The sequence below is a fragment of the Pseudomonadota bacterium genome (assembly GCA_039028935.1).
Lineage (GTDB): Bacteria > Pseudomonadota > Gammaproteobacteria > Steroidobacterales > SZUA-146 > SZUA-146.
The window spans coordinates 1-47,435 of the sequence record JBCCHD010000030.1; the positions used below are offsets into that span (position 1 = coordinate 1).

38 protein-coding genes and 1 other RNA gene are annotated in these 47,435 nt (G+C 56.4%); 28 read left to right on the plus strand and 11 right to left on the minus strand.

The genetic code is table 11. The features are described from left to right. A partial coding sequence (gene sspA, locus AAF465_13055) for a stringent starvation protein A (GenBank protein ID MEM7083652.1) occupies positions 1-145 on the plus strand: 145 nt, incomplete at its 5' end. A 57-nt stretch (positions 146-202) separates the two neighbouring features. Next, positions 203-595 carry a ClpXP protease specificity-enhancing factor gene (locus tag AAF465_13060; GenBank protein MEM7083653.1) on the plus strand — a complete coding sequence of 131 codons (393 nt, stop codon included), beginning with the start codon at positions 203-205 and terminating at the stop codon, positions 593-595. 512 nt (positions 596-1,107) lie between these two features. Here AAF465_13060 and AAF465_13065 read toward each other — a convergent pair. Continuing rightward, positions 1,108-1,251: a hypothetical protein gene (locus AAF465_13065; protein ID MEM7083654.1), complete on the minus strand. Its 144-nt coding sequence runs from the start codon at positions 1,249-1,251 to the stop codon at positions 1,108-1,110. A gap of 318 nt (positions 1,252-1,569) precedes the next feature. Here AAF465_13065 and AAF465_13070 point away from each other — a divergent pair, with 318 nt between their 5' ends. Together AAF465_13070 and AAF465_13075 are read left to right on the plus strand one after the other, a co-directional pair. Continuing rightward, on the plus strand, positions 1,570-2,121 hold the full coding sequence (locus tag AAF465_13070) for a sigma-70 family RNA polymerase sigma factor (GenBank protein ID MEM7083655.1): 552 nt from the start codon (positions 1,570-1,572) through the stop codon (positions 2,119-2,121). Further along, complete coding sequence (locus tag AAF465_13075; protein MEM7083656.1) at positions 2,105-4,855, plus strand: serine/threonine-protein kinase; 2,751 nt, start codon at positions 2,105-2,107, stop codon at positions 4,853-4,855. Before AAF465_13070 ends, AAF465_13075 begins: the two co-directional genes overlap by 17 nt. A gap of 130 nt (positions 4,856-4,985) precedes the next feature. Here the strand turns inward: AAF465_13075 and AAF465_13080 are convergent, their stop codons facing one another. The 3 genes from AAF465_13080 to AAF465_13090 form a co-directional block, all read right to left on the minus strand. Further along, positions 4,986-5,558 carry a phosphoheptose isomerase gene (locus AAF465_13080; protein MEM7083657.1) on the minus strand — a complete coding sequence of 191 codons (573 nt, stop codon included), beginning with the start codon at positions 5,556-5,558 and terminating at the stop codon, positions 4,986-4,988. A 268-nt stretch (positions 5,559-5,826) separates the two neighbouring features. Next, positions 5,827-6,204: a YraN family protein gene (locus AAF465_13085; protein MEM7083658.1), complete on the minus strand. Its 378-nt coding sequence runs from the start codon at positions 6,202-6,204 to the stop codon at positions 5,827-5,829. A gap of 10 nt (positions 6,205-6,214) precedes the next feature. Then, positions 6,215-8,116, minus strand: a complete 1,902-nt coding sequence (locus tag AAF465_13090; protein MEM7083659.1) for a penicillin-binding protein activator — start codon at positions 8,114-8,116, stop codon at positions 6,215-6,217. A gap of 143 nt (positions 8,117-8,259) precedes the next feature. On the opposite strand from AAF465_13090, the gene rsmI reads away from it, so the two are divergent. The 21 genes from rsmI (at position 8,260) to lpxC (ending at position 35,387) form a co-directional block, all read left to right on the plus strand. Further along, positions 8,260-9,105, plus strand: a complete 846-nt coding sequence (gene rsmI, locus AAF465_13095) for a 16S rRNA (cytidine(1402)-2'-O)-methyltransferase (GenBank protein MEM7083660.1) — start codon at positions 8,260-8,262, stop codon at positions 9,103-9,105. A gap of 425 nt (positions 9,106-9,530) precedes the next feature. Then, complete coding sequence (locus tag AAF465_13100) at positions 9,531-13,073, plus strand: choice-of-anchor D domain-containing protein (GenBank protein MEM7083661.1); 3,543 nt, start codon at positions 9,531-9,533, stop codon at positions 13,071-13,073. Positions 13,074-13,259: 186 nt separating this feature from the next. Next, on the plus strand, positions 13,260-15,575 hold the full coding sequence (locus AAF465_13105; GenBank protein ID MEM7083662.1) for a TonB-dependent receptor: 2,316 nt from the start codon (positions 13,260-13,262) through the stop codon (positions 15,573-15,575). A gap of 289 nt (positions 15,576-15,864) precedes the next feature. Beyond that, the gene (locus tag AAF465_13110; protein MEM7083663.1) at positions 15,865-16,425 is read left to right on the plus strand and encodes a hypothetical protein; all 561 of its coding nucleotides are present in this window, start codon (positions 15,865-15,867) and stop codon (positions 16,423-16,425) included. A 133-nt stretch (positions 16,426-16,558) separates the two neighbouring features. Further along, an RNA gene (gene rnpB, locus AAF465_13115) (RNase P RNA component class A) lies at positions 16,559-16,928 on the plus strand. Between the two features lie 565 nt (positions 16,929-17,493). Continuing rightward, positions 17,494-17,949, plus strand: coding sequence for a division/cell wall cluster transcriptional repressor MraZ (mraZ, locus tag AAF465_13120; GenBank protein MEM7083664.1), 456 nt, complete (start codon positions 17,494-17,496; stop codon positions 17,947-17,949). 4 nt (positions 17,950-17,953) lie between these two features. Continuing rightward, positions 17,954-18,883, plus strand: a complete 930-nt coding sequence (rsmH, locus tag AAF465_13125) for a 16S rRNA (cytosine(1402)-N(4))-methyltransferase RsmH (GenBank protein MEM7083665.1) — start codon at positions 17,954-17,956, stop codon at positions 18,881-18,883. An 11-nt stretch (positions 18,884-18,894) separates the two neighbouring features. Further along, entirely contained in the window at positions 18,895-19,155 is a 261-nt protein-coding gene (gene ftsL / locus AAF465_13130; protein MEM7083666.1) for a cell division protein FtsL, read from the plus strand. Positions 19,156-19,159: 4 nt separating this feature from the next. Beyond that, entirely contained in the window at positions 19,160-20,908 is a 1,749-nt protein-coding gene (locus AAF465_13135; protein ID MEM7083667.1) for a penicillin-binding transpeptidase domain-containing protein, read from the plus strand. Further along, positions 20,905-22,419, plus strand: coding sequence for a UDP-N-acetylmuramoyl-L-alanyl-D-glutamate--2,6-diaminopimelate ligase (locus tag AAF465_13140; GenBank protein MEM7083668.1), 1,515 nt, complete (start codon positions 20,905-20,907; stop codon positions 22,417-22,419). Before AAF465_13135 ends, AAF465_13140 begins: the two co-directional genes overlap by 4 nt. Beyond that, a complete protein-coding gene (murF, locus tag AAF465_13145; protein ID MEM7083669.1) occupies positions 22,412-23,809 on the plus strand; it encodes a UDP-N-acetylmuramoyl-tripeptide--D-alanyl-D-alanine ligase in 1,398 nt (465 codons plus the stop codon). The genes AAF465_13140 and murF overlap by 8 nt, the downstream gene beginning before the upstream one ends. Next, positions 23,803-24,888: a phospho-N-acetylmuramoyl-pentapeptide-transferase gene (gene mraY / locus AAF465_13150; protein ID MEM7083670.1), complete on the plus strand. Its 1,086-nt coding sequence runs from the start codon at positions 23,803-23,805 to the stop codon at positions 24,886-24,888. Before murF ends, mraY begins: the two co-directional genes overlap by 7 nt. Positions 24,889-24,896: 8 nt before the next feature. Beyond that, positions 24,897-26,327: a UDP-N-acetylmuramoyl-L-alanine--D-glutamate ligase gene (gene murD, locus AAF465_13155; GenBank protein MEM7083671.1), complete on the plus strand. Its 1,431-nt coding sequence runs from the start codon at positions 24,897-24,899 to the stop codon at positions 26,325-26,327. Then, positions 26,324-27,571 carry a putative lipid II flippase FtsW gene (gene ftsW, locus AAF465_13160; protein MEM7083672.1) on the plus strand — a complete coding sequence of 416 codons (1,248 nt, stop codon included), beginning with the start codon at positions 26,324-26,326 and terminating at the stop codon, positions 27,569-27,571. Before murD ends, ftsW begins: the two co-directional genes overlap by 4 nt. Further along, the gene (murG, locus tag AAF465_13165) at positions 27,568-28,650 is read left to right on the plus strand and encodes an undecaprenyldiphospho-muramoylpentapeptide beta-N-acetylglucosaminyltransferase (protein ID MEM7083673.1); all 1,083 of its coding nucleotides are present in this window, start codon (positions 27,568-27,570) and stop codon (positions 28,648-28,650) included. The genes ftsW and murG overlap by 4 nt, the downstream gene beginning before the upstream one ends. Beyond that, positions 28,647-30,065 (plus strand): UDP-N-acetylmuramate--L-alanine ligase, encoded by a 1,419-nt coding sequence (murC, locus tag AAF465_13170; protein MEM7083674.1) that lies wholly within the window; start codon positions 28,647-28,649, stop codon positions 30,063-30,065. The genes murG and murC overlap by 4 nt, the downstream gene beginning before the upstream one ends. Beyond that, positions 30,062-31,024: a D-alanine--D-alanine ligase gene (locus AAF465_13175; GenBank protein MEM7083675.1), complete on the plus strand. Its 963-nt coding sequence runs from the start codon at positions 30,062-30,064 to the stop codon at positions 31,022-31,024. The genes murC and AAF465_13175 overlap by 4 nt, the downstream gene beginning before the upstream one ends. Next, positions 31,014-31,811 (plus strand): cell division protein FtsQ/DivIB, encoded by a 798-nt coding sequence (locus AAF465_13180; GenBank protein MEM7083676.1) that lies wholly within the window; start codon positions 31,014-31,016, stop codon positions 31,809-31,811. The genes AAF465_13175 and AAF465_13180 overlap by 11 nt, the downstream gene beginning before the upstream one ends. After that, positions 31,804-33,033 carry a cell division protein FtsA gene (gene ftsA / locus AAF465_13185; protein ID MEM7083677.1) on the plus strand — a complete coding sequence of 410 codons (1,230 nt, stop codon included), beginning with the start codon at positions 31,804-31,806 and terminating at the stop codon, positions 33,031-33,033. The genes AAF465_13180 and ftsA overlap by 8 nt, the downstream gene beginning before the upstream one ends. Positions 33,034-33,088: 55 nt before the next feature. Further along, positions 33,089-34,237, plus strand: a complete 1,149-nt coding sequence (ftsZ, locus tag AAF465_13190) for a cell division protein FtsZ (protein MEM7083678.1) — start codon at positions 33,089-33,091, stop codon at positions 34,235-34,237. Positions 34,238-34,475: 238 nt separating this feature from the next. Then, a complete protein-coding gene (gene lpxC / locus AAF465_13195; protein ID MEM7083679.1) occupies positions 34,476-35,387 on the plus strand; it encodes a UDP-3-O-acyl-N-acetylglucosamine deacetylase in 912 nt (303 codons plus the stop codon). Positions 35,388-35,483: 96 nt separating this feature from the next. On the opposite strand, the gene AAF465_13200 is transcribed toward lpxC, so the two are convergent. Beyond that, positions 35,484-35,825, minus strand: coding sequence for a DciA family protein (locus AAF465_13200; protein ID MEM7083680.1), 342 nt, complete (start codon positions 35,823-35,825; stop codon positions 35,484-35,486). A gap of 35 nt (positions 35,826-35,860) precedes the next feature. Here AAF465_13200 and AAF465_13205 point away from each other — a divergent pair, with 35 nt between their 5' ends. The 3 genes from AAF465_13205 to AAF465_13215 all read left to right on the plus strand — a co-directional run bounded on the left by AAF465_13205 (position 35,861) and on the right by AAF465_13215 (position 40,637). Beyond that, positions 35,861-36,796 (plus strand): peptidoglycan DD-metalloendopeptidase family protein, encoded by a 936-nt coding sequence (locus tag AAF465_13205; protein MEM7083681.1) that lies wholly within the window; start codon positions 35,861-35,863, stop codon positions 36,794-36,796. 197 nt (positions 36,797-36,993) lie between these two features. Continuing rightward, entirely contained in the window at positions 36,994-39,681 is a 2,688-nt protein-coding gene (secA, locus tag AAF465_13210) for a preprotein translocase subunit SecA (protein ID MEM7083682.1), read from the plus strand. Next, positions 39,660-40,637 carry a Nudix family hydrolase gene (locus AAF465_13215; GenBank protein MEM7083683.1) on the plus strand — a complete coding sequence of 326 codons (978 nt, stop codon included), beginning with the start codon at positions 39,660-39,662 and terminating at the stop codon, positions 40,635-40,637. Before secA ends, AAF465_13215 begins: the two co-directional genes overlap by 22 nt. A 537-nt stretch (positions 40,638-41,174) precedes the next feature. Here the strand turns inward: AAF465_13215 and AAF465_13220 are convergent. The 6 genes from AAF465_13220 to pilB form a co-directional block, all read right to left on the minus strand. Next, positions 41,175-41,396, minus strand: coding sequence for a DNA gyrase inhibitor YacG (locus AAF465_13220; protein MEM7083684.1), 222 nt, complete (start codon positions 41,394-41,396; stop codon positions 41,175-41,177). Then, on the minus strand, positions 41,354-42,154 hold the full coding sequence (zapD, locus tag AAF465_13225; GenBank protein MEM7083685.1) for a cell division protein ZapD: 801 nt from the start codon (positions 42,152-42,154) through the stop codon (positions 41,354-41,356). Before zapD ends, AAF465_13220 begins: the two co-directional genes overlap by 43 nt. A gap of 89 nt (positions 42,155-42,243) precedes the next feature. Beyond that, on the minus strand, positions 42,244-42,855 hold the full coding sequence (gene coaE / locus AAF465_13230; GenBank protein ID MEM7083686.1) for a dephospho-CoA kinase: 612 nt from the start codon (positions 42,853-42,855) through the stop codon (positions 42,244-42,246). A 3-nt stretch (positions 42,856-42,858) separates the two neighbouring features. Beyond that, positions 42,859-43,743 carry an A24 family peptidase gene (locus AAF465_13235; protein MEM7083687.1) on the minus strand — a complete coding sequence of 295 codons (885 nt, stop codon included), beginning with the start codon at positions 43,741-43,743 and terminating at the stop codon, positions 42,859-42,861. Between the two features lie 214 nt (positions 43,744-43,957). Further along, a complete protein-coding gene (locus tag AAF465_13240) occupies positions 43,958-45,175 on the minus strand; it encodes a type II secretion system F family protein (GenBank protein MEM7083688.1) in 1,218 nt (405 codons plus the stop codon). A gap of 35 nt (positions 45,176-45,210) precedes the next feature. Further along, the gene (pilB, locus tag AAF465_13245; protein MEM7083689.1) at positions 45,211-46,938 is read right to left on the minus strand and encodes a type IV-A pilus assembly ATPase PilB; all 1,728 of its coding nucleotides are present in this window, start codon (positions 46,936-46,938) and stop codon (positions 45,211-45,213) included. Positions 46,939-47,435 lie beyond the last annotated feature (497 nt).

Below are 47,435 nucleotides of genomic sequence, written 5' to 3' on the forward strand. Positions count from 1 at the left end.
CGCGCCGGTGCTTTGGCGCCTGCCGAGTTACGGCATTGAACTTGGGCCGGAGGGTGCCGCTATTGAGGCCTACATGGAGCGGGTGTTTGCCCGTCCGTCTTTCCAGAGCAGTCTCACCGAGCTTGAGCAGGAAATGCGGATGTAGGTTGGCCGATTCGGGCGGCGCACCAAATTCAGTGGCGACGCGCGTTCGGAATCCACAATGAGCGATTCAGAACTTTCTTCCCGTGTGCCCTATCTCTTTCGCGCGATGCACGCGTGGATTGTGGACAATGGCCAGACGCCGTATGTGGTTGTGGATGCCACGGCGCGCGGGGTGGATGTCCCAGTTCAGCACACCGTTGATGATCGTATCATCCTGAATATCAGCGCTTCGGCGGTTGAGCATCTTGTTATGGAAAACGATGCGGTCACGTTCGTCGCTCGTTTTGGCGGCCAAGCCGAGAGCATCTATCTGCCCACCCACGCCGTGCTGGGTATTTACGCTAAGGAGAGCGGGGAGGGCATGATATTTGCTGCATCCGCGAATGAACCCGACGACGAACCACCCCCATCGGATGATCCGGTTCGGCCATCGCTTCGCGTTGTTAAGTAGGTGTTTTCCGCGACGCCCTAAACAGCGGTTTTCCCAACGGTCGACGCGCCCTAGGCTGAATGGCTGGCGCCCCCTCTCTTGGCGTTGTCGCCGCAAACAAAGCGGAGCGTGGTGCACGACGCGGACGTTGCTGCTTCGTGTTTATCACACGTTTCTCCACGTGGCCGATACAGTGAGAACCAGCCACCGCCCGTCCTTTTGGCCGTCGGGATCCGTTCCTGTGACTGGTCCTCAGTAGTAATAGCGAGAAAACCCGGGAAAAACCCTCACTTTATTTCCGAATTGTCACAAATCATTGTTTCAAAACGTTTTTCTTAAGCAATCGATTGGGCTAATAAAAAACGCGAGTCCCATTGGGCTCGCGTTCGAATGAAGGGTGTCTTGCTTGCTGCAGCCAAACCTCAATTGTCAGCGCCAGAACGAAGTGGCGGCGGACGTGTGCGCGATGAACCAGGTCGCGCGTCTTCGTAGCAGCATCGTGATCGCGGGCGATCACGCAAAGCAAGTGGCCGTTAGGTCAGTTGCGACCCAATGATCGCGCCGGCCAGCGCGCCCACAAAGGCCGCAATGGCCACTGGGATGGTGGGATTTTTGGGAGGCGGTAACGCCGCAAATGGAATCGGATCGTTATTTTGTCCGTCAGTGTTGTCTCCCATGGTTCTCTCCTGTGATTGGTGAATGGGAGACCAAAGACTAAAGGTTGTGGTCATCCGAACGCGAGCGTTACCCAGGGTTCATGACGTTTCGATGGCAGTCGCTGTCTGTTTGTGTCAAATCCGCTTCGATGGATCACTGCTGCCATCCGACTGACCCATCGAAATCCGCCGTTGAGTGGTCGTTTCTCGCGCATTTTTGTCGGGGTGGCGAGGTTAATTGCCAGCCCCTTCAGCGGCAGAGTTCAATTGAACGGCGGTGAGTTGCGTCGGGCAACGATGGCCGCATACCATTACACGAGATTGACTTGTGGGGGTTTCATGTCGAATTCGGTAACTCAATTACTCGGTGCCTGGCGGGAAGGTGACGAAGCCGCGCTCTCGGAATTGACGCCGCTGGTGTATCAGGAGCTTCGCCGACTGGCGGGGAGCTACATGCGTGGTGAGCGACGAGGCCACACGCTTCAGGCTACCGCCGTGGTCAACGAGGCCTATATGCGCATGGTCGACATGGATGTTGAATGGCAAAACCGCGCGCATTTTTTTGCTATTGCTGCCCGTCTTATGCGCCGGATCTTAGTGGATCATGCCAAAGCGCACCGTCGCCAGAAGCGCGGTGGTAAAGACACGACGTTGTCGCTCGAAGAAGCCCTCGTGATGGGGGAAGAGCGTGCGCCCGATTTGTTGCATCTGGATGAAGCGCTCAGCAAGCTCAGTGAAGTGGATGAGCGAAAAAGCCAGGTGGTTGAACTGCACTTTTTCGGTGGACTGACGTACGACGAAATCGCGGAGGCGCTGGATATTTCTGCCGCAACGGTGCATCGCGACCTACGGATGGCCAAGGCTTGGCTCAACAATGAGCTCAAAAACTGACTCACTATCTACCCAGCAATGGGCCGAACTGCAGCGCTTATTTGATCGCGCAATGGAACTGCCTGCGGCCCAACGCGCCGAGTTATTGGACACCGAGTGTGATGGCGATGATCGCCTGCGCAAGCAAGTCGATGCGCTCATACTGGCGGCGGACGCCGATGAGGAGCTGGTTGGTGACCTGATTCGCACGGCAGCGGATCAGGTGCTGGAAACCAATCAGCGCACCCGCGCGCGAATCGGCTCGTTTAAAATCGTTGATACCATCGGAACGGGTGGTATGGGCATGGTTTACTTGGGTCAGCGGATTGATGCCGAGTACGAGCAGCAGGTCGCGATCAAAGTGCTTCATGATGGCCTTGAATCGGAGGGAGCGCTGCTACGCTTTCGTGCAGAGCGGCAAATTCTGGCGGATCTAAACCATCCGAATATCGCGCGACTGCTCGATGGTGGGCAGACCGAAGATGGGCGACCCTACATCGTGATGGAATACATCGATGGTATTCCCCTCGTGCAGTACTGTGATCAGCGCCGTCTCGATATTGACGCTCGACTCGATCTGTTTCGGCAGGTGTGTTCAGCGGTCGCCACCGCTCACCGTAGCCTGGTGGTGCATCGTGATCTTAAGCCAAGCAACATTCTCGTCGACGAGTCGGGTGTTCCGAAGCTGCTTGATTTCGGTATCGCGAAAGTGCTTAACAATCGATTCGCTCAAGAGGACCTTGCAGAAACACAGCTCGGCGATCGTCTACTGACGCCCGATTACGCCAGTCCAGAACAGGTGCAAGGCCAGCCGATCACCACCGCTAGCGACATTTATTCGCTGGGTGTTTTGTTGTTTCAGCTGTTGGCCGGCACGCGCCCGTTTCGGCTGGTGGATAAGTCGCCTGCTGAAATGGAGCGAATCGTATTGCACGCGATGCCGACGCCGCCGAGCCGAGCGCTGGGTACGCTCAAAGGTCGTGATGATAGTGCGCGCGCCATTGCGGCGGATCGGCGAAACACCAACGGGGACAAACTGTCGCGCAAGCTGGCCGGCGAGCTGGATGCGATGGTATTGATGGCGCTACGTAAAGAACCACAGCGACGCTACGCATCGGTCGGGCAGTTTGCGGCGGATATCCAGCGTTATCAGCAAGGTTTGCCGATACTGGCCGCTTCCGACTCGCGCGGCTACCTGCTTCGAAAGTTTGTTCATCGGCACCGCGTGCCGCTGGCCGCGGCGATGCTGGTGTTGGTCTCCTTATTGAGTTTCTCGGTCATGACCTACCGTCAGGCGCAAGCGCTCGCGGTTGAAAAAGATGTATCTGAGAATGCGCTCGAGTTCTTATCGGAGGTGTTTGAGTCCAGTACCCCAGGTGCGCTCGAAAAAGAGCAGGTGACCGCTCTCGATATTCTGGACGTGGGTGCCGCGAGGGTGGAAGAGGAACTGGCCAATCAGCCGGCGCCGCGGGCGCGACTTCAGCGTATCATTGGTTTGGCCTACGCGAGCAATTTGCAAAGCGAAAAAGCGTTTGAGCAACTTGAGCGGGCGCGCGCTACCTACACCGATTTTTACGGGCCAGACCATCCCTACACGGCGGATGTCTTGCAAAATCTCGGCAGAATGTATCGCGACCGAGGCGATTCGGCGGCTGCGCTACCGCTGTTTGAAGAGTCGCTGGCGATCTACCAGAACTCCGTATCCGATACGTTTTTTCGCAACGATCGAATCAAGGGCTATCATGCCGCACGCAATGCCCGGCATGATGTGGCTATCACTGAGCGGCAGCTGGGCAATTTCGTCATGGCTGAGCGCTTGGTTCGCGACAATATCGCACTAGTCGACAAACAGGGCACCGACGAGCGCTATGTCGAAGAGCTGCCGTATCGATACAGTTTCCTGGCAAATTTGCTTCAGGTCAAAGGTGATACAGAGAGTGCCGATCAGGCCTTGCGTACGGCGGTGGAGCTTTCAATTGCGAACACGGGAGACGATTCGCTGTTGACCGCGACCATGTACGAAAGCTACGCGGAATTCAAACATGGAATCGACAGTTTGGCGGAAGCGGAGCAGTTGTACCAAAAAGTAATCAAGATTCGAACGGGAAAAATGGCGGAGAGTGCCGATGGCATCCGGATGATTCGCGGTCTGATCGGTCGTCTGCGCCGCGATCAGGGTCGTTACGACGAGGCGCATGCCGTGCTCTCACGCGTCATTGAAGTCGATCGAAAAAACTTTGGATCGCCTTTGCCCTACAACTCCGGCCGAACCTTATGCGAATTGTCCCGCGTTAAACGCGCGCTCGGTTTATACACAGAAGCGCAAGCTCTTCTCGATGAGGCGGAAAAACTGTACTTGCGTTCATCCGACCCCGGCAGTGCGATGTTTGCTGAAGTACTTCGGGAACAGGGAAACGTCGCCGTGGCGGTCGGTGACCCCGAGCGCGCGCTGGCGAGATTTGATCAAGCCGTTACACTGTTGCGAGGGCTCTATGGAGATAACTACTGGCAAACAGCCGCGAATGTTGCTGAACAGTCAGAAGCCTACATGGCGCTTGGTCAGTACACTCAGGCGCATGAGGCACTCAATGCCGCGTTGCCGGTGCTTGAAGCTAAATTAGGTTCGCATCATCGACTGTCACGGGCGGCCCGAGAACGACTGCAGCGTGTGCTAGCAGCGATGGAAGAGAAGGAGAATCGACATGGATCGCCGGCTCTGTCAGCGTCACCGGTTAGCGATGGTCAATCGCCTTAATGCTAAGCGCACACGCGCAACCCGCATCAGTTCATGACTGGCAAGCAACGCCGTCGGTTGGGAAAACACTCAACGTTCGCTCGATAGCAAAGTAATCGTCCGAAATCGACTGTTCTAAGCGCATTGTCGTTTAGTCGCCGAGCAGCTCGCGATCGAGCAAATAGCACAAACAGTGAATGAGCAGCAGATGCACTTCCTGAATCCGTGCTGTCACGGTAGCCGGCACACGCAGTTCGACATCATCGCCCCGGAGCAGCGGTGCCATGTCGCCCCCGTCCCGCCCGCTCAATGCAATCACATCCATTTGCGCCTCGTGCGCAGCCAGAATAGCGCGATTAACATTCGCGGAATTACCGGACGTTGAAATCGCCAGAAGCAGATCGCCGGGTCTGCCCAATGCACGAACTTGTTTAGCGAAAATGTCTTCATAGCTATAGTCGTTGGCGATAGAGGTCACGGTCGATGCATCAGTAGTGAGCGCCATCGCCGCAAAGCCTTCTCGATCACGATCGAAACGATTGAGTAATTCGGATGAAAAGTGCTGCGCATCACCTGCAGAGCCGCCATTACCACAGCTGAGTACTTTGTTGCGCGCTTTGACACACCGATTAAGAAGTACCGAGGCGCGAGCGATATCGGTTACCATCGCGTCGCGGGACTGGTTCTTCGTCTCGATGCTTTGATTAAATAGATCGATAATCATTGTATTTATATCGCTCACGGCGTGTCCTTTTTCCAAACGGTGGCCGGAAGGGTCAACCACGTAGTTAAGTGGATAGTGTAACTGTTTTATCGGTCGTACAAACGACTCGCTCGAAATTGATTTATCAAGCTGAAAAAACCGCGCAGTCAGTCAACGCGACAAGTTAGTTCGGCGCTCATCAGGCTCGGTTCAATCGATGTGCGTCGGTTTGGCGCCGCAGGCCCTCAATGATGAATGGACAGACGGTTCGTGCTGTTACGTGGGTTCGTCAATCGGTCAAGGCGAAGGCGTTTTCGATCCACTCGATGTGCCATTCTGGCCGTGTAACGGCCACCACATCGAACCGGCAAGGGGTCTGCGGGTCGGTGCAACAGTAGGCCAGATAATGATGGGCAGTTTGGATGAGATTGCGCTGTTTTCGGTGACCCACGCTGCTCGCGGCTCCGCCAAATAGGCGATTACGACGTGACCGGACTTCGACGAACACCAGTTCGAACTTGTGTTGCATGATCAGGTCGATTTCTCCATATCGGCAATGATAGTTGCGCGCCGTCAACGTTAATCCGGATCGGAGAAGAAACCGCTCGGCCGCGCGCTCCGCGTCCGCGCCTGCCGGATGGCGTCGACGCGGCCGGACAGCGCGCACGTCCGTCGTATCAGGGTGCGAGGTCGATAGACTCGGTCAGGCTATCTTGCTCGTCGAGCGGCGGCACATACTCGGCACGTCCGCGCCGGATCACCGCGATGTCGAGATCGCGCGTGATGCGATTGCCAGGCGCGAGGCTCAGGCGTCCGGTGAGTCCAGGAAAACCGGCGTTTAAAGCCACCTGCTGACCATGAAGTTCCGACAGCAGCGCATAGGCATCCATGCCCATCGCATACAGGCGACCGAAACGCTTCACGCGTTCGGGCCACGCCCGTGTGAGCGCTTCGCGTTGGTCAACGATGGTGTCGTCAGTCGAAACGATCCATGGCGTGTCGGCAAAGGTCACTCCCTCGAGGTCTTTGCGGTTGAGGTTTGGGTCGTCTTCAAAAATCGAGGCCGTTGAAATGACCGGTAGGTCATTGGCGTAGTGGTAGTTGAGTTGCGGTCGCAAGAGTCGTCCTTGCCGGGCGCTGGCGACGAGAAAAATGCTCTGTGCGTCCTCGCGACGACGTGGCTCAAACTCCAAGCGTTCGCCAACGATCGCGCTCAGTTCCTGATGTCGAGCACGGCTACTGTTGAGGTTGAGCAAGTTTGTGATGGGGGCGGCAAAATCTTTATCGGTTGGGGTATAGCGACCGGCATCCAGCAACTGACCTCCCCCCGCTTCGTAGGCTAGCGCAAAACTATTGAGCAGACGCTCGCCCAACGCGCTGTCGGGCACCAGAGCCACGCTTCGCATAATCCCCTCTGCCAAGGCGTGACGCGCAATCGCGGCGGATTCATGTTCGGGCGCGAGCGAAAACTGGAAGAAGTTAATGGGTACGGATTGACCTTCGTCGAGATAGTTAAGCGCCAATGTGGTCGTTGCGACCGCGTTGTTTTCGATCAGGGCGCCAACGTTGCGTTTGCTGAGCGGTCCGACCACAAACTCTGCGCCGTTACGGATCGCTGTTTCGTAGGCCTCCACCACCGGCACTGAAGCGGTATCGAAGAGTTGTACTTGCGGTCGTTGGGCGTTGTCGTTATCACTTAGATAGGCGGCGATGAAGCCGTCGCGTATGGCCATTGCCGGTCCGCTGAAACGGCCGGACATCGGCAACAGTAGCGCCACGGATTTGGGCTGTTCGCCGCTCGGCAAGGCTTCATCGTCGGCTAAATTGTCGGTGAGAACCGCTGCTCTATGCTCGCGATATTCGTTTTCCCATTCTCGAACCTGCAGAGCCAGCGAGGCTCGATTGCGGCGATGGTCTCGATAAACACGCGCCAGGGCCAGCCAACCTTGGAGATTGCGGTCGGCGTCCTCAGGTGTTTCAAGCGGATGACCCTTACGCCCGAGATCGCGCAGTGTGCTCCATAAGAGCGTGCGGTTTTGGCGAATGTCATCGCTGCGACGCAACCGGGATTCCCGCTCGGTCAATGTTTGGATCGCGCCGACCGCATCACCGGTGGCCGCCTGAGCTCGAGCCAGGAGCTCAAGATAGGCCGGTTGTTGTGGATGCTGCACCTGCGGCCGCAGTCGTTCAAGATCGCTCAAAGCGCCACGCGCTTCGCCATTTACGAGCTTATCGGTCGCCAACAAAATGCCGATAATGGGATCGTCGTTGGGATAAGCACCTCGCACTTTGCGCAGTGTTCCAAGCGCGCGTATCGATTCCCCGTGACTGAACCAGGCGCGCGATGCGCGCAACAGATAATCGTCTCGACGACTGCCGGTGGTCGCGCTGTCTGCGAGTCGCTCGTAAGTGCGTGCTGCTCGATCAAAGCGCCCGTCGGCTTCGTGCCGTTCGGCCATTTCTTGCGGATTTGTGGACGGCCGCAAGGTGGCTGATTCGGGCACACAGGCGCCGAGCAGCCCCAGCACAATGAGTACGGACAGGCGCACGGCAAATGGCGACGACAAGTTGAGTGGCATGGTGTTCATCCTGATGAGTGTCCGCGACAGAGTGGCACAATGGTACACTCAATCCCAGGCCAATAATGCGCCAAATATTCCCGATAAGGCGTGGTTTAGGCGTCGATTTTGGGGGCTAAACTTACTCTCCTGAAGGAAACGGCATGTCGTCAGAAGGCTGTCTGTATGTGGTGGCCACGCCGATCGGCAATCTTGGCGATATGACGCCGCGCGCCGTCGAGACGTTAAATCATGTGGAAATAATCGCCGCGGAAGATACACGGCATAGCGGTCGGCTGCTCGAGCACTTCAATATCCAAACGCCGATGGTGTCGTTCCACGACCACAATGAGGATCGCCGCGCGGACGAGCTCATGCATCGGCTTACCCAAGGTCAATCGGTCGCATTGATTTGCGACGCGGGTACGCCTTTGATTAGCGATCCGGGTTACACGCTGGTACAGCGGGCACAGTCACACGCCATACGCGTGTGTCCGATCCCAGGTGCGACGGCGGTGATCAGCGCGCTGAGTGTGTCCGGGTTGCCGACCGACCGCTTTGTGTTCGAGGGGTTTTTGCCCGCAAAAACGGCCGCGCTTCAGCAGCGATTAGACGCGCTGCGCAGCGAGACCCGAACGCTTGTTTTCTACGTATCGCGTCATCAGGCCGCCCGGGTCTTGGCGCAGTGCGTCCAAACCTTTGGCGGCGATCGACCTGGACTGTTGGCCAAGGAATTGACCAAACTTCACGAAACATTGGTTCGCGCGACGCTTGAGCAATTGCAGGCTTGGTGGGCGGAGCGGGTCGAGCGTCAGAAGGGCGAACTGGTGCTCGTCGTGGGTGGGGCGTCGGACACGGTAACGACCGACGATGACCTGCAGCGAACAGTCTCCGTGTTGTGTGAGCACCTGGGCGCCAAGCAGGCCGCTCAGATCGCCGCGAACTTGACGGGGCGACGCCGAAATGAGGCCTATCGTCTAGCCCTCAAGCTGAAGAACCCACTTTCCTGATGGGCGTATGGCAAGGGGACGCCGCGTCGATTTTATCCGTTCGATCGGCCATGCGAGTGCGCCATACGGGTCTACCCGTAGAGAAATTGGAGTGGTTGCGTGGTAAATCATTGAAAAGTGGCGCAAAAAACTAAACAGTCAAGTGGCGCGTGAAAAGTGTGCAGGGTATACTCACTCGGCAGGAGTCTCGCAACACCCCGCATCTAAGATGATCTTTCGTACAGGAGTGCATGATCGCCTGGGTGTCCGTGTCGCAGTGTGTTTTGTGGACGCAGCGTCTCAAGGCACTCTGGGCACCGGTGTTGCCCTGCTAAAAAAGCGACGGGTAATTGACCAGACTTGGGATGGGACGGTCGACGATCATAAAGCAGCGTGCGTTGTAGAAGCGAGGCGGCTGCACCGATAAATAGAATCAGGGGATTCACATGAGTTCGAATGTATGGGCGAGCGCGGCTCGCTGGGTACGCGTGGCATCAGGTCTTTTAGTCGCCATGATCGCGTTGAGTGCACCGTCAGTGATGGCGCAAACCGAAACACTGACCTACGCCGGCGAGGTGGATGATGCAACTGGCGCATTCGTCGCACTGACGCCAGTCGGGACGATCGTCGGTGGTCCGATAGTGGTGGATGAAGCCGCCTTGCTCGCCGGTTCGATTGGTATTGCTGATATTGTTTCGATCGACGTAAATGTGGGTGGTTTTTGTTTTGCTACCGGCATGGGCGATTGTGGAGGCGTTGGCACGCTAGTCCCGATCACGTCAATCGATGCGGCCGCGATAACGGGCTCAGCGGGTACCTTGGCCGGCAACTTCACCGTGACGGCATTTTCTCCGACCTTCATGGTCTCTATTCCCATTTCCTTTGATTTGGATGCGGCCTCCTTTTCGGCAGATGGCGGTGCGTTGGGCACGGTAGGCGGTTTTGGCTCGCTGACATCACCGCTGGCCGCGGCACCTGAAATCGACACCACGCCAGCAGCCGGCGCCGCGGCGATTGATTTTGGCGATGTCGCGACGGGTTCAGGCGCGCAAGCGCAAACCATCATGGTGAGTAACACCGGCACCGGACCGCTGACGATTTCGTCGGTCACGACCACCGGTGCGCCGGGTGATCTGGTTGTAACGAACACCTGTGATGCAGCGCCGATTGCGGCGGGTGGAATGTGTGAGGTCACAGCAACCCTGACGCCCACAATCGAAGCGGCGATCAGTGCGAACATTTCCATTGCGTCGGATGACGCGGATGAGTCCGTGCTCGATTTTGGCGTGTTGGCTAATGTGGTTGCACCGGCTGCACTGAGCTCCGATGCACCAATCGGCATGGCGCTCATGATCGACTCGGTGGCCGTGGGTGGTACGACAACCGGCGTTGTCACCGTCACCAACACGGGCGGACTGGCGGCGACGTTGGGCACAGCGACCATGCCCGGCGCACCGTTTGCGCTAACCGCCCAAGACCTCTGTTCGGGTCAGGTGCTTGCGCCGGCCGGCATGTGCACGATCGAGGTTGAGTTCTCACCGACTGCGTCTGGCGCCTTTGACAGCACGTTTTCAATCGACCTGGCGACACCGGGAGCGGGCACCAATGCCGACATCGCCGTCATGTCCTCAACGCTCGATCCGGCGGTTATGGCCTCGGCTGACCCGATCCTGATTGGCGACACCATCGTGGGCGACACCAACACTGAAGTGCTCACATTGACGAATACGGGTGACGCGGACTTACTGGTTAGCGCGGTGACCGGATTGGCGGCGCCGTTTTCGGTAGCAGCCGATACCTGCACTGGAACGCCGGTGGCGCCGATGGCCATGTGCATGATCACCATTGAATTTGCGCCGACGGTTGAGGCGGCCGTGATGGACATCATCGAAATCGCCAGTAATGATCCGGCGTCACCACTGAACATAGACGTTTCGGCAAACGGCACCGCGATGCTGTTGCCAAACATAAACGTCGCGCCATTGGCGATCGATTTCGCACCCGCAGTGCTGCTGGGAACAAGCGAGACCGAAACGGTGACCGTGAGTAATCTGGGTACCGCTGATCTCAACATTACGAGCATCACGGTATCGGCCGGGTCCGCGGATTTCACGATCATGAATAACTGTGGTGCGATGCTCGCCACGGCGGCGTCTTGCACGGTTGATGTGACCTATACGCCGTCGGCAGCGGGCAATGCCATGGCTACACTGTCGATTGTGTCTGACGATCCTGATACGCCGACGGCCGATGTGGCATTGAGCGGTAGTGGTGTGGCGCCAGCACCTGAAATTGACGTATCCGCCACCGCGTTGATGTTCGGTTCCATTCTCGCCAATGCAACCGCAACGTTGGATCTCACAGTGAGTAATACCGGTACGGCTGATTTGGTAATCAGCGGTGTCACGATTGGTGGTGCCGATTCCGGCGTCTTTGCGCAAACCAATGACTGTGCCACAGTGACTGCGGGCGGCAATTGCGTGGTGTCGGTCACCTTTGATCCGATGATGGTGATCGATGCGACTGCAACTCTGACCATCGCGTCCAACGATGCGGATGAAGCCATGCTGGATGTGGCGCTCACAGGTATGGCGACACCGGTTCCGGAGCCAATGATCGTCGTACCCGCGGGTCTGGATATTGGTGGGGTCAATGCCGGAACAACGGGCACGGGTACGATCACTGTTGAGAATATGGGCACGGCCGATCTGGTCATTTCCAGTGTGATGCTCAACGGCACGAGTACCGATTTTGCCCAAACCAATGCGTGTGGCACGGTCGCGCCGAGTGCGACGTGTGACATCGAATTAACGTTTACGCCCGCCACACCCGGTGCGGCGACGATCGATGTAGTGATTGATTCCAATGATGCGGATAATCCAACCAGCACGGTACCGGTGACGGCCGAAGCACTGATTGCGGTGGCTCAAATCAGTAATACGGCGTTCAACTTTGGCAGCGTACGAATCGGTGAGACCGGCACCAATACGGTGATGATCACCAATGCTGGCAATATCGACTTGATGGTGACCGGGGCGACCTTGGGCGGTACGGATGCGGCGAGTTACTCGTTGGCCAATGCCTGCGCGACGTTGGCCGCCGGCGCGTCATGCACCATCGATATCACCTACACGCCAGCAGCGGAGGGGGCAAGCATGGCCACACTGACGATCACAACTTCTGACTTGGCGTTGCCGACCGCGGATGTCGCGTTGAGTGCGGCCGGTGCACCGCGCGAACCGGTGGTGGTGACGGTGTCGACCGAAGGCGGTAGCGGTGGTGTCGGTAGCTTGGGCTGGTTGAGTCTGGCCGGCGTGCTGCTGGCCGTGGCGCGGCGTTTGCGCCTAGGCGCGTTAATGCTGGCGCTCGGCCTGAGTGCTGCGGCGATGGCGGATGACCATGATGCGTCCTACTGGTACGCCGGGGTCGCCTTTGGTGGTGCGGACGGTCAAGCTGATGTGGCGGCCATCCGCAGCGGTATTGAGGAAGCGGTGAATGTCGAGTCGATCGACATTGGTGATGATGACACAGGGTTTAAAGGCTTTGTGGGTTTTCAGGCTACCGAGCACTTAGGCGTTGAGCTGGGTTACGTCGATCTGGGCGAAGCGGATATCGATTTGCAACTGGGTGATGTAACGCTAGAAACGTTGCCGCTCATTTCGCGTACGGTGTCGGGCAACCTGTCGTTGCTCGGTAGTGGCGTGTTTGGCTCGGTCGTTGCACGCCAGTCAATTGGTGAGCACCTAGGTGTGATGGCGCGGGTGGGGCTCATCAGCTGGGAAGTGGAAACGACCATTGGCGGGTCCACCAGCACTGGCGCATTGAATATCGAAGAGGTGGAGTCCGGTACAGACTTTACGTTCGGCATCGGTGTTGAAGGGTGGTTTGGTGAGAATAAGCGGTTCGGCGTTCGCGGCGAATGGGAGCGCTTTGAACTCGGCGAACAAGACGCCGAATTTCTCTCCTTAGGTATCCTGTACCGATTCTGATCAACACGTTTAATAAGCCTACACAGCAAGCTGGGGGCGCAATGCCCCCAGCCGTTTGCTCGACACTGACCGCTCGGGCGTTGCTTGTGAACTGCCGCCGTTTTCCAGCGCGTATCAGGCCCCTCACCGTGCCGTTTTCGGCCGTACCCATTCGCTGCTGAATTGTACGTAGCTATCGGAGTGACTATGACTAACCGCTTATTTTCCCCTGCTGGTGTCTCGTGTGTTGCCGTTGTCTGTGCCGTATCATTAGGCGCGGGAGATGTGCAGGCGCAAACATTGGAAGAAGTGTTTGTAACCGCACAAAAGCGAACCGAATCGTTGGAGGATGTGCCAATTTCGATTACTGCAATCGCGGGCGACGAGATTGCGCGCAATGGGATCGGTAATGTCGATGCACTGCAGGCACGCATTCCCAACTTCAATATGTCGACTGCCGCCGTGTCGACTGAAATCTATATTCGCGGTGTCGGCAGTGGTGCGAACGATGGATTCGAACAATCGGTCGGCATGTTTGTCGATGGAGTGTTCGGCGGACGCGGTCGACAGTTTCGCGCGCCGTTTCTTGATCTTGAGCGATTGGAAGTGCTGCGCGGGCCGCAAGGTGTGCTCTTGGGTAAAAACACGATCGCTGGGGCAGTCAATATCGCCACTGCCAAACCCACTTCAGAGTTTACCGGTTCGCTATCCGCGTCCTACGATGACCGGCTAGAAGAGGGGACCGCCACGCTGGTCTTGTCTGGACCGTTTTCGGATAGCACCCGGGGTCGCATGGCCGTTACCGGGTTAAAAAGCGAAGGGTATTTGTTTAATACGGTCGACCAGCAGCCCGAGATGCAGCGTGAGGAATTTACGGCGCGGGGCATTATCGAACATGACTTCAGTGACGCGGTCACGGCGCGTCTCAAGTACGAATCGGGTTCATTTGACACCGATGGGAGTCGTTTTGTTATTAACGATGTGGGGCCGTTTGAAGACGTCTTTGTCTCCTTCGACGAGAACTTTACCCAAGACCGCTATCGCTCTTCAAAAGGTGGGCTTGGTGGTGAGGATGAGTTTGATGAAACCACTACCACTAACGCAGCGCTCACGGTTGATTGGGAGTGGGAGAACCACACCTTTACCTCGGTAACCGGTTATTCCAATTTTGAGTTTCGTCGCTTGCTCGATTCGGACTTCTCGGCGATTCCGCTGATTATTACTGAAACGATCCCCGAGATTTTCGAACAGGTCTCTCAGGAATTTCGGTTGAGCTCCGATCCGGGTAACCGCATTGACTATATTCTGGGGCTGTACTGGCAAACCAATCGACTCGATACGCTTCGAGAAACCAGTATCGATGGTGACACGCTTGCCGCCTTGCTCTTAGGGCCGCTGAATAATCCGCTCGGTGCGGCCGCCACACGCACCACCGGCAAAACCTTTCAAAAATTTGAACAAAAAGCCGACAGCTTTGCCGCGTTCGCTCAGCTAACCTGGAATATCACCGATCGGTTTCGTACCACTGCGGGCGTTCGTTATTCTGAGGAGGATAAGTCGGCGCTGCAATTCGTTCGGCTCGAGACGTTAGATGGTCAATTAAATACCGACCCGCTGAGTATTCAACTTACTGAACTCTTTTTCGGGTTTACCAACCATCGGTTTGAAGGTGAACGTTCGGAGTCGGATGTGTCGCCATCCGTCAATGTGCAGTTTGATTTTAATGACGACATCATGCTCTACGGCACCTGGGCACGCGGGTTTAAAGCCGGTGGATTCAATGCGCAGGAGCGCGGCGACGACATTGCGCTGTTCGAGTTTGAAGAAGAGCAGGCGACAACCATCGAGGCGGGTCTAAAAGGGCGGTTTCTCAATGGCGCGGCGCGACTCAATGTTAATTTTTTCCGATCGGTCTATGACGACTTGCAGGTGAGCTCGTTCAATGGGGTCACGTTTATCGTGGGCAACGCGGCCGAATCCGAATCGACCGGCGTCGAAATTGACGGCGCCTGGGCGTTAAGCGAACACGTCGAGATCGGCGCAGCGGTGGCCACGCTGGACGCGACTTACACGTCGTTTCCAAACGGTCCGTGTTTTGCGGGCGACGAGCGACCCGAGTGCACCGATATCAGTTCTTTGGGCGCCCGCGATTTATCGGGCGAGCGTGTGGGCTATGATCCGGAGTTTTCAGGGAACGTCTATCTGCGTGGACGGGTTGAACTCAACAATGACTATCTGGTTACGTACGGGGCTGATTGGACGTTTACGGATGGGTTTTTCTACAACGCGGATCTTGATCCGGCGGACTTTCAAGAGCCATTCGGCTTGTTTGATGTGCGTTTGGGTTACGGTCCTGCTAATGGCCGATGGGAAATAGCGATAGTGGGGCAAAACTTGACCGAAGAGCTGACCAATGGCAGTTACGGTTCGGACATCCCCTTGCTGACGGGCGCACACTTCAGTGCTTCGATCCCGCCGCGGCGAGTGGCGCTTCAATGGAACTGGCGATTCGGGTCGCTTTGATTACGAAGCGTGTCGAACTGCAGCGTTAAGGCAACATAAAACCCCGAAATGTCGGCGTTTTTTGGTTTCAACGTTAACCAAAACCCGATCGATTCGGACGATTTTTGCGTCGATTACGACGTTAGGGATGCGAATCGTAGATTTATGTGCGTTTTCCAAAAGTTATGTGAAATTCGATAGTGCGGTTGACGATTCACTGGGCTATCATGTCTCGGCGTTTGGGATAGGGGAAACTCTGAACCAGCGTGAACAACGTTGTTATTAATAATAAATACATCGGGGATCTTTCATGTTTAAGAAAACACTCTCTGCACTGTTTGTTGCTCTGGTGGCCTCTGTGTCACTCGGCGCTCAAGCAGCTACTTTGACAATCACAGGCGAAGTGACCACTGCGGGTGGCGCGTTTGTTGCTCTGACGCCAATCGGCACACCAGTTGGTGGTCCGATCGTCGTTGACGACACGGCCCTTGCGTCTGGTTCAATCGGCATTGCTGACATCATCTCAATCGATGTCAATGTTGGTGGTTTCTGCTTCGCAACCGGCGCTGGCGACTGTGGCGGCATGGGCACCATTGTGCCAATCACGTCGATCGACAGCGCAGCCATTACTGGCAGCAGCGGTACGCTGGGTGGTTCGTTCTCAGTAACGGCCTTCTCACCGACCTTCATGGTTTCGATTCCAATCGTGTTTGACCTGGACGCCGGCACCTTCTCTGCTGATGGTGGCGCTCTGGGTACCGTTGGCGGTACCGTTTCGGTAGAAGCCCCTGCACCCGTTCCAGTGCCAGCAGCTGTTTGGCTGTTCGGTTCTGCTTTGCTCGGCCTGATGGGTATCCGTCGCCGCGCCTAAGTGCAGTATCGGTCTAACGACCAAAGAAGCCCCGTCAGGAAACTGGCGGGGTTTTTTTATGCCCGTCGCGTATCGCTTAGCGTGTGGTCGTGTCGGCTACAGATGGGCAAGTGGCCTATGGTACAGTGCGGGCGGAGTCAGCCAGGCAGTCGCGGCGAACGTATGCTGAATGCGGTCGTCGAGGAAAGTCCGGGCTCCATAGGGCAAGGTGCCAGGTAACGCCTGGGAGGCGCGAGCCTACGGAAAGTGCCACAGAAAACATACCGCCTAAGCACGCTGTGCCGGTAAGGGTGAAATGGTGTCGGTAAGAGCGCACCGCGCCGATGGCAACATCGACGGCAGGGTAAACCCCACCTGGAGCAAGACCAAATAGGAAAGCGGCGGCTTCGGCTGCGATCGTGGCCCACGATGCTTTCGGGTAGGTTGCTTGAGCATACTGGCGACGGTGTGCCTAGATGAATGGCTGTCCACGACAGAACCCGGCTTATCGGCTGACTCCTTTTTCCCCTCGTTTCCTTCGACTAAAGCGGATGATCCTGCCGGTGCGATCGTCTCGTGCGATGCGAATCGCGTTGCGTGCGGGGCACTGGCGCGATCGCGAGCCAAAAACGCCGGGTTCGATTGGCCAGACGGTGGGCTCGACGCCGATTTCCTATGCGCACGCCCACACTATCCGTTTCCGCTCACTAGAAAGCTCTTAAAAACAGAGAGTTAAATATCAATAATTGATCAGAATCTTGCCGCTTTTACACCGCCCCTGCGCCGTTTTGACACGCATGCTCAACGGGATTGCGGAAGTTGAGGAGCGGAAGCCAATTGGCTGGTTCATTCGGGCGGTCATTTTAACGACTGAATGAACTTTACAGTCCGCCGCAAGTAACCATCCCAAGCTCATGATTTTCGGATGATTACATCGAAAAAAAACCCTAGAAAGGCGAGCTAAGTCCCTGTCAGTTCTACACTTTTCGCCTAAAAGCGGTTGACCGCAACCGACGCGCTAAATATAGTGGGAGAAAGTGGGAAAATGTGGGAATTAGTGGGATCGATTCGTCATCCTAAGTAACCGATATGTTTCGTGGAGCAACCAAAGTCACCCTCGACGCGAAGGGCCGCATGGCCATTCCGACGCGCTATCGGCCGTCTATTCAAGACGGCTGCGAGGGGCGTTTGGTTGTCACAGTCGATCGGGACTACTGCCTGTTGCTGTATCCGCTGCCTGTGTGGGAAGAGCTCGAGCGACGCCTGGTCAAACTGCCCAGCCTCAAACGAAAGGCGCGCAATCTTCAGCGACTGATGTTGGGTTACGCCACGGATGTTGAGCTGGATGGGCAAAGTCGAATCCTGGTGTCAAAAGAACTGCGCGAAGTAGCGAGCATCTCTCGCGTTGCCATGATGGTGGGTCAGGGTAACAAGTTTGAACTGTGGGATGAAGGGCTTTGGACCGCACGCCGTGATCAGTGGCTTGAGGACAGTCAGGATGACGATGCGGAGCTGCCTGAAGAACTGGCGACGTTGTCTCTCTAGTCTCGTGGATCATCACGCTCCCGTCTTGCTTTCCCAGTGCCTGGATGGGCTGGCGATAAAGAGCAGTGGCGTGTATGCCGACGGCACGTTTGGCCGGGGTGGCCACAGCGGAGCCATTTTAAAGCGACTCGATAGCGGTGGGCAGCTTATCGCGATCGACCGGGATGAAACGGCCATCGAATACGGTCGCGCACATTTTAAACAGTACAAACAGCTGACGCTGGTGAAACGCCCGTTCAGCGATTTGGGAGAGGTGATTGCCGAGTATTCGGCCTCCGGTATGGCGGATGGTGTGTTGCTCGATCTGGGTGTGTCGTCACCGCAGCTGGACAACCCTGAGCGCGGCTTCAGTTTTAGGCAAGACGGTCCGCTCGATATGCGTATGGATAGCACCACGGGTCAAAGCGCAGCGCACTGGTTGGCGTCGGCGGACGAAAAGGAAATTAAGTCAGTGATTAAAACCTTCGGGGAAGAGCGTCAAGCGCATCGCATTGCGCGAGCGATTGTGAAGCGACGCGCGACGGGCCCCATCACGCGGACACTCGAACTTGCCGAGTGTATAGAGGCGGCGGTGCCGCGCCGCTACGAACAACGGATTCATCCCGCAACAAAATCGTTTCAGGGTATTCGTATTTTTATAAATGACGAGTTGGGTCAGCTTAAGAAAGTACTGCACGACATGTTATCCGCGTTGTCGATCGGTGGGCGCTTAGCCGTGTTGAGCTTTCACTCATTAGAAGATCGCATGGTAAAGCGCTTTATGCGTGATCAATCACGTAGCGACATTATGTACTCGGGTTTGGATCAGGTGCCCGATGAGGCGCGCGCCAAACTTCGACTAATCGGCAAGCAAGTTCGAGCGGATGAAAAAGAAACCGCAGGCAACCCGCGTGCGCGCAGTGCCGTGCTACGTGTTGCGGAGCGCATTTTTTGATGGCGCGCTGGATGATGATGTCGCTGATTCCGTTGCTGGCACTGGCGGTGTTGGCCACCGGCATCGGCTGTGTGTATGTGCGCCATGAGGCGCGCAAGTTATTTGTTGAGTTGCAGGAGCTCGAAGCAGAGCGCGATCGACTACAGATTGAATGGGGTAAGTTGCGCATCGAGCAAGGCACTTGGGCATCCCATGGTCGCGTTGAAAACATGGCGCGAAGCGAACTCAATATGGTTGAGCCCAAACCTGATTCGGTGATGGCGATTCGGTAGTACCGTGAGTAAAAAACAACACGCAAAATCGATTTATTCTCCATGGCGTGAATCCTTCACGTTACTGGTGTTCGCGCTGATGGCTGTATCGCTCATTGGTCGGGCGGTGTATCTGCAGGTCATCGCTAAAGACAAACTTGTGGGACAAGGGGACGCACGGCATTTGCGCATTGCGAAATTGTCCGCCCATCGCGGCACGATCTACGATCGTCACGGCGAACCACTGGCGGTGAGTACACCGGTTGATTCCATTTGGGCCAATCCGCAGGAATTTGCAGAGAAAGTCGATCAGATCGACGCCCTAGCGGCCGCGGTTAATCGCGATTCGCAGTGGCTGTTGCGTCGAATCACGCAAAACATGCACCGCGAATTCGTCTATCTGCGCCGGCACATGCCACCGGTCGAAGCGAGCGCGGTGCTCGATCTTGGCTTGCCGGGCATTTACACGTTACGCGAATATCGTCGCTACTATCCTGCGGGCGAAGTTGCCGGTCATCTGATCGGCTTTACCGATGTGGATGATCAGGGGCTTGAAGGCATCGAACTCGCTTTTGATGCATGGCTGCGAGGCGAGTCCGGCGCCAAACGCGTGATGAAAGACCGGCTCGGGCAAATTATCGCGAATGTGGAGAGTATTCGTGCGCCTGAGCCCGGCAAAGACCTGGTTACGTCGATCGATCTGAATATTCAATATCTGGCGTACCGTGAGTTGATGCGTGCAGTCCGGCGTCATGATGCGAAATCAGGGTCGGTGGTCGTGGTCGATATTCCGACCGGCGAGGTGCTCGCGATGGTGAATCAGCCCGGTTACAACCCCAACGACCGAAACCAATTTAATGCGTCGCGATATCGAAACCGGGCCGCAACCGATATTTTTGAGCCTGGGTCCAGTCTCAAGCCATTCATCGCGGCGGCCGCACTCGAATCGGGGCAGTATTCGCCCGCGTCGCCGATCGCGACAGCACCAGGTTATATGAAGGTTGAGCAGCTTTTAGTCGAGGATGTCGCCAATTTCGGTGATCTTGATTTAACCGGCGTGCTCACCAAGTCGAGCAATGTCGGTGTTGTCAAAGTGGCGATGAGCATGGAAGCAGAGCAGCTTTGGCAAACGCTGTCCCGTCTGGGTATTGGCGAGCTCACGACGAGTGGCTTTCCAGGCGAGTCCGCGGGTCTGCTGACTAGTTTCCAACACTGGGGGTCGATTACACAAGCGACCCTCGCATTCGGTTACGGCGTGTCTGTCACGCCGCTTCAGCTGGCACAAGCGTACGCCACGCTCGGATCGGGTGGTGTCCATCGTCCCGTGTCGTTCGTTGTGCGTGAAAACGACAGTCTTGATCGGCGCGTGATGGACGCCAGCATCGCGGCGCAGGTGATCGAGATGCTCGAAACGGTGACGCAAGAGGGTGGCACCGGTACGTTGGCGGCTGTCAATGGCTATCGGGTTGCAGGGAAAACCGGAACGACCAAGAAATTCACCGCTGGTGGTTATGCGGACGGTCAGTACGTGTCGGTGTTTGCGGGGATTGCCCCAGCCAGTGCGCCACGCTTTGCGGTGGTGGTGGTGATCGAAGAGCCGAACGCTGGCGATTACTACGGGGGTGATGTCGCCGCCCCGGTGTTTGCTAACGTTATGAGTAATTCGTTGCGCTTGTTGTCGGTCGTGCCCGACACGGACGATCCAGCGCAGCAACGGCAGCTGGTGCACGAGCGATTCAATCGTCATAACGGTATTCAGGCGGACGCGCAATGACCGCGACCATCGAAACCTGGCATCGAAGTTTGGCGCAGTTGCTCGAGGGTATCGTTGACCAGGTGCCAGAGTGCGCCATCGAATTTGTCACATTAGACAGTCGCCAAGTTAAACCGGGTAGTCTATTTCTGGCAACGAGCGGGATCCGTCGGCACGGCCTTGAATTCGCTCAGCAGGCTTTCGCTAACGGCGCAGCGGCCGTTCTCTACGAGCCAGTAAAAGGGATCGTGCCGCCGACGGCGCCCCCGGGCAAGGTGGTGCTGCCAATCCATCATTTGAGCGCGCATATCGGCGCGATCGCGTCTCGGTTTTTTGATGAGCCGTCGATCGATCTCAATATCTGTGGTGTGACCGGAACCAACGGTAAATCCAGTGTCACACATTTGGTTGCGTCCGCGCTGCGCCTGTGTGGACAGCGTTGCGGGCAGATGGGCACGCTTGGGTTTGGGTTGACCGATCCGCTCACGTCGAGTGAGTTTACTACGCCTGACGCGGTGTCGGTGCAGCAACGCTTGGGATGGCTCCGCGAACAACGGGCATCGCATGTGGCGATGGAAGTGTCCTCGCACGCGCTGGACCAGCATCGCGTGAACGCGGTGGGTTTTGACGTCGCGGTGTTCACGAATCTGAGTCGTGACCATCTGGACTATCACGCTGACCTCGCTGAGTATGCCGCCGCCAAAAAACGCCTCTTCGAACAATTTCCAATTACGCGTGCGGTAATCAACATTGATGACGCGTATGGTCGCGAGCTGCACGCGTTTGTGCGGGAGTTCAGTCCGGTCACAGTAATCACGAACGATTCGGCGCAAGCGGCGGAATTTGACGAGGTATTGGTGGCAGGCAATATTCAGACTCAAGTGCACGGCCTCGCTTTTGATGTCGCCGGTAGTTTTGGGCAAGGTCGGGTCGAATCGAGTCTGCTGGGTCGATTTAACGCGGCGAATATTTTGTCTGCGTTGGGCGTTTTGCTTCATTGGCAGATTCCCTTTGACCAAGCGCTTGCGGCGCTGTCGCGCGTGAAAGCGCCTGCCGGACGAATGGAGTCGTTTGGGCGGGATAGCGATGCTCAGTTTGTGGTGGACTATGCGCACACGCCTGATGCGCTCGATAACGCCCTTCGCGCACTGCGACCGCATTGTGAGGGTCGACTATGGTGTGTGTTTGGCTGTGGTGGGGATCGCGATCGAGGCAAACGTCCGTTGATGGCCAGAGCCGCCGAAATGGCCGATCAGGTGATCGTCACCAATGACAATCCGCGTTATGAAGACCCCGAGACCATAATCGAAGAGATCATGGTTGGTTTTACGTCTCATGAGAACGTGCATGTTGAGCCCGATCGGGCACGGGCTATTACGCGAGCGGTCGACAATGCACGAACCGGCGATATTGTGTTAATTGCCGGCAAGGGGCACGAGAGTTATCAAGTGGTCGGCAGCGACCGACTCGAGTTTTGTGATCGCAAACTGATCAGCGAGCTGCTCCAGCGCTCGGGGGTGCCCCATGAGTAATGGTCGCATGAGTGAGTTTGCGCAAATCACTGAAGGGATGCTGAAGGGAGAAGACTGCATCTTTACCGGAGTCTCGACCGACACGCGCTCGCTAAAAGGCAATGACCTGTTTATCGCGCTTAAAGGCCCGACATTCGATGGTCATGAATTCTTAACCCAAGCCCAAAAGTTAGGTGCGTCTGGGTTTGTGGTGAGTCAAGATGGGTGTGAGCATGTTCCACATGTTCGCGTAGAGGATACGCGCAAGGCACTCGGCGCGTTCGCGGCTGCGTGGCGTCAACGTTTCTCAATACCTGTTGCTGCGATCACCGGTAGCAATGGTAAGACGTCGACCAAGGAGATGTTGGCCGCCATTCTAAGTGTTCGCCACGCGACTCACGCGACCAGCGGCAATATGAATAATGATATTGGCGTGCCGTTAACGCTGCTCGCATTGAAACGCAGTCATCAGGCGGCGGTCATTGAAATTGGAACCAATGCGCCGGGTGAGATCGGCTATCTGACCAACTTGGTGACGCCTACGGTGGGCGTTATTACGAACGCGTACTCGGCGCATCTAGCCGGACTGGGCACACTCGAGGGCGTGGCCGAAGAAAAAGGTGCGCTCCTCGCCGGGTTGTCCGCCGACGCGACGGCGGTTATAAATGCCGACGACCGTTTTGCCGAACAGTGGCGGGACCGCACGTCCGCTGAAACCGTGCTCACGTTTGGTGAACATGAAGACGCCGATTTCCGATTCAGTGATCTCAATCAGTCCGTTGATCAAGAGCGGGCGAGATTGGAGTTCACATTGCATACGCCGATTGGTCAGCGACCGGTGACCTTGCCACTCGCCGGTAAGCACAATGCGCGCAATGCCGCGGCAGCGGCTGCCGTCGCCTTCGCTATGGGTGCCACGCTCGATGAGATACAGGCTGGGCTCGCGGCAGCTAATGGTGTCGCCGGACGCATGCAAATCCAGATGGCACGGTGTGGGGCGCGCATAATCGATGACAGTTACAACTCCAATCCTGCCTCAGCTCGTGCCGCCATTCGTTTCCTTACCGAACAAAAAGAACCTGGATGGTTGGTGCTTGGCGAGATGGGTGAGCTGGGCAGTAATGCGCCCGACATGCACGCCAGTATCGGCAAGCTCGCTTATGAGCTCGGCGTGGAGCGACTGTTCGCGGTCGGATCGCATAGCCGTGCCGCGGTGGCTGCGTTTGGTAAAGGAGCGCTTTGGTTTGAAACGGTTGAGGAGCTTGAGCGGGCGCTGAACCGAGAGTTACGGCTTGGTGTGAACGTGCTTATCAAAGCCTCACGCGCAATGCGCCTCGAACGACTCACCGACGCACTGTGTCGCCCACCCGAATCACTCACGTCCTCATCAAGCGGAGCAGGCGCATGCTGATTATTCTCGCGGAATATCTCGAGCAGTATTACTCCGGCTTCAATGTGTTTGGCTATCAGACGATGCGTGCCATTCTGGGGGCGCTGACCGCGTTATTAATGTCTTTCATTGTTGGGCCCATGATGATACGTCGGCTGAGTGCGTATCAGATCGGCCAGAATGTGCGTGATGACGGGCCTGAGACGCACTTTGTGAAAGCCGGCACACCGACGATGGGTGGGGCGTTGATTTTAGTGTCGATTGCGGTGAGCACGCTGTTGTGGTCCAACCTCAGTAATCGCTATGTATGGATCGTTCTTTTTGCCACGCTTTCATTCGGTCTGATCGGATTTGTTGATGACTATAAAAAGTTGGTTCTGAAAAACTCGAAAGGTCTGAGCGCCCGAGCAAAGCTGATCAGCCAGACACTGGCCGCGACGGTCACAGCCTATTGGCTCTATGCGACAGCTGTTAACCCCGCCGTAGAGCTGGCGCTGCACGTGCCCTTTTTCAAAGACGTTATGGTGCCGCTGGGCATATTTTATATCGCTACCACCATTTTTATGATTGTGGCCTTTAGCAACGCAGTGAATCTCACCGATGGTCTCGATGGGCTAGCCATTATGCCGACGGTGATGGTAGGCGCGGCGCTCGGAATCTTTGCTTACGCGTCAGGCAATGTGAATTTTTCCAATTACTTGAGTATCCCGTACATTGCGGGCTCGGGTGAAATGCTGATCTTTTGCGCCGCACTTGGCGGCGCGGGTCTGGGGTTTTTGTGGTTCAACACCTACCCCGCTCAGGTGTTCATGGGGGACGTCGGTGCGTTGGCGCTCGGTGCTGCCTTGAGCGTTGTGGCGGTAGTGGTTCGTCAAGAGCTGGTGCTCGCCATTATGGGTGGCGTGTTTGTGATGGAAACGGTGTCGGTGGTGCTCCAAGTGGTGTCCTACAAGTTAACCGGCAAGCGTCTGTTCAGAATGGCCCCCATACACCACCACTACGAATTAAAAGGTTGGGCCGAACCCAAGGTGATCGTGCGCTTTTGGATTATTACCGTAATCCTGGTGTTGGTCGGTTTGGCAACGCTCAAATTGCGATAGAGAACTCAATGACGGTCGATAACGCTTATCAGGACACCACGCAACGCGGCGTGGATTTAGTCGTTGGCCTGGGTGCCAGCGGTTACTCCTGTGCGCGATTTTTGACGCGTCAAGGTCGCGAGATTCGTGTGCTCGATAGCCGACTCGAACCGCCGTATGCGACGCGTCTGCGCGAGACGCTGCCGGATGTCGACGTGGCGTTTGGCGAGTTTGATGACGCCTCTTTGTCGGACGTGGGCCGAGTGATCACCTCGCCAGGTATTCCATCCAGTGTGCCGTTGCTGCAGCGCGCGTTTGAGCAAGGCTTAGAGGTGATCAGCGATATAGAGCTGTTTGCACAAGCGGCTCCGGCACACGTCGTAGGCATTACCGGTTCGAATGGCAAAAGCACCGTGACCAGTTGGATTGCGCATGTATTGAACGAAGCTGGATTCGATTGTCTGTGCGGCGGCAATCTTGGCGTGCCGGCTTTGGATCTACTCGATAACGAAATACCCGACTACTACGTGCTTGAACTCTCCAGTTTTCAGCTTGAGCGCACGCATACTCTGCATTTAAAAGCAGCAGCGATACTCAATATTGGTGTTGATCACATTGATCATCATGGCGACCTTGAGTCATATCAAAATGCGAAGTGGCGCATTCTTGATCATTGCGAAACAGCGGTGCTCTATGCGCCACTTGCTCAGAGTGCGCATTTTAGTGGCGTACAGGCACACGTACCCAATGTGGTGTTATACGGCGCCGATGCTGCTGGCGAACTCGTGGGCAACGAATCGAACGCAGCGCAATGGACTTGGCACTTGAGCTGGTCGGCTGCGCAGGCAGATGGGCAGCCGGGTCAAGGGTGGCTGTGCCGAGAAGGCCAGCGCTTGCTGCCCACTTCGGTGCTGAAGGTAATGGGACGTCACAACCATCTCAACGCGCTAGCGGTCTTGGCGTTGGCCGAGTGCTGCGGGCTCGAGTTTACGCAGATCGTTGAAGGCATGACTTCGTTTGCGGGTCTCGATCATCGGATGCAGTGGGTGGGCGAAAGTCGGGGTGTGACCTGGATCAATGACTCGAAAGGCACCAACAGTGATGCGACGATCGCCGCGCTCAGTGCGCTGGATGGTGGTGTCGTGCTTATTGCGGGTGGGCAAGCGAAGGGAGACGATTTTTCGCGGTTGGCGGACGCGCTCGTCGCCCAGCCACAAGTGAGCGCGGTGATATTGATTGGTGCCGATGCGGATCGTATTGAGCGCGCCCTGAGCGAGCGAGAATACGCGCACAACATCGTGCATGCTGCGTCGATGGAAGAAGCGGTTAGCCAGGCCGCGCGCCACGCGCGTGAAGGTGACACGGTTCTGCTGTCTCCCGCGTGTGCGAGCTTCGATATGTTCGATAACTATGAGGCACGCGGTGAGGCTTTCATGCAGGCATGGAGAGCGCTGATATGAAAACACCGCGCATCGCATTGCCCGTATGGCGCTTTGATCCGATTATGCTGACCATTACTTTGGCGCTGCTATTGATCGGGTTACTCATGATGTCGTCAGCGTCGATCACGGTTTCCGAGCAGGACTACGGCGATCCGCTGTTTCTCCTTAAGAAGCAGGCCGTGTTCACGCTTATAGGTCTTATCGGTGTGATCGCGGCGATGAGTGTGCCCGCTCGTTTCTGGCAATGGTCAGGCTATCTGTCGTTAATCGTCGCGTTTGTGTTGCTTATCGTAGTGCTGATTCCGGGAATTGGTCACACCGTAAACGGCAGTACCCGTTGGATTCGGCTCGGGTTTATGAACTTTCAGGCCTCAGAAGCAGCTCGGCTATTGATGCTGTTTTACCTGTGTAGCTACCTGGTGCGCCACAACGACCAGGTGCGTGAATCGTTTGCCGGATTTGCTAAACCCATGCTCTTTGTGGTTCTGGCAAGCTGCCTGTTGTTACTCGAACCGGATTTTGGCGCGGCCACGGTGCTACTCGGTGTCACACTGGGTGTGCTGTTCATTGGCGGCGTACGCTTTCGCCACTATGTGCTATTGGTGGTATTGGCGGTGGCCGCGATGGCGGCCATGGCAACATCGTCGACCTACCGCATGCAACGTCTGACGGCTTTTTGGGATCCGTGGCAGGACCCGTTTGGTAATGGTTTTCAACTCACCCAATCGCTCATTGCTATTGGGCGTGGCGAGCTGTTCGGCGTGGGCTTGGGCGACAGTGTACAAAAACTGTTTTATCTGCCTGAAGCCCACACCGATTTTGTTTTTGCCGTACTCGCCGAAGAATTTGGTCTCATGGGATCCGTGCTGGTCCTGGCGCTGTTTTTTGCACTGGTCGCACGCGGTTTCGCTATCGCGCGTCGCGCCATGCGCATGGATTTGCCGTTTCAAGGTTATTTGGCCTACAGCATTTCCATTTGGTTTGCCCTGCAGTCGTTTATCAACATTGGCGTGAATATGGGCGCATTGCCCACCAAAGGCCTGACTCTGCCGCTCATGAGCTACGGCGGAAGCAGCCTGATCATGTCGATGGTGTCTGTGGGTATTTTGCTGCGCATTTATCACGAGGTAGCGGGTGTTGAATCGAAAGTCGATATGGCCCCGCTCATGGCGAGTAATGCAACGCGTAAAGCCGCCGCTAATGCGGCGCGAGCGACGGCTAAACGCGCGGCTAAAACCCGTGGACGGAGGGCGGCAGCATGAGTCGCATTCTGGTCATGGCCGGTGGCACAGGCGGGCATATTTTTCCAGCTTTGGCGGTGGCCAAAAAGCTCCGTGGCTTGGGGTGCGAGGTGCGTTGGCTTGGCAGTCAGGGCGGCATGGAACAACGACTCGTGGATAAAGCAGGCTTCGAGGGCGATTGGATTTCGGTCGCTGGCGTGCGAGGCAAAGGGTGGCGCACTAAGCTCTTGGCCCCATTTCGTCTGGTGGCCAGTGTTTGGCAGGCGCTACGAGTATTGCGTTTACGCCGACCGGATGCCGTGCTCGGTATGGGCGGTTTTGCGTCCGGCCCAGGCGGCCTTGCCGCATGGCTCACCCGGCGGCCGTTGATCATTCACGAGCAAAACGCCGTGGCGGGCACGACCAACAAAGTCCTGTCCCGACTTGCCGATAAAGTGTTTACGGCGTTTCCGCATGCGTTTGGAACGCGTGCACAAGCGGTTGTCGGTAATCCAGTGCGCGACGACATCATCGCGCTTCCAGTACCTGAGCAACGATTTGCCAAACGTGAGGGCGCATTGCGCGTGCTCGTACTGGGCGGTAGTCAGGGTGCGCTGGCGTTGAATGAGTATGTGCCTCGCGAACTGGCTGAGTGGGCCAAAACGCAGCCGATAAGCGTGCTGCATCAGTCCGGCGAGCGCACGTTTTCAACCGCCCAAGATGCCTATGAAGGCGCGCGACTCACGGTCAATGTCGTGCCGTTCATAACGGACATGGCCCAGGCGTACGGTTGGGCTGATTTGGCCGTGTGCCGTGCCGGTGCGCTGACGATCTCCGAACTCGCGGCGGCCGGGCTCGCGGCGGTGCTGGTGCCGTTTCCATTTGCCATAGACGATCATCAGACGCTTAATGCCGCGTATCTTGAACAAGTGGGTGCGGGGCGCATTCTCGCTGAGCGGGATTGTCAACCTGGTGCACTCGTGGCCATGCTCAAAGAAGTCGCGGACGATCGCGGGCGGCTTTTGGCCATGGCGACGGCGGCGCGTCACCAGCGCCAGCCCGACTCGGCGAATGTGGTCGCCGTGTCGTGCGTGGAACTCGCTTCGGGAGTGGCGCTATGAACGATCGCATGCGCCGTATCAATCGTATTCACTTTGTGGGCATCGGTGGCGTTGGTATGGGCGGCATCGCCGAGGTGCTGATCAATCTGGGCTATCTGGTGCAAGGGTCGGATTTGCACGAAGGCAGTGTGACGCGCCGACTTCAAAGCTTGGGGGCCACGCTGTTTATAGGCCATGACGCCGCGCATGTTGCCGAAGCGGATGTGGTAGTGGTATCGAGCGCCATTGCCGGCGGTAATCCAGAAGTAGACGAGGCTCATCGTTTGCGCATTCCGGTTGTACGCCGCGCCGAAATGCTCGGTGAACTGATGCGTTTTCGACACGCGATAGCGGTTGCCGGTACGCATGGTAAGACCACCACAACCAGTCTGGTGGCGAGCGTGTTGGCCGAAGGTGGTGAGGACCCCACCTTTGTCATTGGTGGGCAGCTTATTAGCGCCGGCAGTAATGCACGTCTCGGCGCGGGCAAATACTTGGTTGCCGAAGCCGATGAAAGCGATGCGTCGTTTCTGCACCTGCAACCGATGATTGCGATCGTCACCAATGTCGATGCGGATCATTTGGCGACATACGATAACGATTTTGAAAAGCTAAAGAGTGGTTTTACCGACTTTCTGCATAACCTGCCGTTTTACGGTCTCGTTGTGCTGTGCGGTGACGACGAAGGCGCAACGTCGCTCATCCCATCGATTACCCGCTCCGTTCTGACTTACGGCACGGGGCCCGACAACGACCTTCGCGCTGTGAATATTGAACGCGACGGTATGGTCATGCGCTTCGATGTGTTAAGCGAGACACACGACACGCTCTCAATCGAGCTCAACTTGCCCGGACTGCACAACGTGCGCAACGCGCTCGCGGCGATTGCCATTGCGCGCGAACTGAATATTGCCGATGAGGCCGTGGCCAGAGCGCTCAATCAGTTCGAGGGTATTGGTCGACGCTTTCAAGTGTATGGCGACATCGAGACGTCAGCCGGTCAGGTGTTGATGGTGGACGACTATGGCCATCATCCAACGGAAGTCGACGCAACCGTGCAGGCGGCCAATCGCGGATGGCCTGATCGTCGGCTTGTGGTGGTGTTTCAGCCGCATCGTTATACGCGCACGCGTGATTTGTTCGATGACTTTGCGCGCGTTTTGTCCAAGGCGGACGTACTGCTGTTGTGCAATGTGTATCCCGCCGGCGAAGCGCCGATTGCCGGTGCTGACAGCCGCTCATTGGCGCGTGCGATTCGTACGCGCGGTCAAGTCGAGCCGATATTGATCGATGATCTGGACAACTTACCGAATGTGTTGAGTGCGGTGCTCAAGGAACAGGATCTGCTGCTGACACTTGGTGCGGGCAGCATCGGCGGTGTAGCGGCAGCGTTACCAACAGCACTTCGCGCCTGTGCGGATGGGGAGGGAGCATGAGCCTACCTCCGTTACGTATTCAGGACCCAGCCGAGTTCGGCAAAGTAGCGGTATTGATGGGCGGCTGGTCGGCCGAGCGGGACATTTCGTTGCAAACCGGCACCGCCATTCTCGCCGCACTTCGGTCTCGTGGAATAGAAGCCCAGACGGTTGATCCACGTGACTCATTTCAAGCGGCGCTTCAGGATGGCGGATACGCTCGCGCGTTCATCGCGCTTCATGGGCGGGGTGGCGAGGACGGTACCGTGCAGGGTGCATTAGAGCTCTTGCAAATCCCCTACACCGGTAGCGGTGTGTTGGGGTCGGCAATCAGTATGGATAAGGTGCGCAGCAAACAGTTGTTTGAAGCAGCGGGTTTAGCCACACCCGGTTATCGACTTGTGCGCTTTGCTGATGAGCTTGACGACGCGGCCGCTGCACTTGGCTTTCCACTGGCGGTAAAGCCTGCACGCGAGGGGTCGAGTATCGGTCTAAACAAAGTGACGCGGGCTGACGAATTGCGTCGTGCATTTGATGCGGCGAACGCACTCGACACGCACGTTTTACTCGAACAATGGATCGAAGGGCCGGAGTATACGGCGGCGGTCATGAGTGGCGTGGTGTTGCCCATGATTCGTATTGAGACGCCAAACGTGTTTTACGACTATGAGGCCAAATATTTTTCGAACACCACGCAGTATCACTGTCCATGTGGACTCGATCCTGATACCGAAGCGCGCTACGCGCAGGACGTGTTGAATGCGTTCGAGGCGACCTCCGCGCGCGGTTGGGGTCGGGTCGATTTCATGACCGATAGCAACGGCAGCGCACTCATGTTGGAAGTCAACACGGTGCCGGGTATGACCGCTACGAGTCTTGTGCCGATGGCCGCCAAAGAGCTGGGCTGTTCGTTCGAGGAGCTTGTGTGGCGCGTCCTAGAGACGAGCTTATCCGACGAGGAGGCACGCCATGTGGACTAAACGGAAAAAAACCAATCGCATGCGCAAAGAGAAGAAAGTGCGTCGTGCACCGCAAATGCCGAAAGTGCAGTTCACAGGTGTGCAGCTCCCGCTGCGGTCTCTGGCTTTGTTTGCAGTAGTTGGGCTTGTTTCCGTGATTGCCTGGCGACTGGCGGACCGGCCGGTGAGCGCCATTTTAGTCAACGCGCCGTTCCAACGGGTGTCGGCGATGCAGATTGAAGCGGTGGTGCGGGCTGAATTGGGCCGTGGTTTGCTAACGACGGACCTGGATCAAGTCCGGGCCAAACTCGAAGCGCATGCCTGGGTCGACGAGGTGCGTTTGCGACGTCGTTGGCCTGACGCGTTGGAAGTCGGCGTTGTGGAACAACAAGCCGCCGCGAGATGGGGTGATTCCGGATTGCTGAATACGCGCGGTGAACTGTTTATTGAAGACACCGCTCGCGCGGTCAGTGAGCTGCCGCAGTTGATCGGCCCAAAAGGCGAAGAGACTCAGGTAGCGGCACGTTATCTGCAGCTTCACGCCACGTTGCTCAAACATGGTTTTCAGCTTCGTGCCGTCAGGCTGGATGAGCGCGGCGCGTGGCGACTGACGTTGTCATCGGGGCTTGAAGTGCGGTTAGGGAGAGAGTCGGTGGACGAGCGTGTCGAGCGGTTTCTAACGCTCGTGACACCGTTGATCGCGGGGCGAGCAGAACTGGTCGATTACATCGATATGCGTTACGCCAACGGCTTTGCAATTGGCTGGTCTGACAGCGAAGACGACACTGGGGAAGAGCAAGATGCCTAAACAAGAAAAAAATCTCATTGTGGGTCTGGATATCGGCACGTCTAAAGTAGTGGCGATTGTGGGTGAGATTAATGAAGAAGGTGAACTCGAGGTAATCGGCATCGGCACGAACCCGTCACGTGGGCTGAAGAAAGGTGTCGTCGTCAATATTGAATCCACCGTTCATTCCATTCGTCGCGCCGTTGAGGAAGCCGAACTGATGGCCGATTGCGAGGTGCACTCGGTGTATGCCGGGATTGCTGGGTCGCACGTTCGATCACTAAACTCACATGGCATCGTCGCTATTCGAGAGAAAGAAGTGTCGGCGTCTGACGTGGATCGAGCCATCGACTCAGCCCGCGCGGTCGCCATTCCAGCCGATCAAAAGACCTTACATGTGTTGCCGCAGGAGTTTGTCATTGATGGTCAAGAGGGCATCAAAGAACCAATCGGCATGCATGGTGTTCGCCTGGAGGCCAAGGTCCATATGGTGACCGGCGCAGCGAGCGCTGCACAGAACATCGTTAAGTGTGTCCAGCGCTGTGGGCTTGAAGTGGATGATGTGGTGCTCGAGCAGTTGGCGTCGAGTTACTCGGTATTGACCGAGGATGAGAAAGAACTCGGTGTGTGTCTGGTCGATATTGGCGGTGGCACAACCGATATTGCGGTGTTCGCGGGCGGTGCCATTCAGCATACGGCGGTCATTCCGATCGCGGGCGATCAGGTGACCAATGACATCGCCGTATCGATGCGCACGCCCACGCAACACGCAGAAGAAATCAAGATCCGGTACGCCTGCGCGCTGTCGCAGCTGGCCAATCCGGACGAAACCATCGAAGTGCCAAGTGTCGGCGATCGACCGCCGCGACGACTGGCTCGTCAAACGCTCGCCGAGATCGTTGAGCCACGCTATGAGGAGTTATTCAGCCTCATCAGTGAAGAGCTGCGCCGGTCTGGCTTTGAGCCTGTGATCGCTGCCGGCATCGTCGTGACGGGCGGTACAGCCAAAATGGAGGGTGCCGTAGAGCTGGCCGAAGAAGTGTTTCATATGCCGGTTCGCTTGGGCGTACCGCAACACGTTTACGGTTTGGCGGACGTCGTACGCAATCCCATCCATGCCACGGGTGTAGGGCTGTTGCTCTACGGTCGCGACAATATTTCCAGCCGGAACGTCGACTCGGGCGGCGTGGGCTTAAAGGATGTTTGGGAACGAATGAAATCTTGGTTTAGAGGCAATTTTTAGGTTTGGTTTTTTAGCAATCGTAATTAGATAAATAGGAACTCACTAGGGGACAATCATGTTTGAACTTATGGATTCGTACAGCGAAAACGCTGTCATTAAAGTAATCGGCGTCGGTGGCGGAGGCGGCAATGCCGTCGCGCACATGGTGCAGTCGGGCATCGAAGGCGTGGAATTTATTTGTGCCAATACCGATGCGCAAGCGCTGAAAAACGCCAAGGTAAAAACAGCCTTGCAGATCGGTTGTGACATCACCAAGGGCCTGGGCGCTGGCGCCAATCCGGACACCGGTCGACAGGCGGCGTTGGAGGATCGCGACCGCATTATGGAAGTGATCGAAGGCTCCGATATGCTCTTTATTACCGCCGGCATGGGAGGCGGAACGGGTACCGGCGCGGCGCCTGTGGTCGCACAGATCGCCAAGGAGATGAATATTCTGACGGTTGCCGTTGTGACGAAACCGTTCAATATGGAAGGTAAGAAGCGCAGCCACATCGCCGATCAAGGCATTGCTGAGCTTGGCAAGTACTGTGACTCGCTCATTACAATTCCCAACCAAAAGCTGCTGACCGTGCTGGGCAGCGATACCACGTTACTCAACGCCTTCCGCTCCGCGAACGAAGTGCTTCAAGGCGCGGTGCAGGGTATCGCTGAGCTGATTACGTGTCCGGGTTTGATCAACGTCGACTTTGCGGATGTGCGCACTGTGATGGCGGAAATGGGCATGGCCATGATGGGGTCGGGCTACTCCGAGGGCGCCGACCGCGCGCGCGAAGCGGCTGAAGCGGCCGTTTCCAGTCCGCTGCTTGAGGACATTAATCTGTCGGGTGCCAACGGTATCCTTGTGAATGTAACGGCCGGCATGGATCTGTCTATCGGTGAGTTTGAGGAAGTCGGTTCAACCGTCAAAGAGTTTGCGTCCGAAGACGCCACGGTGGTGGTCGGAACGGTGATCGACGCGGAGATGGGCGAGGGTATTCGTGTCACCGTCGTGGCGACCGGATTGGGCTCGCCCGTTGCGCGCGCGGAGACTCCCAATATGAAGGTCGTCGCGCCTCGGACGGCGGCCGGCGACGCAAACTACCGCGTGTTCGATCGTCCTACCCATGAACGTCGACGCGCGGCGGTGGGCGAGAGCCCCGTTGTCCTGCCTGATGAAGAGGAAATGCTTGATATTCCTGCATTTTTACGTCGACAAGCGGACTAAGGAATCCGGCGCAGTGCGCCTGATTACGACATTCCTTTGACGCTTTTGGAATAGTTCTAAGCGCATTGCTTGCGCTTTATGACTTGAATGTGTAAGGTTCCGCGCCTGCGGCCCTGGGTACGGGTCTGCGCGTGCACGGCAAAAAAACCACGCAGGGATTTTTGCGCGGCATCCGAGGTCTGAGTCTGTTCAGGATCGAACGGAAAGGGCTTCGCGCTATCAAATAGAGGTTGTTTTTATGCTGAGACAACGCACCCTGAAGAACACCATTCGCGCGACGGGCGTCGGCCTGCATACGGGCGAAAAAGTGTTTATGACACTCCGCCCGGCGGCGCCGGACAGCGGCATTATTTTTCGTCGTGTCGACCTTGAACAGCCGGTCGATATTCCCGCCAATGCGAATTACGTCGGTGACACCCAGCTGGGTACAACGCTGGTGAAAGACGGCGCCCGTGTGTCGACAGTCGAACACCTGCTCTCGGCCTTTGCGGGATTAGGTATCGATAATGCCTATGTCGACGTAAGCGCGCCGGAGGTGCCGATCATGGACGGCAGTGCCGGTCCGTTTGTGTTCCTGCTGCAGTCGGCCGGGATCGAACACCAAAATGTCGCTAAGAAGTTCATTCGCATTAAAGACAAAGTGCGCGTAGAAGATGGCGATAAATGGGCGGAATTTGTTCCGTTTAACGGCTTCAAAGTCGACTTCTCCATCGAGTTCGATCACCCCATATTTAAGCGGCATAGTCAGCATGCCTCGATCGATTTCTCCACCACGTCGTTTTTGCGTGAGGTCAGTCGTGCCCGCACCTTTGGGTTCATGCGCGACATTGAAGCGTTGCGCAGCCAGAATTTGACGCTGGGTGGCACACTCGACAATGCCATCGTGCTCGACGACTACCGCATCCTCAATGAAGACGGCTTGCGCTACGAGGACGAGTTTGTAAAACACAAGATTCTCGACGCGATTGGCGATCTGTATTTGCTGGGGCACAGCCTAATTGGTGCGTTCAAGGGTCACAAATCGGGCCACGAGCTCAATAACACCTTGTTGCGCACGCTTATGGCCACGCAAGAGGCCTGGGAAGAGGTGACTTTCGATGACGTGGCCAAAGCCCCGATCTCTTACGTAGGGACGGTCGCCCCCGCTTGATTCGCCTCGCGTCGATGGGTTCGGCCTGCGGGGCGATGGGCGACGTGCATAGAGAACCAAGGCCTGGGGCGTTAGGATGTGTCCCGAGCGCTACAATTATGTAGAATATCGGCTCTGGGGATCCTCAGGGGGAGGATTAGGCCGGACTTTCACGATGACCGTATCAGCGTCTAAATTGTGATCTGCAGCCAGGTTTTGCAGCAGCTTCTGTGCGTAGAATCGGATTCGGGCTGCCCAAGGTGCAGAATCGCAGATTAACGTGAGCGTGGCGTCGGTGAGACTCACCGCGATCACATGATCGCGCATCGGTGCCTCGAGTGCCTCGGCTACCTGATTACGCAGCGCGACTTGACGCGTGGCTTCTTTGGCCAGCGCGCTCAACTCTGGGTTTTGCCCGAGCAGCAAAGATTGAATAGACTTGGGCTCTTTTGCCGACATGAATCGACCATAACACGGGACACGCAGCAGACAGTATGATGAATGTAATTTTGTTCACCCGGCGTCGAAACGGCGTCTCCAGCCAACACGACCTGTCTCAACCCAAAATGCTGTTTGGAATTGCGTGCTCGGTAGTTCTGCTCGCCGCTGGCCTCTTTATGTCTGGCTTTCTGATCGCCGCGACTCAGCACGAGGTTGAACCCGACGTGCAGGTCGCACAAATGAAATCGGAGCTTGCCGCCAAACAGCGTGAGCTCGAATCGGCTCAGGCCGAAGCCCAGGAAAACCTACAAGCGCTGTCGGTGCGCATCGGTCAAATGCAGGCCCATGTGATTCGTCTGGATGCGCTTGGCCAGCGGCTCACACAAATCGCCGACCTTGGCGAAGGCGAATTCGATTTCACCAAAGCGCCGCCACGGGGTGGTCCTGAGCTGCCACTGGGCCGCGAGTTCATTGATCACAACGACTTTCTGGAGGGCCTTGACGACCTGTCTCACCTGATTGCCGACCGCGACAAACAGTTGGGCGTGCTTGAGAGCTTGATGCTCACCAAGCACCTAGAAGAAGAGACACACCCAGCGGGACGACCTGTGAAGGCAGGCTGGATCAGCTCGTTCTACGGCACTCGACGTGATCCGTTTACCGGGGCGCGGGCGCGCCATGCCGGTGTCGATTTTGCGGGCCGCGCGGGAGCCGAAATCATGTCAGTGGGCGCCGGTGTTGTCAGTTGGTCGGCGGATCGATATGGCTACGGCAATATGGTGGAGATCAACCATGGCAACGGGTATCGCACGCGCTACGCTCACAACCAGGAAAATTTGGTAGAGCTCGGTCAGAAAGTCGAGAAAGGTCAAGTGATTGCGCTGATGGGGTCCACGGGTCGGGCCACTGGACCGAACCTGCATTTTGAAGTGCTGCGCAACGGACGCCCGACCGATCCGGTCAAATTCATTGAGTCGCAGCGCCGGTAAGACCGCGCCGCATCCCCCGTACTAAAGTTTCTGTTTCGCGGCCGCGAGACTGATACAATTTCGACCTTTATCAGCGGGATACCCCCGCGCGCCGCTGCCCGGCTCGGTGAAGTTTGGGCAGCAGGTGCTCTTGAAAACGACGCGTCCGGCATCCATGTCAAATCATTGAGCCGTGCGCATAACTAGCTAAGGACCCCATTGTGGCCAATTTTCTCACCAAAATTTTCGGCAGTCGCAACCAGCGTACGATCAAGGCGTATAGCAAAATTGTCAAAAACGCCAATCAGCTCGAAGACGCCTTTCAGACGAAATCAGACGAGGAAATTCGTGCGGTTACCGAGGATCTCCGAGCCCGGGTCGAGGGCGGTGAAAGCCTCGAGTCGGTGATGAGTGAGGCCTTTGCGGCGGTTCGCGAAGCGTCGGTACGCACGCTCGGTATGCGTCATTTTGATGTGCAGCTGATTGGCGGTGCGACGCTTAACAACAATCAAATTGCCGAGATGCGCACAGGTGAGGGTAAGACGTTGGTGGCGACGCTGCCGGCGTATCTCAATGCCCTCACCGGACGTGGCGTCCACCTGATCACGGTCAATGAGTATCTGGCTAAGCGTGACTCCGAGTGGATGCGTCCGATCTATGAGTTCTTGGGTATGACCGTGGGAGTGATCTACTCCAATCAGCCTGCCGCTGAAAAGCGCGCCGCGTACATGGCGGATATCACCTACGGCACCAACAACGAATTTGGTTTCGACTATCTACGCGATAATCTGGCCCATAGTCTTGAAGACAAAGTACAGCGCGAGCTTCACTTTGCGGTGGTGGATGAGGTCGACTCGATTCTTATCGACGAAGCGCGCACGCCACTGATTATCTCTGGACCGTCTGAAGACAGTCCGGAGATGTACGGCAAGATCAATAAAGTGATCCCCAAGCTGAGCGTACAGGAGGTTGAAGAGGGTCCGGGTGACTACAGCCTCGACGAGAAGGGCAAAACGGCGCTACTGACCGAAGAGGGCCAAGAAAAAGCCGAAGGTCTGCTCACTCAAGCCGGCCTGCTGGCTGAGGGCGAAAGCTTGTACTCGGCGGCCAATATCAGCCTGATGCATTATCTAACCGCGGGTTTGCGTGCGCATGGCATTTACAAAAGAGACGTCGACTACATTGTCAAAGATGGCGAAATTGTCATTGTCGATGAGTTCACCGGGCGCACCATGCCGGGTCGCCGCTGGTCGGATGGGTTACATCAGGCTATCGAGGCTAAAGAGTTGGTGCCGATTAAACAAGAAAGCCAGACCTACGCCTCGATTACCTTTCAGAATTATTTCCGCTTATACGACAAGCTGGCGGGCATGACCGGTACCGCCGATACCGAAGCGTACGAATTTCAGCAAATCTACGCATTGGAAGTGGTCGTGTTGCCGACGCATAGACCGATGGCGCGCAAAGATCTTCCGGATCTTGTGTACCTGTCACAAAAAGACAAATTCGATGCGATCATCGAGGACATTCGAGACTGTCGAAAGCGCCAACAGCCGGTGCTGGTTGGTACGACCTCAATCGAAACATCTGAGTACTTAGCCAAGCTGCTTAAGAAATACAAAATCAAGCACGAAGTGCTGAACGCCAAGCAGCATTCGCGCGAAGCGGAAATTGTGGCAAACGCAGGGCGTCCCGGCTCCGTTACGATCGCGACGAACATGGCTGGCCGGGGTACCGATATTGTGCTCGGCGGTCGCAAAACGTTTGAAGAGCAAGAGCTGTCAGAGCGTGAAACCGAGAAGGCGCAAGAAGAGTGGCAAGGGCGTCACGAGCTGGTATTGGAAGCAGGCGGCCTGCATATTATCGGCACCGAGCGGCACGAATCTCGTCGCATTGATAATCAGTTGCGCGGGCGCTCTGGACGCCAAGGTGACCCAGGGTCGTCGCGTTTTTTCTTGTCGATGGAAGATAACCTCATGCGGATCTTTGGTGATCCTGAGCGCAACAAAGCGATGTTGGCGCGTGTCGGCATGCAGGAAGGGGAAGTCATCGAGTCAAAGATGCTGACGCGTCAAATCGAAAAAGCGCAGCGTAAAGTCGAGGCGCACAACTTCGATGCCCGTAAAAATCTTCTCGAGTACGATGACGTTGCAAACGAGCAGCGCGTGGTGATTTACGAGCAACGCAACGGCATCATGAGTGAAACCGACCTGTCTGATGCGGTCGTCGGCATTCGCGAAGAAGTGCTGACCGGCGTGGTGGAGGAGTATTTACCGCCCGGCGCGACCGACCAGCTCTGGGAGCCTGACACGCTTGATCAAGTGCTGCTTCAGGAGTTTGGTACACGTTTTAAAATCGAACAGTGGCTCAGTGAAGACAAGCAGGCGAAGTCCGTTGATGTGTCACAGAAGGTGATCACCGAACTCGATAAGGACTACGAAGAAAAGGTGACCAACATCGGCGAAGAACCGATGCGCAATTTTGAAAAAGCCATCATGCTTCAGCAGCTCGATAATCACTGGAAAGAGCACCTCGCGGCGATGGATCATCTCCGCCAGGGTATTCACCTGCGTGGTTACGCGCAAAAGAATCCTAAGCAGGAATATAAACGCGAAGCGTTTACGATGTTCAGTAACATGCTGGATCGCTTTAAGCGCGACGTCACAAGCATTCTGTGCCGAGTGCAAATTCAAAGCCCAGAAGAAGCGGCCGCAGTCGAAGCACGACGCAAAGCGCAGCAAGAAAGAGAGACCATTCAGATGCGGCATGACAAAGCAGGTCAGCGTCAACAACGTGATGACAATGCCGAGCCGTTCGTGCGCGAGGGGCGCAAAGTCGGTCGCAATGAGCCGTGTCCGTGTGGTTCAGGTAGAAAATACAAGCAGTGCCACGGTCGGCTGACCTAACCACGCAACGCGTGGTCGCGGCGGTACTTGAACGCGACGGTCAGGTATTCGTTCAGCAGCGTCAGCCCGGCAAGCACATGGCGGGCTTGTGGGAGTTTCCGGGCGGCAAGATCGAAGCGGGCGAAGCGCCTTGGCCGGCGCTTCAACGCGAGCTGCTCGAAGAACTGGGCATTCACGCGGAACGCGGCGAGCCGCTAATCGCCCTGTCACATACCTATCCAGATCGTAGAATACTGCTGGATGTCTGGCGTGTAACGGCCTGGCGCGGCGATCCGCAGGCGGTGGAGGGGCAGGTGATTGCCTGGCCGACTTCCGCGGAGCTTGCCAATCTGCCGCTGCTGCCTGCCGACTGGCCGGTGTGCCACGCACTGTCCCTACCGCATCGGGTACTTGTCACGCCGAACTGTCAGAGCGAACAACCCGCCCACCTCGAGACGTTTTTGCGCACACTCGAGCAGGTGGTTGTCGCTCGCAAACTGACCCTGTGTATTCTTCGCCAAACTAACTTGTCTGATGCGTGTTACGGGGAGCTCGCGACCGAGGCCCAAGCCTTACTGGCTGCGCACGGCGTGGCGCTTATCCTGCACGGCGGGCCTCACCGATTCGAACTGGCTGAGTCCCTGAGCGGTCGTTTGCACTTGCCCGCGCGATACGCCGCCCACGTCCCCCAGTTACGCTCGCTACGATTATCGATGAGCTGTCACACGCTCGATGAGCTGCGCGCCGCGTACGAGAATAAGTGTGAGTTTGCGTTGCTCGGCGCTGTCTTGCCGACACCCACCCATCCGGGTGGCCAGACTCTTGGATGGCGTGGTTTTCGTGAGCGGGTCCAAGCGGCCAATGTGCCGGTGTATGCCATTGGCGGAATGCAAAGCAAGGATGTTGTGCGCAGTCGCTTAGAGGGCGCGCAAGGCATTGCAGCGATCAGCGCCTTTTGGCCGGCTGTGGGCAAATAGTCCGATTGGGGCTCAGCGCGGGGCGCCTATTTAGGTTCGCGTGACCGATACATCACGTAGGGACTTTTGGCTTTGCGAATACCGGTCCGGACAGCGCACCGTGCGGCCGCTGTTGAAGTCAGGAATCACCATATCACGCGAGTGAAAATCGATGCGGCTGGCGTGTTCAGTGATGGGGCCTTGCGTCCAGCCGTCGGCGCACCCTGTTAGACACAGTGCACAGAAGATGACGAAAATCGATTTTGCTGCAGCCATGAGTCGCTTTGACCGCACGGTTATCTTTTTGTTCATCGTTTTGTGAACTTTTTAAATGGCGGTGCCGATCCAGCGCCCGTTGCGTAATGCGCGGCGCGGATTAGCCTGTCGTCGAGCGCCGGAATCCGCTGGACCGTGCTCGTTTTACGGCGATCGGAAAGTGGCAAAGCCGCGCGTGGGATACGGCGACGGCACTGTTATTGTTATAAAAAACAATTGTTTAACTTGGGTCGATCCAGCGGATGTGCGCGGCACTCTCGTCCGCATCGTGGTGGATGCGGATCAGGTAATGCTGGGTGAGTCGTCGTAGATGCGGTGTTCTTCGTCGAACCAATCACCAAGATCGATGAGTTGGCATCGTTCGCTGCAAAAAGGACGATAGGCGTTGGCGTCCGAAAATTCACTAGGTGCCTGACAGTGAGGACAGGCAACTTGAGGAGGCGAGGGAGATGTGGACATGGCTAACCGCAGCAGGTCAAAAGAAACGGTACATCGTCCGTGCATTGCGTGGGGCGACTGTCGACGTCGGAGAACTCATAAAATCGCACCGTAAAACGGTGCGCGCTGCCACTTATTTCCGGGTACATATTCGTGCGGTCCGGTAACGTCACGCGCAACATCTGACAACTGATGCCGCGCCCGAGCACATGCTGATACATACCCGAGCGCGCCAGTTCCTCTTTGGGCTGGTTGCTCTCACGTAACAACCACAGCACGCGGTCGACGCCATCGCGCAAGGGTGCCAGCGTTTTCATCCACGTATTGAAGTCGGATTCGCGCTGTTTTTGTGGCAGGCCCAGCCAATGTTTGTAATCCGGGAGATCGAATTCGCACGTGCCGCCTGGAATGGCACTGCGATGTTTGATCGCGTTGAGAAACATGCTGTCACGCAGCGTGCTGGTGGCGCTGGCATTGCTCGTGTCGAGGCGGCCGCGAAGTTTATCGAGATCCGCTAATAGTGCGTCGAGTCGCGAAGAATCAACGCCCGGCTGGCTCGAATATTTTTGGAAATCGGCGGTTAGGCGTTCAAGCTCTTTGACAATCTCTTGGCGAATGTCGCCACGGCCTAAAATGGCCAAAATGTCGAGCAAGCTCGATACGGTGGCGCGACCGTCCCAGGCCGAATCGCCTGTGGCGTGGTGAGCGGTCTGTTTGAACAAAAAATCAAGCCGCAAAAACATCCTCAGCCGCTCATTGAGTGGCTGTTCATACGTCACGCCATTGGCGGAGAGCATGGATTGTATTTCGGCGGTTGACCGCATTGATCAGCCTTTGCGTTTGCAGTGTGGCCCTTCCCACAAGAAGTATACGGTAATTGCAAGACCTCAACTACCGGCGAACCTGTGGGTATTTATTCAGTGTTTTTGACGTCGGCGAGCGCACAATAACACCGATGCAAGGCATACACTTGTGGAAGTAACGCCTCAATGGATGCGTTATTGTCAATCACATCGTCGGCCGCCGCGAGCCGCGTTTGGCGGTCGATCTGAGCATCGATAATGCGTTTGGCGGATTCGGGGGTTTCATTATCGCGTTCGCACAGACGTCTAATTTGGGTCGACACCGCGCAATCCACAATTAACACACGGTCGAGTTGCTCCTGCCAACCACCTTCCACCAACAGTGGAATATCGAGTAAATGATACGGTCCTGGCGCTGAATTGCTGCGCTGAAGCAAGGTCGAGCCGATCATTGGATGCAATAGCGCATCGACTCGTTCTTTTTCCGCGGGATCGGAAAATATGATGTCTCTCAGTTGCTTACGGTTTAGCTGGCCGTCGTCGGTGAGAATATCAGGACCGAATAAGTCCACCACGCCGTGCAGCCCGGGCGTGCCGGGCAGCACCACGTCTCGTGCAATTCGATCGGCATCGATAACCGTGATACCCAGAAACTCAAACAGTTTGGCGACACTGGATTTGCCGCTGGCGATACCGCCGGATAAGCCCACTCGCAGCGACATGAGTTACTCAAGGCCCGCGATGCGCGCGTAGAACGCGAGCAGCGGTTCACCAAACATCAACGCCACCCATCCCGCCGCGGCAAGATAGGGGCCAAACGGAATGGGCACTTCGCGGCCATGACGCGCTAATACGATCAACGCGATCCCTACCACGGCGCCGACGACTGCGGACAACAGAATAACCATAGGTAAGTACACCCATCCCAGCCAGGCACCCAGTACGGCGAGCAATTTGAAATCGCCATACCCCATGCCTTCTTTGCCGGTCGCCAGTTTAAACAGTTGGTATACCGACCAAAGACTCAGATAACCGGCGGCGGCACCCATGATCGCGTTGGTGGGAGAAATGAACAGCCTCTGGGCATCGACCTCGCCGTGCCACAACGTGAGGAGCAGTCCCAGCCACAACAGGGGCTGCGTGATACTGTCCGGCAGCAACTGCGTGTCGAAGTCGATGCCGCTCAACGCAATAAGCGCCCAGGTAAGCGCGATGGCGGCCAGAGCTTCGACGCCGGCCCCGAAACGCCAGGCTACAAGCGCCGTTGCGATGCCGGTAAATAACTCAACCAGAGGATACCGTATCGAAATGGGTGTTCGGCAGTTTGCACATTTCCCGCGTAAAAACAGATAGCTGACGACTGGGATGTTCTCGAGCGCGGTGATCATGTGCCCGCAATGGGGGCAGGCGGAGCGGGGCACGACCAAGTTGTAAGGCGTTTGCTCGGGCGGCGTTTCACCGCGCAGCGCAGCGCATTCGGCCTCCCATTCGCGTTTCATCATGATGGGTAGTCGATGGATCACCACATTGAGAAAGCTGCCCACCAACAAGCCGACCAGACCGGCCACCACGATAAAGGTCGTCGGGCTTTGCTGCATGAGTTCAAGCATGAATGTCCTTTAGGATGTAGCGATGTGCGAGAGCATGTCGTTGCGTGGGACAACCCTCAACACTGGAAGGCTGATCGGCGATTGTTTCCGCGCCGTCAATCGCCATTACTCGCCGCGCATGGGCAGGGCTGATCGACGCGTTAAACCATCACGATACGAATGTGCGTCCTGCCTGATGCGTCCCACTTGCGCTGGATCTGGGGTGGGCGTGCGTTTAGCTGACCACCGAACCCATTTTGAAGATCGGTAGGTACATGGCCACAACCAAGCCACCGACGAGAATCCCGAGTATCGACATGATGAGCGGCTCCAGTAGGCTGCTCATGCTGTCGACCAGGTTATCCACCTCGGCTTCGTAGAAATCCGCTACTTTGCCCGACATCTCGTCAAGTGAACCCGATTCCTCACCGATCGCGATCATCTGCGTCACCATATTGGGAAAGAGCTCAGTGTCTTGCATAGCGCGCTGCAATCGCTGTCCGGTTGCCACTTCGTCACGAATCTCGTAGGTCGCCGATTCAAACACAATGTTACCGGTTGCCCCAGCGACCGAATCCATGGCTTCGACCAGCGGCACACCAGCGGCGAACATGGTCGATAGCGTACGCGCAAACCGAGCGATTGCTGCTTTGTTCAATATTTGGCCGACAATAGGCAGCTTGAGAATGATGCGGTCGAGCAAATGGCGAAACTTACGCGAGCGTTTCTTGGTGTAAATGAATGCCCCCGCAATGGCGCCAAGACCGATCACAATCATCCAGCCTTTCGTCCGCACAAATAGCGACATATTAATCACGGTTTGAGTGAACGATGGCAGGTCAGCACCGAAACCCGAAAACAGGCTCTCGAACTGAGGAATAACGAAAATCAACAAAATGGTGGTAACGATAATGGCGACGAGCACCACGGCGATCGGATAGAACAGCGCTTTCTTAATTTTGGCTTTAATCGCTTCCGTTTTTTCTTTATAAGTGGCGACCTTATCGAGCAAGGTTTCCAACGCACCGGCTTGCTCACCGGCGCCCACCAGGTTGACGAACAGGTCGTCGAAATACAGAGGATGACGTGCGAGACTGTCGGCCAGACTCGTACCGCCCTCAACCGACGTTTTAATATCCAACACCAGTTCTTGCATGGCACGGTTTTCATGGCCGTTGCCGATTATCTCAAATGCCTGCACGAGCGGCACACCCGAAGCCATCATGGTGGCCAGCTGGCGGCTGAAGATAGCGATGTCGGTGGTCGTAATCTTACCGCCTTTGAATAAAGTCGACTGCTTCTTGATCTTGACGGGCACCAATCCCTGTCGACGCATTTCCGAGCGCACGGCGGCTTCGCTGGCGGCCACCAGTTTGCCTTTCACGCGCTTGCCGCGACGGTCGGTGCCTTCCCATGAAAACGGAATCTGTTTAGTTGCTGCTGTATCGGACATAGTCGGGGCCTTCTGCTGCCGGTTAGCGCGCTCGATTAATGCTCGAGCGTGACGCGGTTAATTTCTTCAAGACTGGTAATGCCTGCGCGCACCTTTTCGAGTGCGGAGCGTCGCAGGTCCCAAATGCCTTCCTTGTCACTCTGGTCGGCGATTTGCTGTGCATTACCGCCTTCCATGATGATGCGGCCCATTTGTTCGGACACTTCCATCACCTGATAAATACCGACGCGGCCTTTGTAGCCGTCGGAACACTGACTGCAGCCTACCGGTCCGTTGACAGTAATGCCTTCGTCGATTTCTTCCTGAGTGAATCCTTCCTGGAGCAGCGCTTCCTGCGGAATTTCTTTGGTTTCTTTGCAGTTGTTGCACAAACGCCGGGCCAATCGTTGAGCGATAATCAGACTCACCGAAGTCGCAATGGCGTACGGCTTAACCCCCATGTCGACCAAACGCGTAAGCGTTTTTGGGGCGTCGTTCGTGTGCAGTGTGGACAACACTAAGTGACCGGTTTGGGCAGCCTTGATCGCGATCTCGGCGGTTTCCAAATCACGAATCTCACCCACCATGATGACATCCGGATCCTGACGCAAGAACGCTTTAAGCGCCGAGGAAAACGTGAGGCCAACTTTGTTGTTCACATTGACCTGGTTGATGCCAGGCAAGTTGATTTCGGCCGGGTCTTCCGCGGTCGAAATGTTACGGTCTTCGGTGTTGAGAATATTCAGTCCGGTATAGAGCGATACGGTTTTACCACTACCGGTTGGTCCGGTGACCAAAATCATGCCGTACGGTTTGGCAAGATTGTCCATGTAGATTTTCTTTTGAAACGCTTCATAGCCCAACGCGTCGATACCCAACTTGGCGCTGCTCGGATCGAGAATACGCATTACGATTTTCTCGCCAAACAGCGTGGGGCAGGTGCTCACGCGAAAATCGATGGCTCGATTCTTGGATAGCTTCATTTTGATGCGGCCATCCTGTGGCACGCGGCGTTCGGCAATGTCCAGCCGTGACATCACTTTTAGTCGAGCGCAAAGCTTGGTGGCCAGTCCAACGGGTGGCGTCGCCACTTCTTTGAGAATGCCGTCTTGGCGTGTGCGAATACGGAACGTCTTTTCGTAGGGCTCAAAGTGAATATCGGACGCGCCTTTCTTGATCGCGTCGAGCAGTACTTTGTTGACAAAACGCACAACCGGCGCATCGTCGACATCGTCGCGAGTAATGCCCTCTTCGTTTTCATCTTCGCCGCTGGATACCTCGAGGTTTTCGAGATCGAAGTCGTCATCGGCAAACGTGTCAAACGAACTGGCGTCGAGTGCTTCAATGGCGGCACTGACCCGCTCATTGAGTTTGTCGTCTTCCACGACCACGGCCTCAACGGAATAGCCCGTGGCAAATTTAATTTCATCGACCGCCTGCAAGTTGGTGGGGTCGGACACCGCGACATAGAGTCGCTTGCCGCGCAGACTCAACGGCAGCACGCGGTGCTTCGTGAGCAGTGGTTCGCTGACCAGTCGCACCACATCCATGTCAACATGCATGGCGGCAAGATCAAGCACCGCGACGCCAAATTCGCTGGAGGCGGCGAGCGCGATTTCTTTTGCGCTGGCCAGTTTGTTTTCAACCAAATGGTTGACGAGCGACATCTTGGATTCGCGCGCCTTTGTTTTGGCTTCGATTGCGACTTCTTCGCTCAGGATTCCATCCTGAACGAGGCGGCGCGGCAGGCCGCTCAACGAGGCTTTGGTTGCTGTGACTGCCATGTACTACCCGTGGTGTGAGGTGTCGGTTCCGCAATGCGGCGAAAGCTATTGATAATACCCAATATTACCGGTCAATTGGGGCTTATGACAAAGTATCTTATCAGCAAAAAATCCCGGTTTTCCGGGCGTGGATCACAGTTGCGGTGGAAAACCGTTACGGAATGTTACGCCCGTTATTTGATGCGCCGCATCATGGGCGCGCGACGCTGGGGGCGTGCTCACGACTCAACGCGTGACGGGCGCACAGCGACATGCGCGGCGTTTGAACACGGGTGGTCCGTTGGGGGGGTATGCGAACCGCATGGCGGGCGGCTATAGACAGGGCGGCGCAAACCGGTAAATGACCTGAAACGTCGGGTTTTTCGGTCGTTTTTACGCGTCGGATTCGGCCCGGTCAGCGCAGAACGACGATGAGTATTACGGGGTCTTGCAGGATTTGGGCACGAATCGGGTTGGGAACGTGTCGACCTCGCAGCTCCACTTCAATCCGGTGGGCC

Bases quoted from the DNA above. Each gene is read 5' to 3' on its own strand.
- AAF465_13060 (MEM7083653.1), top strand. From the start codon at position 203: ATGAGCGATTCAGAACTTTCTTCCCGTGTGCCCTATCTCTTTCGCGCG.
- AAF465_13065 (MEM7083654.1), bottom strand. From the start codon at position 1,251: ATGGGAGACAACACTGACGGACAAAATAACGATCCGATTCCATTTGCG.
- AAF465_13070 (MEM7083655.1), top strand. From the start codon at position 1,570: ATGTCGAATTCGGTAACTCAATTACTCGGTGCCTGGCGGGAAGGTGAC.
- AAF465_13075 (MEM7083656.1), top strand. From the start codon at position 2,105: ATGAGCTCAAAAACTGACTCACTATCTACCCAGCAATGGGCCGAACTG.
- AAF465_13080 (MEM7083657.1), bottom strand. From the start codon at position 5,558: ATGATTATCGATCTATTTAATCAAAGCATCGAGACGAAGAACCAGTCC.
- AAF465_13090 (MEM7083659.1), bottom strand. From the start codon at position 8,116: ATGCCACTCAACTTGTCGTCGCCATTTGCCGTGCGCCTGTCCGTACTC.
- rsmI (MEM7083660.1), top strand. From the start codon at position 8,260: ATGTCGTCAGAAGGCTGTCTGTATGTGGTGGCCACGCCGATCGGCAAT.
- AAF465_13100 (MEM7083661.1), top strand. From the start codon at position 9,531: ATGAGTTCGAATGTATGGGCGAGCGCGGCTCGCTGGGTACGCGTGGCA.
- AAF465_13105 (MEM7083662.1), top strand. From the start codon at position 13,260: ATGACTAACCGCTTATTTTCCCCTGCTGGTGTCTCGTGTGTTGCCGTT.
- AAF465_13110 (MEM7083663.1), top strand. From the start codon at position 15,865: ATGTTTAAGAAAACACTCTCTGCACTGTTTGTTGCTCTGGTGGCCTCT.
- mraZ (MEM7083664.1), top strand. From the start codon at position 17,494: ATGTTTCGTGGAGCAACCAAAGTCACCCTCGACGCGAAGGGCCGCATG.
- ftsL (MEM7083666.1), top strand. From the start codon at position 18,895: ATGATGATGTCGCTGATTCCGTTGCTGGCACTGGCGGTGTTGGCCACC.
- AAF465_13140 (MEM7083668.1), top strand. From the start codon at position 20,905: ATGACCGCGACCATCGAAACCTGGCATCGAAGTTTGGCGCAGTTGCTC.
- murF (MEM7083669.1), top strand. From the start codon at position 22,412: ATGAGTAATGGTCGCATGAGTGAGTTTGCGCAAATCACTGAAGGGATG.
- mraY (MEM7083670.1), top strand. From the start codon at position 23,803: ATGCTGATTATTCTCGCGGAATATCTCGAGCAGTATTACTCCGGCTTC.
- murD (MEM7083671.1), top strand. From the start codon at position 24,897: ATGACGGTCGATAACGCTTATCAGGACACCACGCAACGCGGCGTGGAT.
- ftsW (MEM7083672.1), top strand. From the start codon at position 26,324: ATGAAAACACCGCGCATCGCATTGCCCGTATGGCGCTTTGATCCGATT.
- murG (MEM7083673.1), top strand. From the start codon at position 27,568: ATGAGTCGCATTCTGGTCATGGCCGGTGGCACAGGCGGGCATATTTTT.
- murC (MEM7083674.1), top strand. From the start codon at position 28,647: ATGAACGATCGCATGCGCCGTATCAATCGTATTCACTTTGTGGGCATC.
- AAF465_13175 (MEM7083675.1), top strand. From the start codon at position 30,062: ATGAGCCTACCTCCGTTACGTATTCAGGACCCAGCCGAGTTCGGCAAA.
- AAF465_13180 (MEM7083676.1), top strand. From the start codon at position 31,014: ATGTGGACTAAACGGAAAAAAACCAATCGCATGCGCAAAGAGAAGAAA.
- ftsA (MEM7083677.1), top strand. From the start codon at position 31,804: ATGCCTAAACAAGAAAAAAATCTCATTGTGGGTCTGGATATCGGCACG.
- ftsZ (MEM7083678.1), top strand. From the start codon at position 33,089: ATGTTTGAACTTATGGATTCGTACAGCGAAAACGCTGTCATTAAAGTA.
- lpxC (MEM7083679.1), top strand. From the start codon at position 34,476: ATGCTGAGACAACGCACCCTGAAGAACACCATTCGCGCGACGGGCGTC.
- AAF465_13200 (MEM7083680.1), bottom strand. From the start codon at position 35,825: ATGTCGGCAAAAGAGCCCAAGTCTATTCAATCTTTGCTGCTCGGGCAA.
- AAF465_13205 (MEM7083681.1), top strand. From the start codon at position 35,861: ATGATGAATGTAATTTTGTTCACCCGGCGTCGAAACGGCGTCTCCAGC.
- AAF465_13220 (MEM7083684.1), bottom strand. From the start codon at position 41,396: ATGCACGGACGATGTACCGTTTCTTTTGACCTGCTGCGGTTAGCCATG.
- zapD (MEM7083685.1), bottom strand. From the start codon at position 42,154: ATGCGGTCAACCGCCGAAATACAATCCATGCTCTCCGCCAATGGCGTG.
- coaE (MEM7083686.1), bottom strand. From the start codon at position 42,855: ATGTCGCTGCGAGTGGGCTTATCCGGCGGTATCGCCAGCGGCAAATCC.
- AAF465_13235 (MEM7083687.1), bottom strand. From the start codon at position 43,743: ATGCTTGAACTCATGCAGCAAAGCCCGACGACCTTTATCGTGGTGGCC.
- AAF465_13240 (MEM7083688.1), bottom strand. From the start codon at position 45,175: ATGTCCGATACAGCAGCAACTAAACAGATTCCGTTTTCATGGGAAGGC.
- pilB (MEM7083689.1), bottom strand. From the start codon at position 46,938: ATGGCAGTCACAGCAACCAAAGCCTCGTTGAGCGGCCTGCCGCGCCGC.